At 35.1% G+C, this 57671-nt stretch carries 47 protein-coding genes (2 of these 47 only partly in view); 9 read left to right on the top strand and 38 right to left on the bottom strand.

Annotated features, from left to right (window positions below):
* The 5 genes from RAH41_RS11615 to RAH41_RS11635 form a co-directional block, all read right to left on the bottom strand.
* A protein-coding gene (locus RAH41_RS11615; RefSeq protein ID WP_331222640.1) for a CaiB/BaiF CoA-transferase family protein crosses the window boundary here: on the bottom strand, window positions 1–174 show its 5' portion. The gene continues 1011 nt to the left of window position 1, outside the view; the window shows 174 of its 1185 coding nt (coding positions 1–174); its start codon is at window positions 172–174; its stop codon lies off the left edge, out of view.
* Between the two features lie 111 nt (window positions 175–285).
* Window positions 286–1707: an NAD-dependent succinate-semialdehyde dehydrogenase gene (locus tag RAH41_RS11620; RefSeq protein WP_331222701.1), complete on the bottom strand. Its 1422-nt coding sequence runs from the start codon at window positions 1705–1707 to the stop codon at window positions 286–288.
* 32 nt (window positions 1708–1739) lie between these two features.
* Window positions 1740–3110 (bottom strand): 4-aminobutyrate--2-oxoglutarate transaminase, encoded by a 1371-nt coding sequence (gene gabT, locus RAH41_RS11625; protein WP_331222641.1) that lies wholly within the window; start codon window positions 3108–3110, stop codon window positions 1740–1742.
* A gap of 80 nt (window positions 3111–3190) precedes the next feature.
* On the bottom strand, window positions 3191–4558 hold the full coding sequence (locus tag RAH41_RS11630) for a putrescine aminotransferase (RefSeq protein WP_331222642.1): 1368 nt from the start codon (window positions 4556–4558) through the stop codon (window positions 3191–3193).
* A 71-nt stretch (window positions 4559–4629) separates the two neighbouring features.
* Window positions 4630–6123 carry an aldehyde dehydrogenase family protein gene (locus RAH41_RS11635; RefSeq protein ID WP_331222643.1) on the bottom strand — a complete coding sequence of 498 codons (1494 nt, stop codon included), beginning with the start codon at window positions 6121–6123 and terminating at the stop codon, window positions 4630–4632.
* A 263-nt stretch (window positions 6124–6386) separates the two neighbouring features.
* On the opposite strand from RAH41_RS11635, the gene RAH41_RS11640 reads away from it, so the two are divergent.
* On the top strand, window positions 6387–6521 hold the full coding sequence (locus RAH41_RS11640; RefSeq protein WP_331222644.1) for a hypothetical protein: 135 nt from the start codon (window positions 6387–6389) through the stop codon (window positions 6519–6521).
* A gap of 35 nt (window positions 6522–6556) precedes the next feature.
* Here RAH41_RS11640 and RAH41_RS11645 read toward each other — a convergent pair whose 3' ends face one another.
* The 5 genes from RAH41_RS11645 to RAH41_RS11665 form a co-directional block, all read right to left on the bottom strand.
* Complete coding sequence (locus RAH41_RS11645; RefSeq protein ID WP_331222645.1) at window positions 6557–8689, bottom strand: sigma 54-interacting transcriptional regulator; 2133 nt, start codon at window positions 8687–8689, stop codon at window positions 6557–6559.
* A 221-nt stretch (window positions 8690–8910) separates the two neighbouring features.
* On the bottom strand, window positions 8911–9159 hold the full coding sequence (locus tag RAH41_RS11650; protein ID WP_331222646.1) for a hypothetical protein: 249 nt from the start codon (window positions 9157–9159) through the stop codon (window positions 8911–8913).
* Window positions 9160–9284: 125 nt separating this feature from the next.
* Window positions 9285–9569 (bottom strand): SAV0927 family protein, encoded by a 285-nt coding sequence (locus RAH41_RS11655; RefSeq protein ID WP_331222647.1) that lies wholly within the window; start codon window positions 9567–9569, stop codon window positions 9285–9287.
* A 20-nt stretch (window positions 9570–9589) separates the two neighbouring features.
* Entirely contained in the window at window positions 9590–10888 is a 1299-nt protein-coding gene (locus RAH41_RS11660; RefSeq protein WP_331222648.1) for a Glu/Leu/Phe/Val dehydrogenase, read from the bottom strand.
* 375 nt (window positions 10889–11263) lie between these two features.
* Window positions 11264–12601 (bottom strand): APC family permease, encoded by a 1338-nt coding sequence (locus tag RAH41_RS11665; protein ID WP_331222649.1) that lies wholly within the window; start codon window positions 12599–12601, stop codon window positions 11264–11266.
* Between the two features lie 529 nt (window positions 12602–13130).
* Between RAH41_RS11665 and RAH41_RS11670 the strand changes: the two genes are divergently transcribed.
* The gene (locus tag RAH41_RS11670; RefSeq protein ID WP_331222650.1) at window positions 13131–14564 is read left to right on the top strand and encodes an APC family permease; all 1434 of its coding nucleotides are present in this window, start codon (window positions 13131–13133) and stop codon (window positions 14562–14564) included.
* 67 nt (window positions 14565–14631) lie between these two features.
* On the opposite strand, the gene RAH41_RS11675 is transcribed toward RAH41_RS11670, so the two are convergent.
* Window positions 14632–15600, bottom strand: coding sequence for an SIS domain-containing protein (locus RAH41_RS11675; RefSeq protein ID WP_331222651.1), 969 nt, complete (start codon window positions 15598–15600; stop codon window positions 14632–14634).
* A 191-nt stretch (window positions 15601–15791) separates the two neighbouring features.
* On the opposite strand from RAH41_RS11675, the gene RAH41_RS11680 reads away from it, so the two are divergent.
* Entirely contained in the window at window positions 15792–16520 is a 729-nt protein-coding gene (locus RAH41_RS11680) for a UTRA domain-containing protein (RefSeq protein WP_331222652.1), read from the top strand.
* Between the two features lie 398 nt (window positions 16521–16918).
* Here RAH41_RS11680 and RAH41_RS11685 read toward each other — a convergent pair whose 3' ends face one another.
* The 15 genes from RAH41_RS11685 to RAH41_RS11755 form a co-directional block, all read right to left on the bottom strand.
* Complete coding sequence (locus RAH41_RS11685; RefSeq protein ID WP_331222653.1) at window positions 16919–17887, bottom strand: SIS domain-containing protein; 969 nt, start codon at window positions 17885–17887, stop codon at window positions 16919–16921.
* Window positions 17888–17922: 35 nt separating this feature from the next.
* A complete protein-coding gene (locus RAH41_RS11690; protein WP_331222654.1) occupies window positions 17923–18762 on the bottom strand; it encodes a sugar phosphate isomerase/epimerase family protein in 840 nt (279 codons plus the stop codon).
* Window positions 18762–19607, bottom strand: coding sequence for a fructoselysine 6-kinase (locus RAH41_RS11695; RefSeq protein ID WP_331222655.1), 846 nt, complete (start codon window positions 19605–19607; stop codon window positions 18762–18764). The genes RAH41_RS11690 and RAH41_RS11695 overlap by 1 nt, the downstream gene beginning before the upstream one ends.
* 10 nt (window positions 19608–19617) lie before the next feature.
* On the bottom strand, window positions 19618–20340 hold the full coding sequence (locus RAH41_RS11700) for an amino acid ABC transporter ATP-binding protein (RefSeq protein WP_331222656.1): 723 nt from the start codon (window positions 20338–20340) through the stop codon (window positions 19618–19620).
* Window positions 20327–20989 (bottom strand): amino acid ABC transporter permease, encoded by a 663-nt coding sequence (locus RAH41_RS11705; protein ID WP_331222657.1) that lies wholly within the window; start codon window positions 20987–20989, stop codon window positions 20327–20329. The genes RAH41_RS11700 and RAH41_RS11705 overlap by 14 nt, the downstream gene beginning before the upstream one ends.
* Before the next feature lie 98 nt (window positions 20990–21087).
* Entirely contained in the window at window positions 21088–21906 is an 819-nt protein-coding gene (locus tag RAH41_RS11710; protein ID WP_331222658.1) for a transporter substrate-binding domain-containing protein, read from the bottom strand.
* A 527-nt stretch (window positions 21907–22433) separates the two neighbouring features.
* Window positions 22434–23861, bottom strand: coding sequence for an amino acid permease (locus RAH41_RS11715; RefSeq protein ID WP_331222702.1), 1428 nt, complete (start codon window positions 23859–23861; stop codon window positions 22434–22436).
* Between the two features lie 180 nt (window positions 23862–24041).
* Window positions 24042–24320, bottom strand: coding sequence for a YokU family protein (locus tag RAH41_RS11720; protein ID WP_331222703.1), 279 nt, complete (start codon window positions 24318–24320; stop codon window positions 24042–24044).
* Entirely contained in the window at window positions 24320–25750 is a 1431-nt protein-coding gene (ablA, locus tag RAH41_RS11725; RefSeq protein ID WP_331222659.1) for a lysine 2,3-aminomutase, read from the bottom strand. The genes RAH41_RS11720 and ablA overlap by 1 nt, the downstream gene beginning before the upstream one ends.
* Window positions 25751–26004: 254 nt before the next feature.
* On the bottom strand, window positions 26005–27393 hold the full coding sequence (locus RAH41_RS11730) for a sigma-54 interaction domain-containing protein (protein WP_331222660.1): 1389 nt from the start codon (window positions 27391–27393) through the stop codon (window positions 26005–26007).
* A gap of 65 nt (window positions 27394–27458) precedes the next feature.
* On the bottom strand, window positions 27459–28322 hold the full coding sequence (gene ablB, locus RAH41_RS11735; protein WP_331222661.1) for a putative beta-lysine N-acetyltransferase: 864 nt from the start codon (window positions 28320–28322) through the stop codon (window positions 27459–27461).
* The gene (locus tag RAH41_RS11740; RefSeq protein ID WP_331222662.1) at window positions 28300–29613 is read right to left on the bottom strand and encodes a peptidase; all 1314 of its coding nucleotides are present in this window, start codon (window positions 29611–29613) and stop codon (window positions 28300–28302) included. Before RAH41_RS11740 ends, ablB begins: the two co-directional genes overlap by 23 nt.
* A gap of 15 nt (window positions 29614–29628) precedes the next feature.
* The gene (locus RAH41_RS11745; RefSeq protein WP_098846183.1) at window positions 29629–30291 is read right to left on the bottom strand and encodes a 3-oxoacid CoA-transferase subunit B; all 663 of its coding nucleotides are present in this window, start codon (window positions 30289–30291) and stop codon (window positions 29629–29631) included.
* Window positions 30276–30974: a CoA transferase subunit A gene (locus RAH41_RS11750; RefSeq protein ID WP_331222663.1), complete on the bottom strand. Its 699-nt coding sequence runs from the start codon at window positions 30972–30974 to the stop codon at window positions 30276–30278. Before RAH41_RS11750 ends, RAH41_RS11745 begins: the two co-directional genes overlap by 16 nt.
* A complete protein-coding gene (locus RAH41_RS11755; RefSeq protein ID WP_331222664.1) occupies window positions 30971–32305 on the bottom strand; it encodes an aspartate aminotransferase family protein in 1335 nt (444 codons plus the stop codon). The genes RAH41_RS11750 and RAH41_RS11755 overlap by 4 nt, the downstream gene beginning before the upstream one ends.
* Before the next feature lie 397 nt (window positions 32306–32702).
* On the opposite strand from RAH41_RS11755, the gene RAH41_RS11760 reads away from it, so the two are divergent.
* The 4 genes from RAH41_RS11760 to RAH41_RS11775 all read left to right on the top strand — a co-directional run bounded on the left by RAH41_RS11760 (window position 32703) and on the right by RAH41_RS11775 (window position 36986).
* Entirely contained in the window at window positions 32703–34535 is a 1833-nt protein-coding gene (locus RAH41_RS11760) for a prenyltransferase/squalene oxidase repeat-containing protein (protein WP_331222665.1), read from the top strand.
* A gap of 122 nt (window positions 34536–34657) precedes the next feature.
* A complete protein-coding gene (locus RAH41_RS11765; RefSeq protein WP_331222666.1) occupies window positions 34658–34957 on the top strand; it encodes a hypothetical protein in 300 nt (99 codons plus the stop codon).
* A gap of 216 nt (window positions 34958–35173) precedes the next feature.
* Entirely contained in the window at window positions 35174–35743 is a 570-nt protein-coding gene (locus RAH41_RS11770) for a TetR/AcrR family transcriptional regulator (RefSeq protein ID WP_331222667.1), read from the top strand.
* A gap of 19 nt (window positions 35744–35762) precedes the next feature.
* On the top strand, window positions 35763–36986 hold the full coding sequence (locus tag RAH41_RS11775; protein WP_331222668.1) for an MFS transporter: 1224 nt from the start codon (window positions 35763–35765) through the stop codon (window positions 36984–36986).
* Window positions 36987–37220: 234 nt separating this feature from the next.
* Here RAH41_RS11775 and RAH41_RS11780 read toward each other — a convergent pair whose 3' ends face one another.
* Window positions 37221–38483: an efflux RND transporter periplasmic adaptor subunit gene (locus RAH41_RS11780; protein WP_331222669.1), complete on the bottom strand. Its 1263-nt coding sequence runs from the start codon at window positions 38481–38483 to the stop codon at window positions 37221–37223.
* Window positions 38484–39162: 679 nt separating this feature from the next.
* On the opposite strand from RAH41_RS11780, the gene RAH41_RS11785 reads away from it, so the two are divergent.
* Complete coding sequence (locus RAH41_RS11785; protein ID WP_331222670.1) at window positions 39163–40581, top strand: amino acid permease; 1419 nt, start codon at window positions 39163–39165, stop codon at window positions 40579–40581.
* Window positions 40582–40781: 200 nt separating this feature from the next.
* Here RAH41_RS11785 and RAH41_RS11790 read toward each other — a convergent pair whose 3' ends face one another.
* The 5 genes from RAH41_RS11790 to RAH41_RS11810 form a co-directional block, all read right to left on the bottom strand.
* Window positions 40782–45146: a S8 family serine peptidase gene (locus RAH41_RS11790; protein WP_331222671.1), complete on the bottom strand. Its 4365-nt coding sequence runs from the start codon at window positions 45144–45146 to the stop codon at window positions 40782–40784.
* A gap of 720 nt (window positions 45147–45866) precedes the next feature.
* A complete protein-coding gene (locus RAH41_RS11795; protein ID WP_331222672.1) occupies window positions 45867–46784 on the bottom strand; it encodes an N-acetylglucosamine kinase in 918 nt (305 codons plus the stop codon).
* 394 nt (window positions 46785–47178) lie between these two features.
* Complete coding sequence (locus tag RAH41_RS11800) at window positions 47179–48144, bottom strand: tRNA-dihydrouridine synthase (RefSeq protein ID WP_331222704.1); 966 nt, start codon at window positions 48142–48144, stop codon at window positions 47179–47181.
* Window positions 48145–48359: 215 nt separating this feature from the next.
* Window positions 48360–49742, bottom strand: coding sequence for a 23S rRNA (uracil(1939)-C(5))-methyltransferase RlmD (gene rlmD, locus RAH41_RS11805; protein WP_331222673.1), 1383 nt, complete (start codon window positions 49740–49742; stop codon window positions 48360–48362).
* Between the two features lie 109 nt (window positions 49743–49851).
* On the bottom strand, window positions 49852–50736 hold the full coding sequence (locus RAH41_RS11810; protein WP_331222674.1) for a diacylglycerol kinase: 885 nt from the start codon (window positions 50734–50736) through the stop codon (window positions 49852–49854).
* A 262-nt stretch (window positions 50737–50998) separates the two neighbouring features.
* On the opposite strand from RAH41_RS11810, the gene RAH41_RS11815 reads away from it, so the two are divergent.
* A complete protein-coding gene (locus tag RAH41_RS11815; RefSeq protein WP_331222675.1) occupies window positions 50999–51466 on the top strand; it encodes a formate/nitrite transporter family protein in 468 nt (155 codons plus the stop codon).
* 60 nt (window positions 51467–51526) lie between these two features.
* On the opposite strand, the gene gatB is transcribed toward RAH41_RS11815, so the two are convergent.
* From gatB to RAH41_RS11845, 6 genes are all read right to left on the bottom strand, one after another.
* Window positions 51527–52957: an Asp-tRNA(Asn)/Glu-tRNA(Gln) amidotransferase subunit GatB gene (gene gatB / locus RAH41_RS11820; protein WP_331222676.1), complete on the bottom strand. Its 1431-nt coding sequence runs from the start codon at window positions 52955–52957 to the stop codon at window positions 51527–51529.
* Window positions 52958–52972: 15 nt separating this feature from the next.
* Window positions 52973–54427: an Asp-tRNA(Asn)/Glu-tRNA(Gln) amidotransferase subunit GatA gene (gene gatA, locus RAH41_RS11825; RefSeq protein ID WP_331222677.1), complete on the bottom strand. Its 1455-nt coding sequence runs from the start codon at window positions 54425–54427 to the stop codon at window positions 52973–52975.
* A gap of 14 nt (window positions 54428–54441) precedes the next feature.
* Window positions 54442–54732, bottom strand: coding sequence for an Asp-tRNA(Asn)/Glu-tRNA(Gln) amidotransferase subunit GatC (gene gatC / locus RAH41_RS11830; protein WP_069032659.1), 291 nt, complete (start codon window positions 54730–54732; stop codon window positions 54442–54444).
* A gap of 289 nt (window positions 54733–55021) precedes the next feature.
* Window positions 55022–55546 carry a deoxycytidylate deaminase gene (locus tag RAH41_RS11835; protein ID WP_069032658.1) on the bottom strand — a complete coding sequence of 175 codons (525 nt, stop codon included), beginning with the start codon at window positions 55544–55546 and terminating at the stop codon, window positions 55022–55024.
* A 223-nt stretch (window positions 55547–55769) separates the two neighbouring features.
* Complete coding sequence (pruA, locus tag RAH41_RS11840) at window positions 55770–57317, bottom strand: L-glutamate gamma-semialdehyde dehydrogenase (RefSeq protein ID WP_331222678.1); 1548 nt, start codon at window positions 57315–57317, stop codon at window positions 55770–55772.
* Window positions 57318–57518: 201 nt separating this feature from the next.
* On the bottom strand, window positions 57519–57671 hold the final stretch of the coding sequence (locus tag RAH41_RS11845) for a CamS family sex pheromone protein (protein WP_331222679.1). The gene runs 1050 nt beyond the window's last position; the window shows 153 of its 1203 coding nt (coding positions 1051–1203); its start codon lies beyond the right edge, outside the window; it ends in the stop codon at window positions 57519–57521.

Here is a 57671-nt window from a genome sequence, read left to right on the forward strand (position 1 = left end):
AGCGCTTTCCCCTTCCACAAAAGGTGGCCCCCACCCCCTTGTTTCATCGCCATTATTTATACTTTCTATTTTTATAATCTCTGCTCCTAAATCTCCAAGGATCATCGTACAAAAGGGCCCGGCGAGTACCCTTGTTAAATCTATGATTTTTACTCCATGTAATGCACCTGGCAATTTTTCCACCTCTATTAATCTAGTAAATAAACCAGTAAAACGATCAATCACAATAGTTGAATTGAATGTTTTACTGGCTTACAACTGAGCTTTGTATTAACAGTGAATTTATTAAATGTCTAATCCAATTGAAATATATTTAACTTCTAAAAATTCCTCAATTCCAAAGTGACCGCCTTCTCTTCCAAGACCGCTCTCTTTATAACCGCCAAATGGGACTTGTACAGCAGAAGGTGTACCATCGTTTAGTCCAATAATTCCGTACTCAAGTGCTTCTGTAATACGGAAAGAACGACTTAAATTTTCCGTATACACATATGCTGCTAGACCGTAATTTGAATTATTCGCTCTCTCAATTACTTCTTCTTCGGTTTTAAACGTAGTAATTGGTGCAAGTGGACCAAATATTTCTTCCTTCATACATGCCATTTCATCTGTAATACCCGTTAAAATAGTTGGTGCATAATAATACCCATTTTCCTCTGAAGGTTTATTCCCACTATATACGACTTTTCCACCATTATTAGTAGCGTCTTCAACTAGCGTTTTCACCTTTTCTAAAGCTGCATGATCAATTAGTGGACCAACATCAATTCCTTCTTCTAAACCATTACCCACTTTTAATTTTTCTAGCTCTTTTGTAAATAACGCTATAAATTCTTCGGATACACTTTCCTGTACATAAATGCGATTTGTACAAATGCAAGTTTGACCTGCATTACGGAATTTTGACTGAACTAAGCCAACCGCTGCTTTTGATAAATCAGCATCATCCATGACAATAAATGGTGCATTTCCACCAAGTTCTAGCGAAACCTTTTTGACATTCTCTGCTGCTCCTACCATCAGCGTTTTGCCAACTTCAGTAGAGCCAGTGAATGTAATCTTTGTTACTCTTGGATCTTTTAACCAAACTTCGCCAATTTCAGAAGACTTACCAGTAACAACATTAATTACACCTTTTGGAATTCCCGCTTCATGAGCAAGCTCCGCAAGCTTTAATGCTGTTAGAGGTGTTTGGGTTGCTGGTTTAATAACTGTTGTACAACCAGCTGCAAGTGCAGGAGCAACTTTTCTAGTAATCATAGCTGCCGGGAAATTCCAAGGAGTAATTGCTGCTACAACTCCTACAGGTTCTTTCCTAATTAGAATTCGTTTATTAGGTTGTGTTGCAGGAATTGTTTCTCCATATATACGTTTGCCTTCTTCTGCATACCAAGAAATAAAACCATTTGCATAAGCAGTCTCACCTAACGCTTCTTTGAATGGTTTACCTTGCTCAATTGTCATTAATTTAGCAATTTCTTCTTTCTTTTCATCAATCAGACGATACCAATTCATTAATAAATGGTATCTTTCTTCTGCTGTCTTTTTTGACCAAGTTTTAAATGCTGTATGAGCAGCATCAACAGCTAATTTAGCTTCATATGTTCCACCCGTTGGAATTGCCCCTACAACTGCACCTGTTGCAGGATTTGTAACCTTCGTATAATATTCATGATCGTTCCCAACCCATGTACCATCTATATACATCGGGTAGACTTCATATTTCTCTTTAATTTGGCTCATGAGTTTACCTCCAATTGTAATTCTGGAACTAATACAGCTTCAATTGACTCCCTTAAAATATCTAGTCCTTCTTCTAGCTGTTCATCTGTAATCGTTAATGGCATTAACAATCGAATTACATTTCCAAAAATACCTGCGCTTAACAACATTAACCCTCTATCGTTAGCTTCTTTTACAATCTTTCCAACTGTCACTTTATCTGGTGTTTTATCTTTCTTATTTGTTACAATCTCCATCGCACACATTGCGCCAATTCCGCGAATATCACCTATTTGTTCAAACTGTTTAGCCCATTCGTGCATTTTCTCGTTAACTTTTTCACCAATTACAACAGCTCGCTCATTTAATCCTTCTTCCTCAATGATATCAAGTACTGCTAACGCTGCACGACATCCAAGTGGGCTTCCAGAGTATGTGCCACCTATTTCTCCGGCATCAGAAGCTTCCATAATTTCTTTTCTACCAATAACACCACTAATCGGCACTCCTGCACCCATTGATTTTGAAATTGTCATTAAATCTGGCTCAACTCCAAAGTGCTCAATTGCAAAATATTTACCAGTTCTAGCAAAACCAGTTTGGATCTCATCTGCTACAAATAATATTCCATATTGCGTACAGATTTCTCTAACCCTTTTTACAAAATCAAGATCAGGGACAATAAAGCCACCTTCACCTTGAATTGGTTCCATTACGACTGCAGCAATTGTTTCTGGTGCAACCTCTGCAATCAAGAACTGTTCAAATTGTTCAATGATAAATTTACTATATTCTTTTTCATCCATTTGATCTGGACGACGGTAAACATATGGATATGGAGCTTTATATACTTCAGGAGCAAATGGTCCAAATCCATATTTATATGGCTTAACTTTACTTGTCATCGTCATTGTCATTAATGTTCGACCATGGAATCCTCTAGTAAAAGAAATGATTCCTTGACGCTTCGTATATTTTCTTGCAATTTTCACTGCATTTTCAACAGCTTCTGCGCCACTATTAAAAAATGCTACTTGTTTTTCAAAACTGCCAGGTGAAAGCTCTGCTAATCTTTCTGCAAGCTGAATATAAGATTCATACATCATGACATTAAAGCCTGTATGAATATAATCTCCAGCCTGAGCTTGAAGTGCTCTTACTACTCTTGGATGGGAATGGCCCACATTTATGGTTCCAATTGCACCTGCAAAGTCAATAAACGTATTACCATCAATATCCTCAACCAGTGCACCCTTTGCCTTTTTTACAAATGCTGCACTATTATTACTGATCCCTTTTGGAACTACTTTATTTCTTCTAGCAACCAACTCTTGTGATTTTGGTCCTGGAATTGAAGTTTGGATTTTAACGAATTTTCGATCTGCCATAATTGCACCATCCTATCTATAATGATTTTTGAATATAATGAAAGCATGTCATGATTATCAGTCATGACATGCAGAAAATATTAAACTTCAATAGTAGATAAAATTTCTTTAAATGCACTTACTACAGTATCAACTTCTTCATAGCTAATTTTTAAAGAAGGCTCGATACGAATTGTTTTTGAGTTAATTAATGTACCAGCAACAAGGATCCCTTTATCAAACATTCCTTTCGAAACTTCATAGCCAATTTCATCTTGATGGAACTCGATCCCAATCATTAAACCTTGACCACGAATTTCTAACACTTTGTCTTCATGTCCTTTTGCTGCTTCTTTTAATTGATCCAAGAAGTAAGCCCCAACTACTTCTGCTCTTTCAGGTAATTTTTCTTCAAGAAGCACACTGATTGTAGCAATAGCAGCTGCACATGCTAATGGATTTCCACCAAATGTTGTTGTATGCATAAATGGATTTGGGAACCAGCTTTTAAATACTTCTTCTTTTGCAACTACTGCTCCAGCCGGCATCACTCCTCCGCCGAAAGCTTTAGCAAGACAAATAATATCTGGAACTACTTCATATAAATCAGCAGCAAACATTTTACCAGTACGTCCCATACCTGTTTGCACTTCGTCAAAAATTAATAGAGCTCCGTACTCATCACATAGATCACGAACTTCTTTTAAGTAGTTAGGAGGAGGAAGAATAATTCCACCTTCGCCTTGAATTGGCTCAAGTATAACTGCTGCAACATCTTCACCTACTAACGAGCAAGTTTCAAATGTTTTTCTCATCATATCAATGTCTCCAAATGGAACATGACGGAATCCAGGAATTAACGGTAAAAACGGTTTACGGAACATACCTTTTGCAGTACCAGATAAAGAACCTAAGCTTTTTCCGTGGAATGCACGTGTAGTTGAAATAAATGTACTGCGCTCACTATACATTTTTGCAAGTTTTAATGCTGCTTCTACACTTTCAGTACCACTATTTGTAAAGAATGAGAATTTTAAATCACCAGGTGTAATTTCTGCTAAAATTTTAGCAAGCATTGCACGTAATGGATCTAATAAATCTTGGCTATGAAGTGCTTGTCTTTTTAACTGATCTGTAACTGCTTTGATAACTTTTGGATGACGGTGACCAACATTATAAATTCCAAATCCGCCTAAACAGTCAATATACTCTTTACCATTTACATCCTTAAAGCATGACCCGCTATCTGACCATTCAACAGATGCAAATTGACCACCTTCTGTAACAGTTTTGCGGTAAGCTAGGAAACCTGGGTTTACATGCTCTCTAAAACCATCAACTGTTTCCTTTGTGATCCATGCAGCGTCTTCTTCTGTAACTGTCTCTTTTTCTATTAAACTTAAAACCTTATTAATGTACTCGGTTACATTTTTTTCGCTTTTTAATTCGTTTTTTAAATTGATACTCATTTTGTTCACTCCTATAGTCGTTTTATCTATTTTTATCTTTCCGATCTGTCTCTTCTTATAACTGCCTAAAATTATTCTGCAAACCATCCAATTGGTTCAACTTGTAAGTTAATGTTTATTTGTTTAATTTCTTGGAATTCTTCTAGCCCAAATGTACCTAAGCTGCGTCCTACACCGCTTTGTTTGTAGCCACCCCAAGGTGCTTCATTATAAGTTGGGTGATATGAGTTAATCCAAGTAATGCCTGAACGTAACTTTTTAATCACTCTTAAAGCTTTTGCTCCATCTTTACTAAATACAGCACCTGCTAAACCATAAACAGTTCCATTTCCTAGTTTTATTGCTTCTTCTTCAGTTTTAAACTTTTGAATACATACAACAGGGCCAAAAATTTCTTCTTGAACGATACGCATATTTTGTTCAACATCTACGAAAACAGTCGGTTCAACAAAGTAACCTTTTTCTAAACCATTTTTTTCAATTCGATTTCCGCCACAAGCAACTCTTGCGCCTTCTTCTTTACCAATTTGTATATAACTTAAAACTTTTTCTAAATGTTCTTTGCTTACAAGTGGACCCATTTCTGTCTCAGGTGCATCTCCAGGACCAACTTTAATCTTCTCAGCACGCTCAACAAAACGCTCAACAAAGCGATCATAAATTGATTCTTCCACTAAAATTCTAGAACCAGATGAGCAGACCTGGCCTGATCCTGCATAAATTCCAAATAGAGCATAATCTACAGCTGTTTCAAAATCTGCATCTGCAAAAATGATATTTGGAGATTTCCCGCCAAGCTCAAGCGATACTTTTTTCATCGTATCGGCCGCTGTTTTCATGATATGTTTACCTGTTTTTGTTCCACCTGTGAATGAAACCATATCTACATCTGGGTTTGAAGCGATTTCATTTCCAACTACTGGACCTGCACCCATCACCATGTTTGCTACACCGTGTGGAAGGCCAACCTCTTCAAAAATCTCAAATAATTTCTTTGGAGTAACTGGTGTAACTTCTGATGGTTTGTAAACAACCGTATTACCTGCCGCTAGTGCTGGAGCAAGCTTCCAAACACTCATTAATAATGGATAGTTCCACGGAACAATTAATCCACATACACCAATTGGTTCACGAACAACCATCGCTTGCATTGGATCTGCTACATGATAAGTAAACCCATCCGGCTTTGTAATTAACCCCGCATAATAACGGAAGCACGCTGCTGCATCAGCTACATCGAAGCCAGCTTCACGGTTCGGTTTCCCATTATCTAACGTTTCAAGTTTTGTTAACTCTTCTTGGTACTCTTCTATTTTGTCCGCAATTTTAAATAAGTAAGTTGCCCTTTCTTGAGCAGATAAATCAGACCATCTTCCATCATTGAATGCTTTACGAGCAACATCAATTGCCTCTTTCGCATCTTCAACCGTTCCTTCTGGAGCATATGCAATGATTTCTCCATTTGCTGGGTTAATAACAGGGCGTTTTTCATGATTGCTAGAATCTTTCCATTCGCCATTAATAAACATCTTTAAATCAATTGTTTTAAATTGAACATCGACCATTGTATATAAACCCTCCTTAATTACTTAACAATTTATTAGTTTGCAAGAACTGTGCCAACTTTAATGCACCTATTTATAGGGGTTTCCTTCATTCCTGTGCAGATTATTATTCAATTTTGCATAACACTATTACGCTTTGCATAACCTTTGAAACTCGGTAGAATTCCTGCAATCATTAAACGTTTTTAAAACTATTTTTATAATCAGACATATTAAGAAAATTCATTGCATAGGCTAGAACACCATGAAAGGAGGAAGATATTGTGTTGCTTGCAGGAACATGCATTGCGGTGGGACTCATCATCATATTCATGGCATTTAGTATCTCAGTGGATCAAGTTAGTATGACTGAAGTAATTGATAGTAATGTTGAAAATATAGGGGATTTAGAGAAATAAAAAAACGCACCCACTTAGTGCGTTTTTTTACTCTATCAATTAAATGATATAAAATCACTTTGTAAACTCTTATCTTGCATTATCTTTTGATACTTACGACTAACAGAGGACTGACTAATACCTAAAACTTGTGCAGCTTTCGTTGTTGTTTTATATTGCTTCATCGCAAGCACAATAAGTTGCTCCTCAACATAATCAATCGCTTCTTGTAGAGGAATTACCTTATTAATGACTGGTTTAGATTTATTAAAGTCATAACTATTTGGTAAGAATTGATTAACATCCTCTGCATTAATTATTTGATCTTCAGCAGAGACGACTAATCTTTCTATAATGTTTTGAAGTTCTCTAACATTGCCAGGCCAAGAATAAAATTCTAATACGTTAATTGCATCTGGCGTCAGATGAAAACTCTTATTATATTTTTTATTTAATTGCTGTAAGAAATGGAAAGCTAATAATGAGATATCTTCAGTTCTTTCTCTTAACGGTGGAATATTTAAAGGTATAACATTTAAGCGATAATACAAATCCTCCCTAAATGTACGTTCTTCAACCATTTTTTCTAATCTTTTATTTGTAGCTGCAATAATTTGTACATTTACTTTAATTGGCTTTGTACTTCCAACTGGAATTACTTCTTGTTCTTGAAGGACTCTAAGCAGCTTAACTTGTAAATGCAATGGCATTTCACCAATTTCATCTAAAAATAAAACACCTTCATCTGCTTGCTTAAAATAGCCATCCTTATTTTGATCTGCTCCTGTAAACGCTCCTTTAATATAGCCAAAAAGCTCACTTTCTAGAAGATTTTCAGGTATTGCACCACAATTTAATTTTAAAAACGGTTTGGAAGAACGATTTCCTAATTGATGAATAGCCTGTGCTATTACTTCTTTCCCTACACCAGACTCCCCATGCAGTAAAACAGTGGAAGAAAAATCAGCAATTTTTTTCGCTTGGTTGATGATTTGCTCCATTTTTGGACTACAGTAAATCAGTTTTTTGACAAAGCGATCCTTGCTCTTTATGTCTTCAAGCTCCTTTTTATATTGCTCAGAAATCTTCTTCATCTCTTTTAATTCCGTTTTAAGGCGTGAAGTTTCTGTAATATCCCTAGAAGCAACAATGATACGTTCAATTTCCATATTCTCATCAAAAACTGGATTTCCTACCGCAAGTACTTTACGTCCATTAATTGCTTCTTGAACAATTGAGACTTTCTTCTTTTTTTCTAAAACGAGTTTTGTAACAGATGGCGTAAAAAGTCCTTGATTTTCGAATTCTAAAATACTCTTTCCAAGTAGTTCCTTTAAATCTACGTTCCAAAATCCAGGAATTATATTTTCACTGTAACGGATTAGCTCACCCTTGCGATTTACTACAAGAATTTCATCATAAATACTCGATAAAATGGCATTCAAATCTTTATTTAAATCTTTTACATATTCTATTTCAGAGGCCATTTCTTCAACCATTGGAAGATCTTGTACAACAATCACAACCCCTTCAACCTCGTTATCAACGAAAATTGGGCTATAATCAACAAGAACACCCATCTCGTCACTTATTTGAATCTGATTAAGAATTGTTTTACCTGTAGCAAATACATGATCGACTTGTTCACCGCTAAAAATCGTTTCCGCTTTTGTATTAATTACTTTTTCTGATGTTGATTTAATCATTTTTAACCCAGCATCATTGCAATTGACAATTACTTTATTTTTATCTACAACAAATGTTCCCATCGGTATCGATGTTAAAATGCTCTTTAATAAATCCACACTTTTATTTTCTTGTTTGAAAAGCTCCGCTAATATATCTTCACGAAGTATGTAACCAATTGGCATTTCTTCCTCTTCTTTTACAATCGAGATCGGTTCACCAATAATTTGAAATAGAGTAGTTATTGAAATTTGCTCACTTAAACGACTAACACTATTTATCGATTGAGAAGAACTAGTAATCTTTGAGATTGCTATATTTTTCTTTTTATTACTACTTTGAGTAATATTATTTAATTGAACATAACTAACAATCTGATTTTGCTTACGTAAGAATAAAAAGGGTTCATTTATATTGGATAAATCGATTTCATCGTTTTCTTTATATTCATCTATATCTATTGTGATGACTGGTCTTATTTGTTTCTCATTTATTGATAACATTACTTTTCCCCCCTTATGTCTAAACCATTATACATTCCTATTTTAGCAGAATTTTTAAATTTATCATAAAAATCTAAAATTATAATTTACTAATCTATTTAACACAAATAAAAGAAAGGGCAGTCTCTTAAGTCTATTCGACCAGAGACACCCCTTTATTTGTTAGAAAAGATAACGCATTAATTAAATAAAATGTTATTAATAGATCTATCACACTTAACTCAATCGCTAGCGGTAACAAACAAATCCTCTTTGACATACGCAAGAACCATTCCAGGAACTATTTTGTCTCCATTTGAGACCTCCAATGAAACAACTTCACCACTTATTCCTTGATGAATAACTTTTGTCATTCCATCTGTAGTTTTAATAAAGAATAAAGGCTCCCACTCATAAATTCTTGAATCTTTCTGAATAGCAGTCTCTTCAACTGTTCCATGGTAGTCACTGACAATGACTCCATAATACATAAAGCTCACTCCTTTTTTTGCACATTAAAAATGTAAAGTTTTGCAGCGAAGAAGGTTATTCGCTTTTGACCTATCCTTAAAGTCCGCCAATAAGCGAATTTATCTTTAAAAAATAATTCTTGATATTATAACTCGCAGATGTGTTTTGATGGTAAAACCATGCTAAAGAAATTTTGGATTTCAGAAATATCCTCATCAGCAATACCTAATTTAGGAGCCCAATAATGTTCAGAGTGAATATCTTCTAAACATAATAATGCCATTTTGCTAGATTGAATTGACGTAACCATTGATTTTCCATAAAAGTGGTTTGAAAAGGCAATTGATAAATCATATCGATTGTTCTGCGTTAATAAACAATAATGGTGTACAAGCTGTTTTTCCGTTGATTCTGAAATAATATCAATCATTCTAGATCTCTCCTTTTGTTTTAGAATTTTACCCAACCTCTCAAGCGACAAGCTTCAGCAATTTTACGAATTCCTTCAATATAGGCAGCTATTTTCATGTTTACATTATATTTTTGTGATGTTTTATAAACTTTTAAAAAGCTATCTGTCATTTTTTCTTTTAATCTCTCATCTACAGTACTCTCAGTCCAATAATAACCTTGCATATTTTGACACCATTCAAAATATGAAACAACAACTCCACCTGAGTTAGCTAAAATATCAGGAACGACTAAAATTTCTTTTTGATCAAGTATTTCTAGGGCTTCTTTAGTAGTTGGTCCATTTGCTGCTTCAACAACAATCTTGCATTTCAATTTATCCGCATTACGGTTGTTAATAACACCACTTATTGCTGCTGGAATTAAGACATCACATTCCTTTTCTAATAACTCTTGATTAGAAATCGCATTTTTAAATAGGTTCGAAACAACTCCGAATGAATCACGGTTGTCTAATAGATATGGAATGTCTAAACCTTTTGAATCATAAACTGCTCCGAGTACATCTGATACTCCAACAACCTTTGCTCCAGCTTCATGTAAGTATTGTGCTAAGTAACTACCAACATTACCGAATCCTTGAATAATGACCTTCATATTTTTTATCTCGATTTTCTGTATTTCACTAATTAACTCAAGAGCATAAAATACTCCTTTTGAAGTTGCCGTCTCACGACCTACTGACCCCCCTAAAGTTATAGGCTTACCAGTAATAAAGCTTGGTGAATCAAACTCTCTAATATGGTCATATTCATCTAGCATCCAAGCCATTACTTGTGCGTTTGTATACATATCAGGTGCAGGAATATCTTTAGTAGGTCCTACAATTTGGCTTACAGCTCTTACATAACCTCTACTTAATTTTTCTAGCTCATTCATACTTAATTGTCTTGGGTCACAAACAACCCCACCTTTTGCTCCCCCATAAGGTAAATCAGTAATACTACACTTTAAACTCATCCAGCCAGCTAATGCTTTTACTTCCTCTGGCGTTACATCAGGATGAAATCTAATTCCCCCTTTTGTAGGTCCTAATGCATCGTTATGTTGAGCTCGATAACCTTGGAATACTTTTGTCTCACCATTATCCATTTGAACGGGAATACTAAATTCTAAAAAGCGCATTGGTGTTTTAAGGAAATCAAATACTTGGCTCGGATAGTTCATTATGCCGATTGCTTCATTTAACGTTTCTCTAAACTCCTGAAGGGAATCATCTATTTCTACCTGTTCACTACTCTTTTTATTTTGTTCTACTTCAGTTAATTTTGAACTCATTTTCTACACCTCATAAGTTATTTTAATAATTTAGTAGCAATTCCTGTGCCAACTTGAATTCATTTGATTATTTTGTGAAGTAATAAATAGACAAAAGCTTATTAGAAAGGCAGTTACAAGACTTTCATTACTTTTAATATTTTTTTGAATGGTCCAATTAAGGCATTATTTTCTTCAATTACCAAAATCGATCCTTTAGTGGAAATATGATTGAATGCATGGATTATTCAATTTTGCATTAATCATTATTCAAAATTGAATTAATTAATATGCACTATCATGGTAAAGGGAATACAAACGAAATATCTTAGAGTTTTTAAACATAAAAAAGCCACAAGGAATAAATTGCCTTGTGACTTCTTCATTGTGAGTTTACTACACAGCAGCCTCTTCTTCATATTTAGGAGGTGCAATTTGGAATGCTTTAGTTAGGTAAATTAAATATAATAATCCAACGACGAACCAAACTGTTCCCATTATTAGTGAGCTTTTTTCAATGTTAAACCATAAGATTGCTACCGATGCGGCTCCAATTAAAGGCAAAATTAGGTAAGAAAAGAAGCCCTTAACTGATCTTTGCTTTCCTCGAATGTAAAAATGGTTAATGACTGATAAATTAACAAAAGTAAATGCCATTAGTGCCCCAAAGTTAATTAAAGAAGTGGCTGTTACTAAGTTGAAAAAGATTGCTGATAATGAAATCACACCAACGAAAATTACGTTAAATGCTGGTGTTTTCCATTTTGGATGAACAAAACCGAACCATTTATCTGGGAAAACTTTATCGCGCCCCATTACATATAACAAACGTGATACACTCGCATGTGACGCCAATGCAGAAGCAAGAGTATTAATAAAGGTAATACATAAGAAAATTGATTGAAATAATTTGCCACCTACATATAAAGCAATCTCTGGGGATGCAGCATCTGGATGTTTAAATCGAGATATGTCAGGATAGTATAATTGAATGAAAAAAGATGTAACTGTGAAAATTACTCCCCCCCAAAGCGCTGTGTAAAGAATTGCTTTAGGAATCGTTTTTGCTGGATTAATTGCTTCTTCAGATAAAGTAGAAACAGCATCAAATCCTAAAAACGAGAAACATAGAATTGTTGCACCGGTTACTAATGTGCCAAAATGCATTCCAGCATTATATAGTGGTTTAATACTGAATCCTCCATATCCTTCACCATGATGTAACCCTTGGATTACAAGAATGATAAAGACAACCATAATCGCAAGCTGGACTAATACAAAGAAGGTATTGAAATTTGCTAGCATATTTATACTTCTTAAGTTTAAAAATGTTACAAGCCCTACAAAACCAACTACCCAAATCCAAGTTGGAACATTAGGAAAAAGTGCATTTAGGTAAATTTTAGTTAATAAAGCATTTACCATTGGTAAGAACAAATAATCTAATAATGATGACCAGCCAACAAGGAAACCTAGGTGACCACTAATCGCTTTCTGCGTGTATGTATAAGCAGATCCTGCATCAGGAAATACTCGTACAAGCTTGCCATAGCTTATCGCTGTAAATAACATGCCAATTAAAGCTACAATATATGCAGTTGGTACGTGACCATTCGTTACATGAGATACAATTCCAAAAGTGTCGAAAACAACCATAGGAGTCATATAGGCTAACCCCATCATAACTACTTGCCATAACTTTAAGGATCTTTTTAACTGTGTTTTATTTTCCACCTATCATATCCCCTTCGTTTTTTAGATTAAGCGCTTACACCATTCTTACTACTTCCTTATAATTCTTACTTTTCCGACATAAACCTCCTTTTTTTGAATATTTAAATAAGTCTATTTATAGATTTGCAAGTTTTATGCCAAAATATTAATTTTTTGTAAACGTTATAAAGAACAGCTACTATAGCTTTGAAGTTATTGAGTATTATAGAAAAAACAAAAATCCCTCCGCTAAATTCTACTTTTATACCAGCCTGCTTGTTATTCAATCCTGCATACATTATTCAAGACCTCATAAGATTTATCTCTCTTTTTTTACGAATCTCTAAAAATACTTACATCTATTGGACTGGCACGGAAGTTGCATTGTTAACTGTAAACTATCACTCTGCCAACTTTTAGGTCAGAGCAAAGTAAATAGATTTTTTACCAAATTAATAATAAAACTTTTAGTTAATCAAATCAGACTAACTATGAGTTTAATTATAAGAAAATTCTGTAAATAAATTTTAAAATTTGGAGGAGATGATTTATGAGTAAACAAGGAATCGATTCAGAGGCTTTACAATCGTTTAACTACAAACAGGAATTACAACGATCATTAAAATTTTTCAGTTCATTTGCAGTTGCGTTCTCATTTATTTCAATCACAACTGGTATTTTTAGCTCTTATAGTCTTGCTTTAGGAGCAGCTGGACCTGCTGGAATTTGGACATGGCCATTTGTCATGGTGGGACATTTACTTGTAGCCTTAATATTTGCCGATTTATCCAGCAAAATTCCTTTAAGTGGTTATGTTTACCAATGGGTTAGCCGTTTAACGAATCGAGGATTTGGTTGGTTTACAGGTTGGGCAGCTTTATGTTATTTAATTATTGTTGTACCTACTGTTGATTATGGTGTAGCACCAATTTTTCTTGATCTATTCGGTATTAAAAGTACAACTACAGTTCTTACAACCGTCGTACTAATTACAATCGTTATTCAAGCATTATTAAATATTTACGGAGTAAAGATTGCTACAATCATTAATAATTCAGCTGTCTATACAGAAGTAATCGGATTTATTGGCATTATTATTATTTTAAGTATTGTCTTATTTTTCAAAGGAGCAGATTTTTCATTATTAACTTACACTGCTCACAAAGTTGGCTCAAATGGAAGCTATTTAACAGCATTTGTACTATCAGTCGTAATGGGCTCTTATACTTTAGTTGGCTTTGAAGCAGCGGCAAACCTAGCAGAAGAAACAGTTGATGCTAATAAAACTGTACCTAAAGCCATCGTTTACTCAATGTTACTTGCAGGTGTAATTGGATTTGTTTTCTTAATTATTGTTACTTCGGGAATTAAAGATATTAATCGTATTATGGCTTCTGCTTCCCCCATTTCTGATATTTTGCAATCACGTTTGGGCACTGCAGTAGCTGACTTCTTCCTTGCGTTAGTGATCGTTTCAATTTTTGCTTGCGGGTTAATCATTATGGCTTCTGCTTCTCGACTTATTTATGCCCTTTCAAGAGACAATGTGTTTTTCGCATCAAGTGTTTTTAAAAAGGTAGATAAAAAACATAATGTACCTTACAATGCGATCATTTTAGTTTCTGTATTAGGCATTATTGCTGTTTTCTATTTTGGAAAACTATCATTATTAATAGGTACTTCTGCGGCACTTCCGGCCATAACTTACTTAATTACTGTTATTGCATACGCTACTAAAATTAAAAATTTACCGGATACAGATGGTTTTAAGCTAGGAAAATGGAGACTTCCTGTTACAGTTCTTGCAATTATTTGGCTAGTATTTGAAGTTGGTATTTTAACACTCCCAAAAGATTTCCTGCCAACTACTAAAGTTATCCTTTACTTATTTCTTGCTGGAATTATTATTTACTGGACCGTATTCAGGTCTAGAATACAGGAAGGGAAAATTGGTATTAATTTAGAGAAGGATTTGGATATGTAAAAGAGAAAAAATAAAGCCGATACTCCTTATTTTAGAGGAGATCGGCTTTTTTAAATAAAAAAATAGATTAGTATTCTAGCTTCCACATATATCTTCTTTTTGTTAACGGGTGATTCCTAACTTTAGCTAATGCTTCCGCATACACTCGTAAAACACCTGAAATTAAAATTGGATTGAAGTAATCTACTACTTCTTTTGCGATGACAGACCCCAAACCAAAATCTTTTGCGTCCACCACAGTCGTTTTTGCTTCGAAACGATTTAAGAAATCAAGCGCACGAGAATCCATATCCCTTGTTCTTCCGTCATTCATCAATAATAAGAATGGTACGCCTTTGTCTACAATTTCAAATGGTCCGTGGAAAAATTCACCATCATGGAATGTTCCTGAGTTAATCCATTGCATTTCCATTAGTAGACAGATTGAGAAGGAGTACGCAACTTCATGCGTTGCGCCGCTGGACATTACATAAATCACTTCGTCGTCTTTATAAGCTTTCGCAAAAGCTTGTGCTTGTGGAAGAGCCGTCGTAACAGATTGTTGAATTAAATCGTAAATATTGTTAAATCCATCTTGCATTTTCTCATAATATTCGTAGCCTTCAAATTGATTCAAGATTTCAACTGCTAAACCTAGTACCTTCGTCATTTTTTCCATTTTCGCTGCATAGTTAGCTGCCCAGCCATGGTAGACTACATAATCAGCATCTTTTGTGATTGCGGATTCTTTTTCATATGTAACGGCAATTACCTGTGCCCCTAGTTCTTTTGCTTTTGAAGTTGCAGCAACCGTTTCTGGAGTTGATCCACCTAGTGAACATGTAATCACGATACTTGTGTCATCTACGGACACTGGAGTTGCATAATTAAATTCATTTGCAGTATAAAGACTGACACGAAGTTGTTGAGCATTAGCCTCTAAAAAATATTTTGCTGGATATAATTCCGCTTTTGAAGCACCACATCCTACAAAAAATACACTTTTAATTTCTGGCTGCTTTTCTTTAATTTGAGAAATGACATAATTCAATTCCATTTTTATCCCTCCGCATATTATATGATATAACATTATATAACGTTATATTAACGGTTAGATCCTATAAAGTCAATAACTATTCTGAAAATTATTAATCTTAAATAAATATAGTGAAATTATTATATACATGAAAACACTTTCATTATATAATATTATATAATGACTTATCGCTCGAAAGGACCATATACCAAATGAAACTAAATAATTCGATTTCAACGCCTTTATATGATCAATTAAAACAAATAATTAAGGACTCCATCTTGCAAGAAGTATATAAACAAGGTGAGAGACTTCCGAACGAAACAGAACTATGTGAAATCTATGGTGTGAGTAGAATAACAGTTAGAAGAGCCATACAGGACTTAACCGATGAAGGTCTACTAGAGCGCAAACAAGGAAAAGGTACATTTGTCATGCGATCTAAAATAGCAAGAGAATTAGTTTCGGTTGATGGTTTTACAGACTTTAACAAACAATTAGGTAAAAACCCTTCCAAGCAAATTCTTGTTTGTGAGGAATTAAAAGCAACTCCAAAAATTGCAGAATCGCTTCATATTACAGTTAATACTCCTGTATTAAGGCTCGTTCGATTGATGTTTATTGATGACTACCCATTTACACTTGATGAAACTCACTATTCTTTGGAACGTTTCCCTAATTTAACAAGCCACTTCCTTCAGAATAGTTCAACTTATGAAGTACTAAAAAAGATCTATAACGTCGACATGAATGCTTGTACTACCCATAAAGTTATCACAGTAGTGCCGGCTGGAAAGCTTGAAGCAGAACATTTAGATTGCGAACTTGGTGAAACTTTATTTAATATTGATAAAACGGTTTACGATGAAAATAAAGTCCCAATCCATACTTCAAACTTTAAAACACGTACTGAATTAATTGCTTTGACAATTACAACTTAAATGGTAATAAAAAGACTTCTCTTGTGATGACAGAGAAGTTTTATTGTGTAGAAATAGTATTAAAGCATGAAGATGAAGTTAACTTACTTAAAAACAGGGCATGAGGAAGTATTAAAGCTTATGTTTGATAATAACATCGAGATCTGATTAATTTTAATTGATATTGTTTAGTAATAATCAAACCTCAATCTAATTTTTTGTTATTTCGTTTAGTATTCGTGCTATTCACTCAAATTTCTTTCTAATTAGTGGCCTTATTTGCTGTTAACCCGATTCTATTTGCAGATTTCCAATTTTAATTTGCAATTATGGCTTTTTTATTTGCACCTCCACATTTTTTTCAACACGCCAAACAGGCATCGATGTATTCGCTGCCTGTTTTAAGCTTCATTGATAGATTAGTATTCTAATTTCCACATATATCTTCTTTTTGTCAATGGATGATTACGAGCAATTGATAATTGTTCTGCATATGTTCGAATGACACCAGTAATTAGCATTGGGTTAAAATAGTCTACAACTTCTTTTGCAATGATAGAACCGAGTCCAAAATCTTTTGCATCTACAACCGTCGTTTTTGCATCGAAGCGATTTAGGAATTCTAGTGCTCTTGAATCCATTCCTCTAGTGCGCCCATCGTTCATTAATAGTAGAAATGGTACGTCTTTATCTACAATCTCAAAAGGGCCGTGGAAGAATTCACCATCGTGGAAGCTTCCTGAGTTAATCCATTGCATTTCCATTAGTAAACAGATTGAAAAAGAGTAAGCTACTTCATAAGTTGCTCCGCTAGACATTACATAAATATAAGGTTCATCTTTGTATGCATCAGCAAATGCTTTTGCCTGTGGTAGAACCGTCTCTACTGACGATTCAATTAGAGCATAGATTTTTGAGAAGCCATCCAACATTTTATCGTAGTACTCATACCCTTCAAATTGGTTAAGAATTTCAACGGCAAGGCCAAGAACCTTCGTCATTTTTTCTAATTTTGCTGCATAATTTTCTTCCCAGCCATGGTATACAACATAATCAGCATCGTTCGTTATAGCAGCATCCTCAACATGTGTAACCGCAATTACATGTGCTCCTAGCTCTTTTGCTTTGGAAGTGGCTGTAACAGTTTCTGGAGTAGTGCCACCTAATGAGCACGTGATGACAATACTCGTTTTATCAACGGAAACTGGAGTAGCGTAATTAAATTCATTTGCTGTAAAAAGGCTTGTGCGAACTTGCTTCGCGTTCCCTTCTAAGAAATATTTTGCTGGATATAAATCCGCCTTTGAAGCACCACAGCCTACAAAAAATACACTCTTAATATCGGGCTGTTTTTCTTGAATTTGTCTAATTATGTACTTTAATTCCACTTATTTCTCCTCCAATAATATTTATTTGTATGCTTTTACATAAATTGTTCAAAAGCCTTCATATTTCTAATGTCATGGCTAGCGGGATCTTTAAAATATCTAGCATCCGTAATTTCTTGTGCTAAATAACCTGTATAACCATTCTTTTTGAGTGTCATTAAAAATTCTTTTAAGTTGTGATTACCATCACCCCATATAAGATGTCCATAAGGATTTCCATCGACAAAATGCATATGGACAATTTCGTTACCAAAAGTATCAAACCAGTCCTGCAACTTTTCACCTGCCACTCCCATGGCTGTCGTATCGATGAGAATCTTTAAATTAGGATGACCAATCTCATCAAACATTCTTTTTGCATCATTAACGGTAGTTACCAAATTAGATTCCTCTGGACGTAAGCTTTCCAACGCTAATGTAATCCCTTCACGTTGCGCTACATCAGCTAACCTTGAGAGCATTTCTCTTGATCGTTTCCAAGCTTCTTCACGATCTTCATCATAGTAGCCCCATCCTGAATTGCACTGCATGATTGGACAGCCTAATTCAGCGGTTGCTTTAATTCCATTTGAAAAATATTGAAAGCTTTTTTCAAATATTTCTGGTTTTGAAGCTGCAAACTGATATTGATACATACAGTTTTCTGGTGTAAAAACTTTTACCTCTAAACCTCTTGAGTTAATTTTTTGTTTTAGCTGTTTGCAATTAGAGTAAGTCATTGGATCTAAATAATAATGAGGAACGCCTGTCCAAAACTCCAGACTTTTAATTCCTGCTGCTACTTGAGCTTCCAAAAAATAATCTAATGAGTAGCGCATATAATGGATATTCATCCCGGCTATTTGTTCCCTACTTATTAATGACGTTGTACTCATTATTCATAAACCTTCCCATATCCAAAAGAACCATCAACTAGGCATTGCTTTGAAGAAAAGTCGGCTGCTTTTGCAAGGCTGTCAATAATGATTTGATCTTCATCTAAAACACCATCTTTAAGTTTGTTTAAATAGTTCACCATGAAACAAGTAATAAAGGAATCACCTGCACCCATCGTGTCAATTGGTTTTACAAGCTTTGGTTCCTGTATATAGAATTTAGTTCCATTAAATAATAGAGCCCCTTTTTCCCCCATGGTACATAGCACCAATTTACATCCCATGTTTGATACTTTTAACATAAGATTAAGCATTTCATCTAATGTTAAATGGCTACATGAAAAGTAGGCGTAATCGACTAATGGAGCGATTTTGTTTATTTTATTCTCCGTAAAATCAGAGGAAAAATCGAAGCCAATCGGAACACCTAATTCTTTAACCTTTGGTAATTCCTCCTCTGTAAATCCGTATAATCCTGAATGAACTAAATCAAATTCTTTAATATAATTTAAATCTTCAACTGTTAAATTTAATCCTTGTTCTCTTAATACACCGCAGCGATTACTACCTATAAAAACTCGGTCTCCATCTTTTAGGGATACTCGCGCACAGCCGTTTTCTCCTTCATAAACTCTGCTATGACTGATGTCTAATCCAATCTGATTAATGCTATCCTGCACATGTTCAGCTTCTTTGTCTGTTCCAAATGCACCTAGAAATGCAGCATCTACACCAAGCCTTTTAGCGTAAACCGCGAAATTTAATGCATTTCCTCCAGGATACATCGTTCGTGTATGTTCATATTTGTCTACAACATTGTCGCCTAATCCTAATACTTTCATCATTTAACCTCACTTATAATACCTTTGATAAGAAATCAATTGTCCTTGGGTGCTTTGGATTTTCGAAAAATTCCTTTGGGTTGTTTTCTTCTAAAATTTTGCCTTGATCAATGAACAGTATTCGGTCACCCACTTCTTTTGCAAATCCCATTTCGTGCGTAACAACAACCATGGTCATTCCTTCTTTTGCAAGTCCCTTCATTACTGCCAAAACCTCTCCAACCATTTCAGGGTCCAAAGCAGATGTTGGTTCATCAAACAACATAACCTCAGGCTTCATAGCTAGTGCTCTTGCGATGGCAATTCGCTGCTGCTGACCGCCAGACAAGGATGATGGATACGCTTCTATCTTCTCTAGTAGACCGACCTTTTTTAATAACTCTATTGCTAAATTCTTTGCTTCTGGCCCCTTTAATCCCTTTACTTTAATTGGAGCGTGGCAAATGTTTTGAGAAACATTTTTATGTGGAAAAAGGTTAAACTGCTGAAAAACCATTCCCATTTTTTCTCTTACTTTGTCTATATTGACCTTCTTAGCTGTAATATCTTGCTCATTTACTAAAATTTTTCCGCTTGTTGGTGTTTCCAAAAGATTGAGACATCTTAGGAACGTACTTTTACCAGAACCAGAAGGACCTATTACAACAACTACTTCTCCCTTTTTAATGGTTACATCTATTCCTTTTAAAACTTCACTTTTTCCGAAGCTCTTATGTAAATCATTAACGACGATCACTAGTCTTCAACCTCCTTTCAACAATCCCTAGTAATCTCGACAAAGTAAATGTCAATACTAGGTAGCCAAGAGAGGCTACTAGAATGGGTTCTAATCCTAATGCCGTATTTCCCCTAACAATAGTAGTTTCATACATTAGCTCAGCTACTCCGATAACCGATACGATTGAAGAATCCTTAATACTACCAATAAATTGGTTACCTAGTGCAGGCAAAATATTTTTGAATGCTTGAGGCATGATAATATCAAACATCGCGGTTCTTTGACTCATTCCTAAACTTCTTGCTGCTTCCATTTGACCTTTGCTAACTGCTTCAATTCCAGAACGAATCGTTTCTGAAATATAGGCTGCGGCATTTAGTGATAAAGCGATTGCACCTACCGCCAAGTCTGGTATATCTATACCGCTAAGAAGAGCAGGTACACCAATATAAATAATGTAAATTTGAGCTAGAAGTGGTGTACCTCTGATGAACTCTACATAAATATCTCCAATTAGTTTAACGACTTTATACTTAGAACGTCTTAATAAGGTTAAAGCAACGCCAAGGATACTTCCTAAAACAACCGCTATCAACGCAAGAATGATTGTTATATAGATTCCTGTAATAAAAAATTGATAATAGGTTCCAAGGAATGAAAAATTCAATTGACTCCCCCCTTTTGAATATTGTTTTATATGTGATAAACGGTATGATCAAAAGTTTTAGAAAAACGCTTTCATTTGACTCATATTTAGAAGCTAGTTTAATTTTGTTTTACCTTCGACATTGCATCAGTTAACCATTTTTCATATTCAGGCTTTGTTCTTTGAATCGTTTTATTAACTGCATCAACTAATTCTTTATCTGTACCGTTAGGCATTGCAATCGCTGCACCTGCTGTATCGTCATCAAAAAGTAGTTCTGTTTTCGCTAAGCTAGGATTACTTTTTACAAGTAGCGTAGCAGTAGGACGGTCTACTAAAACTGCGTCTACTTTTTTAGCAGCTAAGTCCATTGCTAATTCAGTTGATTTTCCTAATAGTTTTAAATCAGCATTAGGAAATTGCTTTTCTACTATTTGTTCTTGTACAGAAGATTTAATTGCAGCAATTTTCGCATTTTTTAAGCTATCATTCGTCGTATACTTGTTCAATTCACTTTTGCGAACAATCATTACATGACGATCTTTATAGTATACGTTTGAGAAGTCTGCATTTTTTTCTCTTTCTTCTGTTGGACTCATAGCCGAAATAATCATGTCAATTTTTCCACTTTGAAGAGCAACTAATAAACCATCAAAGTCCATATCTTTTATTTCATATTTAACACCTAAATCTTTTGACACTTGATCTAGTAATTTAATATCAGAACCAATAATTTTATCTTTTCCGCCATCAACAGTATGGAATTCATAAGGAGGTGTAGCTGCCATCATTCCAACTACTATTTTGCCTTTTTGCTTAATTCCATCTAGCCCCGATTTTGATGCTGTTTTTTCAGCTGTCCCACAACCCGCCAATGAGATCGCAAGTAAACCAGATAATGCAATACCGCTTACTTTTTTACCTAATGCTTTTTTCATCTCTTTATTCCCCCTTAGTAGTTTATTAAAATTTTTTACTTACAGAATATACTAATACCATCCAAAACATATAATAACGTTATATAACATTATAATAGTGAATAAGTCCCATAAAGTCAATAATATTTCTGAAAATTTTCAATTAAAAGTCTATTAGAGATAATAGGATGCAATATAAATAAAAACTGTTGATCATTACAACAGTTACTTGTTTTTTTCCTCTTGTAATACGTACGTTTTAATTTCAGTACAAAACATGCTATTAATATTGATAGAAATCCCTAGTTTCACTCCGCTATTTTATTCTAAATTCTTCAGATGGAGGAATGACTCAGTACTCTTTCGTAGTCTGTTAAAACTGTATCTTTTCAACTTAGTAATACTTTTGATCTTTATCAACGATTTACATTATAAAATATAATGAATTTTCAGATAAAAAAAGAGATGCTAATTCTCATATGAATTACATCTCCAAACAATTACTATTCAATTAAAAGCTAGATCTTTTTATCAATTAGGATTGTCGTTCACGATCCATTCTCCAAATCACATTCATTAAGCTGAACAATTTTTGTTCTTTTTATTAGTTTATATCCAATCCATAAAATAAGGAATAATGGCAACCCTATATATGAAACAAGTACACCGTTCCAGTCTATTGCTTTGCCCATAAATGCTGAATAATTTTGTCCAAGAATAACAACACCACATAGTACAAAAGCAAATATTGGTCCGAACGGGAACCATTTCGCTTTATACGGTAGGTCATTTAAATCCTTTCCTTGCGCTACATATGCTTTACGGAATCGGTAATGACAAATTGCTATTCCGAGCCAAGCAATAAAACCAGACATACCTGAAGCATTAAGTAACCAAACGTAAACTACTCCGTCACCATATAGAGAAGCTAAAAATGCTAATGTACCGACTGCCGCTGTCATGATTAATGCATTAACAGGTACACCCCTTTTATTTAACCTACCTAATGCTTTTGGAGCTTTCCCTTGGCGAGCCATGTCCCACAGCATTCGAGCTGAAGCATACATTCCAGAGTTTCCAGCTGATAATACCGCTGTTAAGATAACTGCATTCATTACAGACGCTGCAAATGCAATGCCAGCTTTATCAAAAACCAGCGTAAATGGACTAACAGTTACATCTCCACTTGCTAGATTATGATTTGTATACGGTATTAGTAGACCGATTACAAATATAGATAATACGTAAAATAATAAAATACGCCAAAATATTTGGCGAGCCGCACGAGGAATATTTCGCTCTGGCTCCTCGCTCTCCCCAGCTGCTACCCCTAATAACTCGGTACCTTGGAAAGAAAATCCAGCTGCCATAAAAATACCAAGTGTTGCCATGAATCCTCCATGAAACGGAGCATCACCAACTGTAAAGTTTTTAAACCCTACTGCTTCTCCACCAATAATTCCAAAAATCATTAAAAATCCCGAAATTAAAAAAATGATGACTGTAACTACTTTTATAATAGAAAACCAGTATTCAGATTCCCCAAACCCTTTAACAGACAGATAATTTAATAGAAAGATAATAGCTAAAAATAATGAACTCCATAAGAGTGAGGATGTATGTGGTAACCAGAATTTCATAACCATTGTAACTGCAGCTAATTCAGCTGCTATCGTAATTGCCCAGTTATACCAGTAATTCCACCCAAGAGCAAAACCAAGTGCAGGATCAACGAATTTTGTTGCGTATGTACTAAAAGATCCTGCAACCGGCATATATGTAGCCATCTCAGCAAGGCTTGTCATTAAAAAGTACACCATTATTCCAATCGCTAGATAAGCTGCTAGAACACCACCTGGTCCTGCATTATGGATGGCACCTCCACTTGCTAAAAATAGACCTGTTCCAATTGTTCCTCCTAGTGAAATCATTGTAATATGGCGAGGTTTTAATCCACGCTTTAACTCTTGAGGCATAGAAGGAATATGATGCTCAGAATCAATGACTGTTATTGTATTTACCGTATTTTTCATTAAAATACTCCTTTTCAGTCGTTTTTAGGATTCGATAATTTTCTGATTTTTTTCGTTCATTGATTGTTTAGGAAAAGTTTGAACATTAGAGAAAATGAGAAGCGAATGCTCGCTTCTCATTTCTTATTTGGAAAAGTCAAAATAATTCCTCTTTAATAATCTTTTTTGCTCGATCAACCCATTATATGAAGTTGTTTTACCAAGTAGCTTAGTATCGATTAAGTATAATTGCTCTTCAATTGCACTAACAGTATCATCTGTTTGATATGTTATTTTACAATCTAAGCAAATGATACATGGTGTTTCTTTAATCTCAATTGCCTTCGTACCATCAGGAAGTTCCCAGTAGACCGTATTTGTTGATTCAACTATGTTAGCTGATTCACACCACTGACATTTCATCATTCAGTGTCTCCTTGCGCACTTCCTACTAGCTTTTCACTAACTTGGATTTTTGTAAGCTGTGCTTGGAATTTCTTTTCTTTTAATTCGTCGCGTTTATCACGCTTATCTTTTAAAGAAGCATGCTCTGGGTTTGTTGCATATGTTTTACGAACTTCCATACGTTGTAAACCTTCTGGTACAAGATTGAATTTTGTTTCATTCATTAATCCCGCGATTCCTGCATTGGAACGTTTTTCATCCATATTAGGATAAATTTCTTTAAAGTATGCTTCTGCCCTACCTGGTACGTAATTTTGTGGTTCCGGATAAGTAGTAATTACACCTTCAAAATTACGAAGTACAACTTTATCAGCACTTTGCGAAATTAAGTAATTTGGTTGAAGAGAAATTTTTCCTCCTCCACCCGGTGCGTCTACTACAAATGTTGGTACTGCATATCCAGAAGTATGGCCGCGTAATCCTTCCATAATTTCTAATCCTTTTGAAACAGGCGCACGGAAGTGTCCAATTCCTTCAGATAAATCGCATTGATAAATATAATATGGACGAACACGGATTTTAACTAAATCATGCATTAGCTTTTTCATAATTGGTACACTGTCGTTAATTCCAGCTAAGATTACGGCTTGGTTTCCTAATGGTACACCAGCATTTGCAAGCATTTCGCAAGCTCGTTTCGATTCCTCTGTAATTTCAATTGAAGTATTAAAGTGAGTATTTAACCATACTGGATGATATTTTTTTAAGATATTACATAGATTTTCAGTAATACGTTGTGGGAAAACTACAGGTGCCCTAGTACCAATACGGATAATTTCCACATGTGGAATTTCTCGTAAATTTTTTAAAATATACTCTAAAATATTATCGTTAATTAAAAGACCGTCTCCACCTGAAATAAGTACATCTCGTACTTGAGGATTTTTGCTAATGTAATTAATAGCTGCATCAAGCTGTTTCTTTGGCACTCCCATTCCAATTTGTCCTGAGAAGCGACGTCTAGTACAGTAACGACAGTACATTGAGCATTGATTTGTTACTAAAAATAGTACACGATCTGGATAACGATGTGTTAAACCTGGTACAGGAGAATCTTCATCCTCATGGAGTGGGTCCTCTAAATCATACTTAGTTTTATGAATCTCCGCAGAGATCGGAACTGATTGCATACGAACTGGACAACGTGGGTCATCCGGATTCATTAACGATGCATAATATGGCGTAATGTTTAGTGGAATTGTTTTAGTCGCAATTCGTACCCCATCTTCTTCGTCTGGCGTGAGATTAATTACTTGCTTTAACTCATCCAATGATTTGATGGTATTTGTAAGTTGCCAAACCCAATCATTCCATTGTTCATCTGTTACATCTTTCCATAATTCAATTTCTTTCCAATGTCTTTTTGGAGCATAGACTGCATTTACCATACTTACATCCCCTTTCAAATTGTTTGTTTTAATATATAGCAAGAGCCGTGCCAAAAATTTACAACTAATTAATAAAACCGCCACAAATATAGAAAATTCAAACTATTCAGCCTGTTTTTTTATTTTTTTAAGCTAAAATCTTAAGATGGTTTCTTCCCAAGAGGAATTAAAAATAATAAAACCGCCTAAAATTAGGCGGCTTGGCTATTGAAAGAAGTGCTAAAACTAGTATTTTTAGAAGATTAAAATGTAGTTTATACTACGATATTTAACTTTTGAATCTTATATTGAAGAGTTTGCCTAGGTATTTCAAGTAGTACTGAAGCTTGTTGAATATTAGAATTTGTTTGTAGCAATGCTTGTTTAATAAGTGAAATTTCCATTTCTTGCATTGCAGAACGTAAAGGCTGAACTCCTTTTGTCTCAGTACTTTTCTTAATCTGCTGTAGTTGAATTGGAAGATGTTTAACCGTAAGAGTATGCCCTTCTGCCATAATCATCGCATGCTCAATCGTATGCTTTAGTTCTCGGACATTACCAGGCCAATTATATTGGTGGAATAACTCGAATACAGTATGTTCTACATTTCGAATATTCTTTGAGAAACGTTCATTGAATTGCTCAACAAAATGAGACGTGAGCAACTCTATATCAAAATTCCTTTCTCTTAACGGTGGTATGAACAAAGAAAAAACATTCAAACGATAATACAAATCCGGTCGCATGATACCGTTTTGAACGCAATCTAAAGGTGATTCATTAATTGCGGCGATTACTCTTACATTCACTTTACGGGTCTTCTGATCACCTATTCGGCGAACAACTCCATCCTCTAGTACCCTTAGTAGCTTGGCTTGGAGCTCTAAAGGCATCGAATTTAGTTCATCTAAAAACAAGCTTCCACCATCTGCAAGTTCAAACAACCCTGCTCGATCAATCGCTCCCGTGTAACTACCCTTTGTTGTGCCAAATAGTATACTTTCCAGTAATGATTCTGGTAAAGCAGCACAGTTTTGCGCAATAAAAGGGCCTTCACTTCTATTTGAACTATGGTGAATTGACTGGACAAAAAGTTCTTTCCCAGTTCCAGTTTCACCAACTACAAGTACTGCAGAATCTGCATTTGCTACCTTTTCAACTTGATTTTTTACGGCTATTAAAGCAGGGTCATCTGTTAATATATCTGATATCGTATATGAGTGAACTTGCTTAGCTTTTCCTTTTTTTACTTGCGGTGTAATCCTCGCTTGTAAGTCTAATACTTTCTCACCAAGCGATTTAATTGTAGAATAATCCTTTGCAATTTCAACAGCACCGATCAATTGATCATCCAAAACGATTGGAATTGTCGTGTTAACAGTATCAATGAATTGGCCTTTAATATTTTCATAGCGTTGAGGCTGTTGAATAATCGCTTGCTTTGTTTCTAGTACTTTCAGTAAGGTACTTGTTTCTTTCGTTAAAGAAGGGAAAGCTTCTAGTACATGCTTTCCCAGAACCTCTTCAACTGAAACACCGTCATGGTCAGCCGCAACTTGATTATAAAATATAGTCATTCCATTTTTGTCGACTGCGTGAATTGATTCATCGATACTATTTAATATGGCACTAATCATTTCATTAGTTGGAATTGTTGCGTTCATTTTATAACCATCCTTTCACTGCCGAAAACTTGGCGATTTAACGCTCACTTTTCGGCAGTTTGACATTAAAAGACTACTTTTGAAAGATCTTTCACCCATACATTCATATCTTCTAATTTATCAAAGATATAGCAGTTGTTTGTCATTCTTCCAGTGTACTTATACCCTAATTGATGAAAGGCTGCATTCATTCCATATGATAATGATCGCGCTATCGTATAAGAGCAATAAACCGATTGGCTTACTAAATCCTGTTCCAACTTCTTCATTAGCTCCTTCATCAAACCATGCTTACGATGCTCTTCAAGCGTTGCACAATTTGTTAGCTCGGCATTTCTTTGACCGAAGTCCACTTCAGCAGATGCTGCACTTACAATATTTCCATCTTTCTCATAGACCCAATAAATAGTCCCTTCATCCATCGTCTTTTCAACATAAGCGGATTCATTTAAAGGTGTAGGATATACCTTAAAAACTTGACCATATAATTTAGCAAGTTTAGTTGAGTCTTTTTTTTCAGCTCTTCGTAAAACATAACCGTCTGGAATAACTTTTTCGTTTGATCGATCACTCTTTAAAACAGCATCTAAAATATCATCTCCAGCGGCCCAATAAAGACTATTTCTTCTCTCTTGGCTAGCATATTTCGTAACAAAAAAGCCATCACTACCTTGAAAATAGCCTTTCAGTGCAGATTCAATCATATATCCTGCTTGTAAGAATGAATATAAATGTTCACTTCTTGCTTTAATAATTAGCTTAGTAAATTTGTGCTCTTTTGCTAGTTTTTCTATTCTCTCGATTAATAGTGATGCATTCCCTAGGTAAAAATCAACTCGAATTCGCTCATTAAAATAATCTAAAGCACCTTCGAAATAGTAGTTTTCCTGTTGAACTTTAATTGTTTCATAATACTTTTTCGTTTTCATATACTCCCTCACCTTCATGTTGTTGACCTTCAACTCCACACCAGTCAATTAATGTACAAGCAATGATCTCTGCTGCTAAAAACATTTGATCTAAATCAATAAATTCATCTGGGTAATGAGCTACTTTTGTCTCCCCCGGTCCAAAAACAATCATTGGAATATTTAAAATTTGTGTAAATAATCCTCCATCTGTTCCCCATGGTGCAGCTTCAACTACTGGGTTTTGTTTCATTGTTTCAAGATAATTTCGTTGCAAAGTTTTCACTAATTCACTATCAGCTTCAACAGTACCAGGAACCCATCTTGCTCCAAACCACTCTACTTCTACAGGATTTTCTACGAACCAATCATCAAGATTTTTAATATGATCTATCCAATTCTCAAATTCTATTTTTGCATCTTCTAATTTTTCATTTGGTGCTACTCCGAATCTTCCTTCTAAAGTCACTAAATCAGATACAGAAGATGGCCATGTTCCACCATTAATTGTTCCAATATTAATTGGAATTGGAATCGGTACGCCATCATATAACGGATCAGCTATTCGTTGATTTCGTAATTGCTCAAGTTTTTGAATTTGTTGAATGATGAGTACGCTTTTTTCGATAGCGCTCACACCTTCGTAACGAGTACCTCCATGTGCTACCTTACCTTTTACCTTTAGACGGAACCACATTGATCCTTGTTGCTTAATGAAAAACTTCATATTTGTTGGTTCAGGGATAATAACACCATCAGCTGTATAGCCTCGTAAAATTGTAGCAAGTGTACCAGCACCACCGCTCTCTTCCTCGATTACGCTTTGAAAATAAACATTACCTTTTAGTGTTATTCCACTTCTTTTAATTGCTTCAATCGCTAAAATTAGCGCAACATTTCCGCCTTTCATGTCAGTTGCCCCACGCCCATAAAGCTTGTTATCTACAACGGTTGCACTGTAAGGAGGGTAAGTCCATTGCTGAATATTTCCTTCTGGTACAACATCTATATGTCCATTTAGAATCATGGACTTTCCTCCGCTCGTTCCTTTAAGCGTAGCGACAATATTAGGACTACCGGTAAAACTGTCTCTTGTTGAAATAAAATAAGGATGCTCTTTCATTTCTTTTAGATCTGGTTCCCAGACGTCTAAATCCAAATCAAGCTCCCTCAGCTTTTCAAGGACAATTGCTTGTGCTTTACTCTCATTACCAGACACACTATTTTCCATTACTAACTGTTTTAGAAGATCAATTGTTTTATCTTTATGATTGCTTATATAATCTTGAATAACTTTTTTGTAATGACTCATCCTCTTCACCCTTTTCTATATAAACATTTTTAAGTCCGTACTAATTTCTAGTTTCGCACCAGTTTTTTCGATTACATCCTCTACAGTATATGGACTCATTAGTTCTTTAAGCACCAAAGTGTTATTGACTACTTCAATTACAGCCATTTCCGTTATGATTAAATCAACACAAGATTTAGAAGTTAATGGCAAACTACATTCTTTGACAATTTTTGGATTCCCAGCTTTATCGGTATGATTCATAACAACGATTACTCTTTTAGCTTTTTGAGCTAAATCCATCGCTCCACCTATTCCCGGTACACGCTTTCCAGGTACAATCCAGTTTGCTAAATCTCCTTTTTCACTAACTTGTAATGCTCCTAGAACCGTTAAATCTAGTAAGCCTCTTCGTATAATGCCAAAAGCAGTAGCACTATCAAAATAACTAGCTCCTTTTAAAACAGTTATTGGGAAGCCACCTGCATTACATAAATTTTCATCTTCTTTTCCTTTTTCGGGACTCGGTCCAATTCCCATAACGCCATTTTCCGCATGGAACATGACGTGGACATCTTCCGGTAAGTAATCAGGTACAATGGATGGAATTCCGATCCCTAAATTTACAATCATTCCGTTTTTTATTTCCTTAGCAGCTCGCATTGCAATCTTTTGACGAAAGTCTATTCCCATGCCCATTTCCAGTTCACTCCTTCTGATGAAATTATGTAATTAACAAATACACCTGGAGTTACGATTTCCTCAGGGTTCAACGAGCCAAGTGGAACAATTTCTTCCGCTTCTACAATCGTAATATCTCCTGCCATAGCCATATGAGGATTCATATTCCTTGCACTCTTGTCAAAAACCAAATTTCCAAATGGATCAGCTTTCTTTGCAAAAATAATACTGACTTCTGCTTTAAGAGCTTCTTCAACTAGAAACTGTTTACCTTTTACAGATACTTTCTCTTTACCGTTTTCTGCCATACTATCAAGACCTACATCTACTAAAACTCCTCCAAGCCCCATTCCTCCAGCACGGATACGCTCTGCTAACGTACCTTGCGGTGAAAATTCTACTTTGAGCTTTCCTTCCGTCATTAATTTTCCTGCAAACGGATTCGATCCTATATGAGATGTCACAATTGACTTGATCCTTTCATTTCTTACCATCCTTCCGATACCAATATCCGGAAATCCAGTATCATTACAAATCAAGTGAAGATTCTTAGCTCCACTTTCAAATAGTGCTTGAAGTAAAGTTGGCGGTGAACCGACTCCTCCAAATCCTCCAACCATAAGTGTCATTTCGTCATGAAAAAATTGATGGATTTGTTCCATTGTTGTTATTTTTTTGTAAGTATTTTCAACTAAATTCATACGATGTCCCCCTTAGCTGTATAAGATAGATGGGATTGTTCCGCTTCCAATTCTTTTAAACCATCTGTAAGAATTTGAAGTAATTCATCAATTTCTCCATATGTAATCGTTAAAGGTGGCGCAATCATGAAAGCTGAATCTTCTTTTCCGTTTTTTCCAGCAACAGAAGGGTATAATAGTAACCCCTTACTCATTACTTTTTGAATAAAGGAACTCGATTTAATACCGTGAATAAATTCAAGGCCGATTAACAAACCTTTTCCTCTAACATCTCCTATGAATGGAAATTTCTCTTTTAATCCTTGGAGCTTATTTAACAGATAATTGCCTTTTTCTTCTGCTGCTTGTACTAAATTATGCTTTTCAACATACTCAATTACAGCTAATGAAACAGCAGCTGATAGTGGGTTAGCACTAAAAGTATGTCCACTCATAACAAGCTTTGAGCCTTGCATAATTGGTTCAATAACGCGATCACTGGCAATCGTTGCAGCCATCGGAGTATAGCCAGATGTTAATCCTTTTCCAAGCGTAACGATATCAGGCTGAACACCCCAGTGCTCCATTGCAAACATTTTTCCAGTACGCCCAAGGCCAGTCATAACCTCGTCTGCAATTAGTAAGATATCGTACTTTTCACAAATAGCTTTAATTCTTTGGTAGTAACCTTTTGTTGGTACAATCGCACCACCTGCAGCACCAATAATTGGTTCAGCAATAAAAGCTGCAATATTTTCAGGACCAATTCGATCAATGGCTGTTTCTAATTCAGATGCACATGCTAAATCACAAGATGAATGTTCTAAGTTGAAAGGACAGCGATAACAATATGGTGGTGAAACTGAAGGGTAATCCTCCAAGATTGGTACAAATCTTTGGCGTCTTAAAGGGTGACCCGACATAGATAGTGCTCCAATTGTTATCCCATGGTAGCTCATCCAGCGTGAGAGGATTTTATTCTTCCCCTTCACTCCCTTTTCTTGATAATGCTGTATCGCTAGTTTCATAGCTGTTTCTGTTGCTTCCGTGCCACTATTAACAAAGAACGTCCAATTTAGATCACCTTGGGTAATATCACTCAGCTTCTTTGCTAGCTTCTCAGCAGGTTCACTAGTAAATTGTGAACGATAAACAAAAGAGACTTGCTTTGCTTGTTCAGTCATAACATCAATGATTTCTTCAACCCCATGGCCAATTCCTACAGTAATAGCACCAGATGAACCATCAATATACCTATTGCCATCTTTATCAAATAGGTACACACCCTTTCCATGAGAAATCATAGGGTAATGCTGGCCAAGTAATGGTTTAATTAAATAATCTCTTTCCACTTTTTATCCCCATCCTTTCTTATATAAAACGAAAAAAGCCACACTACTAAATATTAGAAATTTAAATAGAGGGTATTTTTTAGTATTCTTTCTTTCTGAGATACTTCCTTTTTATTTTTTTACACTTAACCTTTGTATTCAAAAATTAATTAGATGTTTTTATCTTTTAACATAAGATTTGTACAGCTAGTTGCCCGCCCCAATTGATTGCCAAATACATATCTATATAAAGAAAACTCCGTCGACTGCGGATTTTTTAAATGAAGTCAGAGACGTAGTTGCACTTATACTTAACCCCTAAAATTGGCAACCTCGTCGAGTAGATTCCCAGCTGCCAATTTATCATTTTTAACGTGAAAAAATACGAATCACAATCGGTTGGCGGTGAAGATTAAAAATGGATTTATCCGAGAAAGTTAGAGTTGAGATAGATAGTCTAATAGATAAGATTAAATCGGATCAAAGTGATGATGGATCATGGAGATATTGTTTTGAAAGCGGCCCTATGACTGATGCCTATATGATTATTATTTTAAGAGCGCTTGAATGTCATGAAGAAGAACTAATTAAGAAGCTAGTTAATCGTTTATTGATAAAGCAAGATGCCAATGGGGCCTGGAAGCTATTTGATGATGACTCAGGTAATTTATCGGTGACCGTTGAGGCCTACACTGCATTGCTGTTCTCTGGTTATATAGAAATTACTGATGAAAAAATGAAGAAAGCAGAAGCGTTCATTTGTCAAAATGGGGGATTAGAGAATGTACACATCTCCACAAAATTTATGCTTGCTTTACATGAATTGTACCAATGGCCTAGTTTTTTTCCAGTACCTCTCCTTTTAATGAATTTGCCAAAGTTTTTTCCTTTATCATTCTATAAATTTAGTTCTTATGTTCGATTTCACTTTGCCCCTCTCTTAATATTAGGGCATAAAAAATTTACGACTAAAAATAAGTGGACGCCTACTATACAACATTTGTTTGCAAACAATAAATTTAGCAGAAGGCGAAAATTCCCAAACTTTAAAATGCCTTTCATTAATTCATTATCCAAAGTGGCTATTAAGAAGGCTGAGAAATATATTCTTCAAAATATTGAAAGAGATGGAACATTATCTAGTTATGCCAGCGCTACTTTTATTGGAGTTTATGCACTTCTTTCATTAGGCTATCAAACTACTTCTCCTGTAATTCAAAATGCTATTTTAGGTATAAAATCTTACCTATTTGAATTGGAAGATTCCCTTCATATCCAAAATTCCCCTTCGACAATATGGGATACAGCACTTACTAGTTACGCATTGCAGGAAGCAGGTGTGCCGATAAATGATAAAGCGATTGAGTCCGCTTCTAACTATTTAGTCTCTCTCCAACATACGATAGTCGAGAAAGATCATAGGACTTGTTTAGGAGGATGGGGTTTTTCTCAAAGCAATACTCAAAATCCGGATGTAGATGATACACAAGCAGTTTTAAGGTCGACAACTAATATCTCCTTAATAGATGAAGATTATAGGAAGTCATGGAACGCTGGAGTGAAATGGTTATTTGATATGCAAAATAAGGATGGTGGATGGGCCTCATTTGAAAAAAACAGTAGCAAGTACTTAAAACTTATTTTCCCTATCCAAAATTTCGTTGATACTGCAATTGATCCATCTACAGCAGATTTGACCGGTCGAACGATCGAATTTCTAGGATCCAAATTAAAATTAAATATGGTTCATCCAAGAGTTGAAGATGGGGTTAATTGGTTAATCCATCATCAACACGAAGATGGTTCATGGTACGGTCGTTGGGGAATATCATATATTTATGGAACATGGGCCGCTATTACTGGTATGAAAGCGGTCGGTATTCCTTCAAGTCATCATAGCATTCAAAAAGCTAATAAATGGTTACTAACTATAAAAAATGAAGATGGTGGATGGGGTGAGTCTTGTAAAAGCGACATAGAAAGAACGTATATCCCTCTTTCTTATTCAACCATTGTTCATACCTCATGGGTTGTGGATTCACTCATTTCAATCAACGATTATCCTACTAGTGAAATTGAGGATGGTATCGTCAACATTTTAAACTGGTTAAAGATCCATGATAAGCGACTGACCTATCCAACAGGTGGGGGATTACCAGGCCATTTTTATATAAATTACCATAGCTACCGTTATATTTGGCCCTTATTGACATTAAGTCATTATCTAAAAAAGTATAAGACAAGTGACTAATTTATGATTTCTAGTTAAACGCCTTGTCCATATTTTCTTTGACTGCATATAATACATTGTTGAAAAAATATTTGTGTGCATGTCATATTAGTTAATGGTTTAAACAATAAAGGAGTGGCTTTATGGGAAATCTTGACCCAAGCTTAATGAGAGAATTTTGTGGTAAAGTTTGTGATCCTCGCAAGTTTCCACGCATTTATAGTATTCTTCGATCATATCGTAAAAATGATTTAAAAAGCCGAGAAGGTGCATGCCATATGATCGATCGACTATCGGATTGCTGTAGTGTAACAATTACTGCAGAACAACGCGAAAACGCTGCTCAATGGCTAATGAATTGTGGCGTTAACCCACAAGATCCTGATCACCAAAGAGAAATGTGGAATATGATAAAAAGCAGTAGAAGACGTTCTTGGTTTTAAATAATTGCAGACAGTACTTTTTAATATTTTTTAAATAAAAGGCCTATAAGCTTCCTCTTTTGAATTACTAAGGGGAATTTTATAGGTCTCTTTGTTTTGTTAATTCTTTTAACTTGCAAAAATGTATTTCAAAAAGTATATTGTAATTACAAAATAAAACGGTACGTATCGTTTTGTTTTTGACTGTCGACTTTATAATAAGGAGTTGAAACCAATTTGACAGGAAAGAAAAAAGAACCTCGTAGTAGAAATGCGATTCTTAATGCAACCATTGAGATGTTAGAATTAACCAATTATTCATCTTTAACAATTGAAGCAATTGCTTCAGAAGCTGGAGTCGGAAAAACAACTATCTATCGATGGTGGGAAAATAAAGCTTACCTTGTGTTAGATGCTTTTTTAATGACAGCAGATTCAGAATTTAAATTTAACAGCAATGATTCTATAAAGGATACCTTTTATCAACATATGGAAGCTTTAGCTCGTATTCTTAACAGCAAGATTGGAAAGTCAACATTAACCATAGTTACAGAGAATGAAGAAATTGCTAAGAAATTTTACACTTCATATCTTAACCTTAGAAGAAGTGAAGCAAAACATTTACTTCAAACTGCGATGGATAAAGGTGAAATCCAATCCACAATCAATTCGGATGTAGTTTTAGATATGTTATATGGTCCTATTTACTTCCAGATACTCATATTTAAAAAAGTTCCAGATGAAGACTATATCAACGAATTATTAAACCATGTTATGAAGGGAATTAGTATCCTAAGTCAATCTTAAAACAGGAGGATTTTTACTGGTGATTCAACCGGAAATTACAACATCGTACAATAAGAATTATTTTTTAATAACCACGATATTATTTTGGTGTGGTTTAGTTATTTTAACGAGCATGTATATTACTATTCCTTTAACAAGTGTATTTATCCAATCCTTTCAGATTAGCTCTTCTCAAGCAGCTTGGATTGGAAGCTCATTTTCTCTATGTTATGCACTAGGGTGTCTCCTTTACGGACCATTTTCCGACAGATATGGACGAAAAGTCTTTTTAGTAACGAGCATCAGTGTGTTAACAGTGGTTACAATTGCCATTGGATTTGTAGACAATTTTTACGGATTTATTATCCTAAGAGGGGTTCAAGGGATTGTAGCTGCTGCGTTTGCTCCAATTTCATTAGTATATGTAGGGGAAATGTTTCCTCCCCAAAAAAGGCTAACAGCTATTGGATGTATCAGTTCAGGGCTTCTTATGGCAGGCATAGTGGGACAAGTGTTTAGCGGACTTGTAAATGAGTATTTAGGATGGCACGCTATTTTCTTTATTTTAGGAATTTTGTATTTTGTCACTTCCCTAATCGTTATAGGAATTCTTCCAAAAGATGAAATACTAAGAACAAAAGAAAATGTACTTATTAAGTTTAAACAAATGACAACTCTACTAAAACAAAAACAGTTACTATTAGCTTTTTCTATCACGTTTATGCTCTTATTATCTTTAGTTGGAATGTATACCCTACTGGGAAGTTATTTAAGTTCGACTAAGTTCGCACTTACTAACAAGGAGATCCTAAATATTCGAGCAGTTGGGATCGTTGGGATGTTTCTATCACTGTTTTCCGGAAAAATTGCACAAAAAACTGGAATTAAAATTGTTCTCAGAGGGGGATTAGCTTTGGCTACTGTTGGACTGATTACTATGGGTCTTAACTCTTACTTGCCATTAATTGTCCTAATGAGTGTAGTATTTGTAGCCGGTATTGCAGTTGTAACTCCTATAATCATCTCAATTATCAGTCAACTAGCTGGGGATGCTAGGGGAAGTGCTATTTCGTTTAACGCATTTATTCTCTTCCTTGGTGCTAGTACTGGTCCGATTATAGCAATTTACTTACTAAAAATAGAGCAATATTTATTTTCTTTCGGAATCCTAGGTGCCATTCTCTTAGTAGGTTTTTTATTATCCTTTTTTATCAAATCTGCTTCTACGGTAACTTCTAAGAGTAAACTAGAACGAAATTCCTAAACTTTTTAATCCAAGATTTTCTAAACTAGGGTTACACTTGTTTTATTTATAAACTCTATTGTGTCTAATCAAAAGTTTACTTTTTTTGATGGCCTTTACTACTTTAACTAAATACAATCTTTATATAAAAAAGGCGTCTCGAGTCAGTTAACCTAACTTTTGGAGACGCCATTTTTTTGTTTTTAAGGAAACAAATAGACGATCACTGAATTTTCCACCGTGATCGTCTATTTATTACTTATCTAAATCAATTTTAGTTCCAGGGCGGACAGTCCAGGAAGGATTTTTTCCTACTTTATCCCCTTCCTTTACTCCTTTGAGAATGGCAATATATTTCCCTTGTTTTTGTCCTGTTTTAACTTTTTGTTTATAAATGGTTCCTTTTTTAAGTACATACACATATTTTGATTTTCCTGATCCTTTAACGCTCGTCTGAGGTATTGCTAACAGATCCTTTGATTGTACGACTACTTCAAGATTTGTTTCATAGCCAGGATATAAATTCTCTTGTGAATCTAGCGTTGCTCTAAAAGTGTAATATGGTATAGCTTCTTTTTTGGAATTCTTATCTTGGTTGGTGGATTGTTCATTCATAGGATAGTTACTTACCTCTGAAATGCTTCCTTTCCAGCTCTTATCGGTAACTACCTTTGAACTGACTTTAATTGTTTGGCCTGGCTCAATTTTTGCTTTCTCTTCTTCTGTTAGCTTTCCTTCAATTTGAAAAGGTTCGTTTGAAGCAATTTGCATAATTGAGATTTGTTGTTTATCTGTTGCTTTATAACCTTGACCGATACTTTTGTTCAAGTTAAGAACTACCCCATCATTATTACTGTTAACAGTTAATGATTTTTGTTGTGCTTTCAGCTTTTCCGCTTCAAGTGTATATTGTTCTACTTTTAGCTGTGCAGCATTTAGCTCTTCTTTTGCAGTATTAAGTTCAGTTTGTAGCGACTGAATCTCTGGTGTATTTGTTGTATTCGTTGCATTTTTATCTGTATTATTTGCATCAGTTGGATTAGATGTTGATGTTGATGCTGAAATAGCATTTTGAATTTCTTTCTCTAATGATGCAATTTGGTCGTTTTTTTGCGTAACAGTTGTTTCTGCTAGCTTCTTATTAACTTCTGCTTGTCCTATTTCAGCTGCTATAGTTGTATCTTCATAAGAAAAAAGTTTTTGCCCTTTAGTGACAGTATCTCCTTCTTTAACAAAAATCTCATTTATAGAACCTTTAGTTGGATTAACGTAAATTGTTTCAGTATGGCTTTGTACGACACGACCAGACACAGTTTCAGTTTTGGTAAAACTTTTTACCGTTGGACTGATAAACTGTAATGTTTTAGATTTACTTTCTCTAATTTCTACTACCGCTACGCTAAGAACCACAGAAACGATTAAAAGAACAATGATTCCCATTACAATAAATTTCTTCTGACGTGGCGTAATTTCTTTTACTTGTTCTTTTTCTTCGTCAATTCTTTTCGCCGTTTCCATAAAACTCTTGCCCCTTCCTTATCTTGCCAAAAACTTAATACGACTTCTCCTATATCTATTGTCTATTGTTTTAAAAAGCGTTTCAAGGACATTTTTTAGAAAATGATAAATATTTAATATGTTTTTTTAATAAGCCTTCCATTTGTCCCTTTAATTTCATTATTTGGTTGATTTGACCAGATTAACATTATTTCAGAATATTCAAATTTCAATTCTCGAAAAATAATTTTATCGTTAATATTTTAATTTTTACCAGAATGGACGAATAATTAGTGTCTACTAAAAAAGTCACAGAACCCCTTGATGCATCTATGCATTTCCGCATAAACTTTCATTAATTTAATTAAAATTTAGTTTATATTAGATTAAACTATAATTTTTACAACATTCATACTATTATTGCGTAGTATTATTGAACTATGTTACAATACAAAAAATATCTTTGTAGAAAAGGATATTTCTTCAAAGATATGGGTCTTTTAAAAGTATTTCGTATTCGCGTATTCGCATTAGAAAGCGCTTGCGATAATTTCGAGGAATTGAAAGCCTTTCCTCTTTCAATTATGGGAATTAATACAACTCGCTCGTACAAATTGATTAGTTACTACGCACTCTTTTAAGCGGTGTGTAATTTATTTACTAAAAATACAGATTATTCACAAAAAGGGGGAGTCTTTTGATGAATGCTTTTTTCAGGAAAAAGTCGATTGAACAGCTTCAACAGGATGGGGCTAAAAATACCGGACTTAATCGCGTTCTAGGTTTATGGCAACTGACTGCCATTGGTTTAGGCGGGATTATAGGTGTAGGTATTTTCGTATTAACCGGTGTAGCAGCTGCTGAACACGCTGGTCCTGCAGTTCTTTTATCGTTTATTATTGCTGGTTTAGCTAGCGCAGCAGCAGCATTGTGCTATGCAGAATTTGCTGGATTAATACCGGTAGCAGGAAGTGCTTATACTTACAGCTATGCTGTTTTAGGAGAAGGTACAGCTTGGTTAATCGGGTGGGATTTGTTACTCGAGTATGCCTTAGTAGTTGCAGTAGTAGCCATTGGATGGTCTGGCTATATGCAAGAGTTTTTATTACAAATGGGAGTTCATATTCCTGTATGGGCACAAGGCGCGCCTGGTACTGGAGCAGGTCACAAAGTTGACTTAATTGCCGTTTTAGTTAGTCTTGGAATTGCGGGCTTACTTACATTAGGAACTGAAATGGGTTCTAAATTTAATTCATTAATGGTTATCATCAAATTAGGCATTATTCTTTTAGTTATTGGCGTTGGAAGTTTTCATATTAATACAGCTAACTGGCACCCATTCATGCCTTTTGGTTTTCATGGCGTAATGAGTGGAGCAGCTTTAGTATTCTTTGCTGTATTCGGATATGACACATTAACTACTGCCGCTGAAGAAGCAAAAAGACCGCAACGTGATTTACCACTTGCAGTTATCATATCATTAGGTGTCGCTTTATGTTTGTATGTTGCAATGTCACTTATAATTACAGGTATGGCTCCGTATGAGACACTTAATAACGCAGCTCCTGTAGCAAAAGCTTTTAGTAACATTGGTATGAAGTGGATTACGTTAATCATTTCTGCCGCTGCAATTACAGGAATTCTATCAGTATTGTTCTCATTTATGCTGGCTGGATCACGTATTTGGTTCTCAATGAGTAGAGATGGTCTATTACCAAAATGGTTTACAAAATTACATCCTAAATATAAAACACCTTATCGTCCTACTATCTTAATTGGTTTAATTACGGCATTTGTTGCTGGTTTTACGCCAATTAACGAAGTTGCAGAATTAGTTAATATCGGAACGTTAACAGCATTTATCTTAATTTGTTCTTCTATTATTGTATTACGTGTAAAACGTCCTGATTTAAAAAGAGGATTCAAAACACCATTGGTTCCAATTATTCCAATAATCGGAATTGGATTTTCTGCTTATCTAATCGCCAGTCTTCCAGGTATTACATTTATTCGTTTTATTGTCTGGATGGCTATAGGACTTGTTGTGTATGGATTATATGGTAAGAAACGCAGTATACTAGGTACCATGAACAACAATAATAAAACTAAAATAAGCTAAAACAGCTCATAAATTATAGAAAATATTAAAAAAAGACTTATAATTAAAGAATGCCACAAGGAAATTAAATTTCCTTGTGGTTTTTTCGTTTATACAAATATCCTTCCAATAAATCCTATTCAAAACAAAAAGCATGTATCCGATCATAAACCGAATACATGCTCAAAATTCCTCGAATTCTAGTAAACTATTAAATCAAATTACTTTCTTGCTCCGTCTTTACCTACTTTATATTTACCGATTGTAGTATTTACAGCCATTACGCCAGATTTGTTGAAGTAATAATATTTACCACTTATCTTTTTCCAGCCATTATTAAACATTACTCCGTTTGGATCGAAGTAGTAGTGTTTAGAACCTAATACTAACCAACCAGTTTTCATTACTCCATATTTATCAAAGTAATAGTGTTTATTTCCTAATACTAACCAACTAGTTTTCATTACTCCATATTTATCAAAGTAATAGTGTTTGTTACCTAATACTAACCAACTAGTTTTCATTACACCGTATTTATCGAAGTAATATTTCTTACCATTTAATTGTAACCAGCTAGTTTTCATTACTCCATATTTATCGAAGTAATACTTCTTACCATTATAAGTTACCCAACTAGTTTTCATTACTCCATTATTATCAAAGTAATATTTTTTACCACTGATCGTTTGCATACCAGTTACTTTAACACCTTTGTTATTGTAGTAGTATTTTTTTCCATTTTCTACTACCCAACCAGTTTTAATTGGAGCATCTGCACGATTAATGACTACTTCCTTCACTGTTTCATTACCAGCAAGATCAGTCGCTCTTAACGTAATTTTATTTTGTCCTTCTTTTAACGGCACTGTTACTTCATAATCTTTGTTTAATGGTTTTACAACATCCACTGGACTGATTAATGGAACTTCAAATTCGTGGTTTTCACCAACGAAGAAGTTTAAGTAGCTATAGTTATCTTTTAAGTTTACTTTAAATGTAACTTCATCTACCTTTTTATCCACTCGTTTTGGAGCATTTAGTACATTAATTTCTGCTGCGTGAGTATCAACATAAATATGACGCGCAACTGAGAAGTTTTTGTTAGCAAAATCTGTTGCTTCTACTTGAACAGTGAACGGTCCATCTTGATTAAATGTTACCGTTGTTGAATAGTTGTAGTGTCCAGTCTTGGCATCAAAAGTAGTTGGAACTTCTTTTCCATTAACTTTAACTGTTTTGATACCAATATCATCTGTTACGAAGCCTTTAACTGGAACTGTGTTATCACTATAAGCTCCCCAAGGTTCTGGTGAGTTAGGAATATAATCGCCTGTTTTATCTTTTGAGCCATCCGTGATATACACTAACGGAAGATCGACATCACCAATTGTAGCGACATCTTCTGCCCCGTTACCTGCATAGTCCATAGCAACTACTTCTACTAAAGCTTTAGCTGGAGCATTAGATAGATCGAAAGAAGATTTTGTATTATCAGTTCGACCCTCTTCTTTTCCATTTACCCAAATACTATATAATTGGACTCCAGTTCCTTCGTCTGAACCTTCCCAAGAAACAATTTTCTTATCAGGATCATAAGTTGCTTTAATTGTTGGAGCATGAGTATCGATATAAACTGGAATTTTCTTAGACTGCCACTTTGCATTATTATAGCCAATTACAGATTTAATTTCGTAATTATAAAAACCATCAGGCATTACTTCACCATTTACTTTACCATCCCAAATAGTGGACTCACTATCGTTAAATGGTGTGGCTTTACCATTGTCATAGGCATTTTTTGTAACGTCAGATTGAGCACTTAAACGGCGAAGGAATTTGCCGTCTTTATCAAGGATATTATATTGTACTTCTGATGCATTTCTTAAGAATGATGGGAGAGCATTAATATCATCACCACTGTTATCGCCATTTGGTGAAAACGCGTAATAATTTTTCCCACCCTTTCCAGGAGCAGCTTCCAAGAATGTACTATCATAATCAGTTGTCATATCATGTGCATCATCGATATCATAATTCTTTTTAAAATACGGTTGTAAATCAAAATAACGAGTCTCACCAAGATCCTTAAAACCATCAACGATTGGCAGACTGTCCCACTTACCGTAGAAGCCTACGTATGGTGCAGTTAAGTTTGGATTACCATCTTTACCGATAAGATTTACAGATCCTTCTACGAAAATATTGTCATGAAGATCTGCTAAAATTTTCTTATCATCTTTATCGAATCCAGGAATTTTTGCATTCGTTAAATCAATTTTCACAGTGAAATCAACAGATTTACCCGCTGGAACTTTAACCGTTTCAGGAGCATCTATTTTCGCACCATCTAATGCACCTGTTTGAAGTGCATTACGATCAACAGTAGCAGTTTGATAGAATTCATCAGTTAAAGCATTTGTATCAACTTTATATTCAGCATCTTTATCAGAAATATTTTTTGCTGTGAAAGTCATTGATACTTGCTTAGATTGGAAATCTTTCAATTCGTACTTAGCTTCACCTGTTGACTTGTTATAGAAATAAACTGGTGTTGTAACAGCATTCTCGATTTGCATCATACCAGCACCTTGACGGCGTGGAGAGAATGGATGACCATCTAAATCATTAATAACTTTCGCAGTATTCATTAATAATACTTTTGCTAAGTGAGTACGTTGACTTAAGCTTAAAGAACTGAATCGTTTATCATTTTTCAAGTATTCTTGTACTAATGCAGATCCACCAGCTACGTGTGGAGCTGCCATCGATGTACCACTCATTACTTCGTATTGGTTGTTATTAACAGTTGAATAAATATTTCCACCTGGAGCTGTAATTTCTGGCTTTAACTCAAGGCTAGGCGTAACTCCCCATGAAGTAAAGGCTGTCATACGACCCATTTCAGGACTTTCATTTCTAGCTGTTTGGTTAACATGAATGGTTCCTGAACCATTAATCGAATTAAATAATGCTTCACCATCTGCTTTAGAGTTAATAAGCATCATTGGAACATCCCATCCACCTTGGTCAGCAAATTGAGTACCGTTATTTGCATTCCATACGATAATACCAGCTGCACCAGCTTGAGCAGCATATTTCGTTTTATCAGCAAAAGTATATGTACCACGTGCTACTAATACGATTTTTCCTTTAACATCTACACCTTTATAATCATCCGGTGCACCTAATTTGTATGTATCATCCGCTTTTTTACCTAGATTTACAACAGGAATATTTCCACCAAATTTATCTGATAGATTTTTCCAAGCATCAATCCCTTTACCAACAACAGTAAGATCTTTATTACCATCAACAGTAATCGCATGTTCATATAGATAAGCTTCATTACCAGAAGCTGCTACTGAGATTGTATCTTTATTCAGACCTGGAGCACCAGTTACACCGATATCAGGATTTTGTGATAATGGATCTCCCCATCCATAACCAATGTGGTTCGAGTTACCAGAAGAAACAGCACACACAATACCATTATCAACTGCACGAGTAATCGCAAGATCTTCTGCACTATTTGGCTCATAAGAAGATGCTACAGACCCAAGGCTCATGTTTAATACATCTGCACCTAGTTTAATAGAATCGTCAATAGCTGCAAGATAAATATCAGACCATGTAGATGGATAGCTTGGGTCATTACTGAATACCTTCATCGCAAGTACTTGCGCTTCTGGTGCAACCCCTTTTATTCCACCGTTTGCTTCGTCACCGTTAGCAGCCGTAATACCTGCTACGTGCATACCATGCATTGAAGCACCAGGTCCAAGATCTGTTACGATACTATTTTGGTCATAATAGTTATAACCATAAGGAACTTTATCAGTGTAGAATTTACCAGGTAATCCTTTATCTTTTACAAGTTGAGCTACTGAATCTTTTGTTAGGTCTTCTTTTGAAGGATCAGTTAATTTAAAGTCACGGTGAGTTGGGTCAATCCCTGTATCAATAATAGAGATAACCATTCCTTTACCGTCGAAGCCAGTATCTTTCCAAGTTTCTTTAGACTGGATAAATTGATGACTCTTCGTCATATCTGGAGTAGATGGCTCAGCTGTAGGACGATTGTATTCATTCGCTAAAAAAACATTTTTTACACCTGAAGTAGCTTCAATTTTTGCTACATCACCAAATTCAACTACACCACTGAAACCGTTAAATGCAGTTGAAAAATGTTTTTTATAATTAATGTTGACTCCTTTTGATTGTAGCTTTGATTTTACTGAACTTTGTTGGCTATCTACTTTTGCATAAAGGCTAGCCTTTTGATTTTCAGATAAGTCCTTAAACAATTTCCCTTGTTTTGTTGCGTATTCAACTGGTGACTGTCCGTCCACTTCAACGATAACGCGTACTTTATCTGACGCTTTTAAATTTGCTCTCGCTTCAGTTACTTTGTTCTTATTTTGTAATCCTTTAGTTTCCTGTGATTGTTTAATTTGCTCCAACTTTGATGCTAAATCACCAGGTCGGTAAGATTCAGCTGAAGTTGGTGAAACAAATGCTAAATTAGAAAGAGCAAGAGCTGACGCTAATGCATATGTAGTTATTTTACGATTCTTTTTATTATTCATTTCTTCGTTCCTCTCAAGAAAATTTTAAATAAAATAGATTAGTACATGATTTCTTAAAAAACTTCCCCTCTTTTTCAATACTGCAATTCGAGGAATATCGACATATAAATGAAAAAATTTCTCAATCAAGAACATGCCAAATTACCTCTAACCATTTCCAGCTAGCCCCCTAATATCTCCTTTCATCATACTTAACCCTATTAGTACCTAACTTTTTAATTTTTTTAATAAAGTTTTTAAGGAATAATAGATAAATTTAATTATTCTTCTTTTTTAGTCAAAATTCCTCTATAAAATTCAAAATATTTTAAAATTTTTAAAGTTTTTTTGCATTTTTTATAAAAATATGTAGATTTTTGTATTTTTATATCGTTTTTGAGCCCAATTATATAGATTTAAAGTTCTAGATAAAAGTATATTTCTAGATAAATACTCATAGAATCACTTTAAAAAACACAAGTCATTACAAGTCCTTTGAAGTGTTTGAGTGACAACTCTAAATATATATTTTTGCTAGCTCGAGATCAGCGAGTGACTCTATTAAATTAGATGTAATATAAAAGAGTTAAAAAAATAAAAAGGCAACATCCAAATGGATTTGCTGCCATAATTGTTGTTGGGTCCATCGTTAAAAATATTTGTACTGTATTTATCTGCAGTCATAAGAGCTTTGCCCTCATTTATATTTATTGCACCTTCAAAACCATGATTTATTTTTAATTACTTGTATTTTTCACCAATAATGATGGCACCGAAAACTGGATCATAAAGGGGGACAGAAAGTTCAACTTGGGGTAAAGCAACATTTAACTTCTCTTTTAGCGTATCGTAGTACTCAGTTGATTTCGTCAACAAACTTCCTGCCACAGATAGGCGGAAATTAATTGAACCCATTTGTCGACTAATTCCAATGACTAAACGAACCAACTTATCTAGTTCTCCTTCAACAATTGTACGAGCTGCTTCATCACCTTTTAACCATGCTTCTAAAACGATTGGCGTACATGAAGCTACCTTATCTACGGGAATTATATCTTCCATGTATAATAAATCCATAAAATCTTCCGGAGAATTCAACTTAAAATGAGCGAGCAATTTTTCGGTAAATGAAGTAGGAGCAATTACTTTGTCGTACTCATTCATTACAGCCGTGATTGCATGTAAACCGATTTTAAAACCGCCACCTTCATCACTTATTAATCCGCCCCATCCACCTGAGCGTATTATATTTCCTTTTGAGTCTACTCCCATCACAATGGAGCCTGTTCCAGCAATCATCAAAGCATCTTTTCGATCTCCGTTCCCACCAACAAGAGCAATTTCTGCATCATTCACTACTTTTAGCTGGCAAGTAAAACCACTTTCTTTTAATGCATTCAAGTAAATATCAATATCTTTCGGTCGATCTACTCCTGCAGAACCTAGTACAAGAATCGCATTTTGTAAACGCTCTTTAAAATAAGAAACAAGCGATTCATATATTTCACGAAATACTGGTCTCAGCCCTTCTACACCGATGTTGTTATAATTTGACATTCCAAAATTTTGATCAAATAACGTTTCACCATCTAGACGTTCTTTGACCATGACTCTCGTTTTCGTTCCTCCGCCATCCATTCCGATTATCAATCTATTCATTATGTGTTGACTCATCCTTTCGTTAAGCTTATAAGTTATCGTATCAATTTACTTACTTATACATTTAGCTTTAAATTCATTAAATTCATTCTTTTTCGTTTCTTATTTCATCTTAATTTTCCACTTTGTTATGAATGTATAGTTGCATTAATTGTAAAGTAATCATTTCTCATTTACTAGGTGGATATTTTCTTCTTGCAAAGGAAAAAATCCACTTATTCAATTTAAACAGTCAAGGTTTAGATTTCGAGATTATAGAATGAAAACAAAAAAAGTACCCTGTAGCTAGACTTTAAAATTGTCTACTCTAGAGAGTACTTTTTAATTGTATTTATATGGGCAGACTGTCATTGACCAACTCAAGGGCTGATCCTTTTACAGTTCGAATTTTCCATCAAAGATTCTTTGACTCAAAGTTATCAAGCATTGCACGTACTTCATCTGTTGAGGATGTATTCATTAATTGATTTCTTAATTCACTTGCCCCTCTAAATCCACGAACATATATCTTAAAAAAGCGATGAAGAGCCTTGAACGAACGCAGCTCTAAATGTGAATATTTATCATGGAGGTCCATATGCAATCTTAAGAGATCAAGTAGTTCCTTACTGCTATGTTCTTTCGGCTCCTTTTCAAAAGCAAATGGATTATGGAAAATACCTCGCCCTATCATAATCCCATCAATACCATATTGATGAGCGAGCTTTAAGCCAACTTGACGGTCAGTGATATCCCCATTGATTGTTAAGAGTGTATCTGGTGCTACTTCGTCACGAAGTTTCTTTATCTCCGGTATTAGTTCCCAATGTGCATCCACTTTGCTCATTTCATCTCTTGTACGTAGATGGATCGACAAATTGGCAATGTCTTGTTTCAAGATGTGAGTTAGCCAGTCGCGCCATTCGTCCACCTCAGAAAAACCAAGCCTTGTCTTCACACTTACAGGTAATCCTCCAGCTTTTGCTGCTTGTATTAATTCTGCTGCAACTTCTGGACGGCGAATCAAGCCGCTTCCCTTTCCGTGCCCTGCCACGTTAGGTACAGGACAGCCCATATTGATATCCACACCTTTAAACCCAAGTTCTGCCATACCAATACTCATTTGTCGGAAAAATTCAGGCTTATCACCCCAAATATGAGCTACCATGGGCTGTTCATCCTCAGTAAAAGCCAAACGCCCACGCACACTTTTGTTTCCTTCTGGGTGACAATAACTCTCACTATTTGTAAACTCTGTGAAAAACACATCTGGTCTAGCTGCTTCACTTACAACGTGGCGAAATACAACATCCGTCACTTCTTCCATTGGTGCCAGTATAAAAAATGGTCGCGGTAAATCACGCCAAAAATTATGTTTCATATCCATTTTCAAATCCTCCCATTATGGGATTGCATTTCAATCTCATATCCCAAAATTAAAAAGCAAGATGTTCTTGCTTGCACTTGTATCTTCATTCCCTTAAACCTTACTATCTCCACGCCATCAATCAGCAATCCTGGGATCATAGTGATTAAAGGTTTCACTAAAAACTGAAGAATAACTTCAGAAGAACACGAAGTTCAAAAGGAGTAGTGTCAGTTCCCTTCCTTAAGTACTAATTTCGCGACAGCTTCTACGTGACTAGTATGTGGGAACATATCCACTGGCTGTATTTCTACAGTTTTATAACCACCATCTTCAAGTACTCGTAAATCTCTGGCTAATGTAGCAGGATTACATGATACATAAACTACTTTGCTTGGCTTCATATCAATAATTGTATTTAATAAAGCCTCGTCACAACCTTTTCTTGGAGGGTCTACAACTAATACTTCCGCTGTAATTCCTTGCTTGTACCAATTAGGAATTACTTCTTCAGCTTTTCCTACTTCAAATTCAACATTTGTCATCTCGTTAATCATAGCATTTCGTTTCGCATCTTCAATCGCTTCTGGTACAATTTCTACACCATAAACCTTTTTAGCCTTTTGAGCTAAAAATAAGGAAATTGAACCGATTCCACAGTATGCATCAATTACTGTTTCACTACCGTTTAAATTTGTATACTCGAGTGTTTTATCATATAAAACCTTAGTTTGTGTAGGATTTACTTGATAAAATGACCGAGCTGAAATTTCGAAAGTAATATCGCCAATTTTATCCTTAATTGTTTCACTTCCGTATAAAACAATTGTTCGATTTCCAAGAATCACATTTGTTTTTTCATTATTTACGTTTTGAATAATACTTGTAATTGTTGGATATTTCTCAACAATTCTAGCTATTAATTCATCTTTTTGAGCAAAATTCACTTTTGTAGTAACAAGAACTAGCATTGATTCATTTGTATAGTATCCATAGCGTGCCATAATATGACGTAATAGTCCTTTGTGGCCAACCTCATCATATGGCTCGATTTTTAATTCTTCGCAAAGATCTTTCACGGATTGTATCATTTCATCATTTTCTTTTCCTTGAATGTAGCATTCATTCATTGGAATAATTTCATGGCTTCTCTTTTGATAGAAACCAACAACCAGTCCACCTTCTAGTTCACCTACTGGAACTTGTGCTTTGTTACGGTAACTCCATGGATTTTCCATCCCTAACACTGGATGGATTACTACGTCATCAAGTTTCCCAATTCGTTTTACAACTTCTACTACTTGTTTATGTTTCGCCTCAAGTTGGCCTTCATAGCTCATATGTTGAGTTTGACAACCACCACATTGATTGTAAATCGAACAAATTGGTTCTACTCGAACATCACTTTCTTTTTGGAATTCAATAATTTTACCGAACCCAAAACCTTTGCTTGTTTTTAGCACTTTAATTTGTGCTTTTTCACCAGGAAGTGCATTAGGTACAAAGATTGGATATCCATCTACCTTTGCAACTCCATGTCCCTCATGAGTTAAATCGATAAATTCAACATCTATGAATTGATTCTTTTCTACAGGTAACACTCTTTTCGACAAGTCCCTTACCTACCTTTCAACCTTTTATTAAACCATTTCATTATACAAAATAAATAACCACGTTAACTACCGTGGTTACTTTTTCTAGTATTTACTACTATTTCACTTATTATGGTACATAGATTTCTAGGTGGTTGTAAAGCATATCGACAGTACATGGTGTTTCTCCACCATACTCACCATCAATATTTAATAGTAGTTTTTCATCAGACATAATTTTTAGATGGCTTGCTCTAGTATAAAGAACATGTTCATTTTGTACATGCTGGCCACTTAATAGCTGAGCACATACTCTGATAATTTCAGCTATATTTGATTTCTTTAAGACTAATAAGTCAAATTGTCCATCATTAATACTTGCTTCAGGTGCAATCTTTTCAAATCCACCAACAGAATTTGTATTCGATAATAAGAACAAAAATGCTTCTTCATCAAATACTTTTCCGTCATACTCAATTTTTAAGCGTGTAGGCTTAACTCTTGGTAACATTTCAATACCTTTTAAATAATATGCTAGCTGTCCTAACATTGTTTTTAGTTTACTAGGTACTTCATATGTTAATTCTGTAATTTTACCGGCAGCTAAAATATTTACAAAATATTTATCATCAACTCTTCCTATATCAAGGGGGACAGTTTGTCCATTTGTTATGACTTCAGCCGCTTCCATAATTGAAACATTCACACCAATTGCTCTAGCAAAATCATTTGTTGTCCCAACTGGGATTAATCCTAACTTTGGTCGATATTCTTGTTCTGCCATACCACTGATTACTTCATTAAGGGTTCCATCTCCACCGCAAGCTACAACTAAATCAAATTTTCGTTCACATGCTTCTCTTGCTGCTATTGTTGCATCACCTGCTCCAGTTGTTGCATGACAAGAGGTTTCATAACCTGCTTGCTCGAACATTTGCAACACATCGGGAAGCTTTTTCTTAAAAATTTCACGACCAGAAGTAGGGTTGTAGATAATTCTTGCACGTTTCATCATTAACCATCCTACTTATTTATTTAAGTTCTCTACCTTATATCCTAACCTAAAAAGTTTTTGTAGTAAACTTTTTCCATTTACTTATCTATTTTTGCCTTTCTAAAGCATGTTCAAACCCATATTGAAAAGCAATATGATATTATATTAAATTTATATTACATTCGTTTCTTTGCTATATTTTTCTATCGTTTTGAACAACTTAATTATTATAGTACATATTGATGATAAAAACATTAAAGTAGAATTAAGGATTGATAATGAGATGGAAAACAAACCGTTCGTGAAGGTAGAGTATTATGCTCTAAAAAAGTTAAAAATTTACCGAGATAGTGTTTTGCGTTTTTTATTAAGAGCAATAATGGCTAGTATGTTTATAGGCTTCGGAGTTATAGTAGCATTTAAATCAGGTAATTTCTTTCATACTACGTATACTCCTTTTGCGTATCCAATGGCTGCTATAACAATTACCGTAGCCATTCTTCTAATTGCATACGGGGGTGCTGATTTATTTATAGGAAACATATTTTATTTTGCCTATACTGCCATTAGAGGAAAAATGAATTGGCTAGAGGTGCTAAATTTGTGGCTTATTACTTACATTGGGAATATACTAGGTGCTGGTTGTTTTTCTTTATTAATACATATAACAGGATTATATAACGATCCAACAGTAAAGTGGATATCCTTTTGTATGCACCAACAAGCTAACCATATTATTGAATCATTTTGATTTTAAAGAGTACAAAAAAACTACGGAGCTTATAGCCCGTAGTTTTTTGTATTAAAAGCCTTATCTCTTTTGAATTTCTTCCATTAAGATCTTATTTAATAGTGGTGGATTCGCTTGGCCTTTAGTCGCTTTCATCATTTGACCAACAAGGAAGCCAATAGCTCGGTCCTTACCATTTCTAAAATCTTCAATTGATTGTGGGTTAGCATCAAGCGTTTCAATAACGATTTTACGAAGAGCGCCTTCATCTGATAATTGTACTAAACCTTTCGCTTTTACAATTTCATTTGCGTCTCCACCGTTTTCGATTAACTCAGTGAATACTTTTTTCGCAATCTTAGAAGAGATTGTACCGTCTGTAATTAACTTAAGCATACTAGATAAGTTTTCAGGCGTTAAAGCAACTTCATGCAGTTCTTTTTGTGATTTATTTAAGTAAGCTGAAACTTCACCCATTAACCAGTTAGAAGCTAATTTTGCATCTGCACCATTGTTTACAGTTTCATCGAAGAAATCAGACATTTCTTTTGTTAAAGTTAATACCATAGCATCATATGCTGGTAAACCTAATTGCTCTACATAGCGTTTTTGACGTGCATCTGGAAGCTCCGGTATACTTTGGCGAACACGTTCTTTCCACTCATCATCAATGTATAGTTCAACTAAGTCTGGTTCTGGGAAGTAACGGTAATCATCCGATCCTTCTTTTACACGCATTAAGATTGTAGTCTTTGTAGCTTCATCGTAACGACGTGTTTCTTGTTGGATTACTCCGCCAGATAATAATACTTTTTCTTGACGAACTTGCTCATGCTCTAGTCCTTTTTGAACGAAAGCAAATGAGTTTAAGTTTTTTAATTCTGCTTTTGTACCAAATTCCTCTTGTCCAAATGGACGTAATGAAATATTCGCATCACAACGAAGTGATCCTTCTTCCATTTTTACATCTGATACACCACTGAATTGAATAATTGACTTAAGTTTTTCTAAATATGCATAAGCCTCTTCAGGAGTTCTCATATCCGGCTCAGAAACGATTTCAATTAATGGAGTACCTTGACGGTTAAAGTCTACTAATGAATAACCTTCTTCTGTATGATTTAACTTCCCAGCATCCTCTTCTAAATGAACGCGAGTAATACCGATACGTTTCTTTTTGCCACCAACTTCAATTTCAATCCATCCATTTTCACCAATCGGCTTATCAAATTGAGAGATTTGGTAAGCTTTTGGATTATCAGGATAGAAGTAGTTTTTACGGTCAAACTTTGTTTCGGTTGCAATCTCACAATTTAAAGCCATTGCTGCCCTCATACCAAAGTTTACAGCTTCTTCATTTAATACTGGTAACACACCAGGATAACCTAAATCAATTACACCAGTGTTTGTATTTGGTTCTGCACCAAACGCATTAGGGCTTGGTGAGAAGATTTTTGATTTTGTTTTTAATTCTACGTGTACTTCTAAACCGATTATCGTTTCAAAATTCATCTTTCCCGCGCCTCCTTATAGTTGTGGTCTTTGTTTTGTAAAGTCAGTTGCTTGCTCGTATGCATGGGCAACTCTGTAAATTGTAGACTCATCAAAATGTTTACCGATAATTTGTAATCCTAATGGAAGACCATTATGGAAACCACAAGGAACAGAAATCGCAGGAACACCTGCTAAGTTAATAGGAATCGTTAAAATATCATTTGCGTACATTGTCATTGGATCACTTACTTTTTCTCCAACTTTAAATGCAGGAGTTGGTGTAGTTGGGCCAATAATCACATCATAGTTTTCAAATACTTTCTCGAAATCTTCTTTTATTAATGTACGAACTTGTTGAGCTTTTTTATAGTAAGCATCATAGTAACCAGAACTTAAAGCGTAAGTACCTAACATGATACGACGTTTTACTTCGTCTCCAAAGCCTTCAGCTCTAGTTTTCTTATAAAGATCAATTAAGTTTTCCACATCAGCTGCGCGGTGACCGTAGCGAATACCATCGAAACGAGCTAAGTTAGCAGATGCTTCAGATGAAGAAATTAAATAATATGTCGCTAATGCGTATTTAGAATGTGGTAATGAAACCTCTTCCCAAGTAGCGCCTAAGCTTTCTAATAAGTTTAAAGCAGCCATAACAGATGCACGAGCTTCTTCACCAACGCCTTCTCCTAAATATTCTTTAGGTACAGCGATACGAAGACCTTTTACATCGCCTGTTAAAGCTTTAACAAATGAAGGAACTTCTACATTTGCGGAAGTTGAGTCACTTGCATCTAAACCTGAAATTGCTTGTAATAACAATGCATTATCTTCTACATTTCTAGTAATTGGGCCAATTTGATCTAGAGAAGATGCAAATGCTACTAAACCTGAACGAGATACACGACCATATGTAGGTTTTAAACCAACAACTCCACAGAATGAAGCTGGTTGTCGGATTGATCCACCAGTATCAGAACCTAAAGAGAATAATACTTCTCCAGCAGCAACTGAAGCTGCAGACCCACCGCTACTTCCGCCTGGAACGTATTCAGTATTCCAAGGGTTACGAGTACCACCGAACGCAGAATTTTCATTAGATGAACCCATTGCAAATTCATCCATATTTAATTTACCGATCGTAATGCTCTCAGCTTGTGCTAATTTCGTTACAACTGTCGCATCATAAATTGGATTGAAGTTCTCAAGAATTTTACTCGCACAAGTAGTACGCAGACCCTTTGTAACAATATTATCTTTTACACCAATAGGCATACCAGAAAGAATCCCACGAGACTCATCCCATGGCTTTTCATCTAGTGCTTTCGCTTGTAAACGCGCTTGTTCTTCATTTAAAGTTAAAAATGATTTTACTTCACCATCAACTGCAGAGATTCGCTCATAAGATTCATTTACTAATTCTTCTACTTTAATCTCTTTTGATTTTAATTTGCTATGTAATTCTGAAACTGTATATTCAAATAATGACATTCTAATTTCACCCCTTAATCCAATATTGACGGTACTTTAACTTGTCCATCTTTGTGGTCTGGTGCATTTTTCAGTACCTCTTCAATTGGTAAACCTTTACCTGGCTCATCTTTACGTAATACATTACGCATTTTTAGAACATGTGTAGTTGGTTTCACATTTGTAGTATCAAGTTCACCTAATTGCTCAGCAAAATCTAAAATTGCCCCAAGTTGTTTTGAAAACTTCTCTGCTTCTTCCTCTGTCACCGCTAAACGCGCTAAATGAGCAACGTGCTTAACTTGCTCCATTGTAATTTTTGACATTTATATGCACCTCCATATTATTCGCACAACATACAATATACTGATAATACCAAATTTCCCATGTGTCGGGCAACATTCCACTTAAATACTAGTAAAATAATTACAGACTGTCCGCCAAAAGCGCTCCTTCTTGGTTACTTGACCTAACTATAAGCTCATTATCGTATAGGATAAATCCGCTCCTCATCAGGCTAAACGAACCTCGAAAGACAATCGCTTGCAAACAGTCTGTACACCAAATTCTTACATATAAAATTAATCAAACGTTTGTTTAAATATGGACTAAAGTTTATTCAGCAGGGATTCTTGTTAGTTCAATTCCATATTTTTTAAAATACTCAATCGAATAATCATCCGGATAACCTACATTATATACAACTCTAGTAATCCCTGCTCCATTTATCATTTTTGCACAAGCTCTACACGGTGCAGTTGTACAATAAATTGTCCAATTATCACCTTTCGTTTTTTGAATTCCTGATTGTACTAATTGATAAATTGCATTTTCTTCAGCATGGAATGCATCACAAGGATACTGATCTGAGTATTTACCACTATCTAATAACCCTTCTTGACGAGCAGCAAAGCGTGGACATCCCCCATCAATACAATGCTTAGCACCTTTCGGATATCCATTATACCCAGAAGCAATTATTCTATTATCACTTACGATAACTGCTCCAACCCTTCTACTTCCACAAGTTGAACGAAGAGAAGTTATAAATGCCTGTCCTAAAAAATAAGAGTCCCAATCATCGCGTGTTCCTAAAGGAATTGAATCTACTAATTGAATAATTCTTTGTAAAATTTGCATGGTATCCCTTCTCTCTGTTCACTATCATTTATTTAAAATTATAGCATAATAATATGGGTAAGGGTTCTGCATGTAAATATTTAGTGTTAAGGTTTTCATCAACATTGTGAACCATTTCTGATTACGCTACTCATTTAAAATTACAAAGAAACCCACAAAGAATTTCTTCGTGGGTTTCCTCTTTTAAAGTTTGTCCAAAAGACAAGCCTTGCCTTACTATTTATTAAAGCATTTCTGAAGTTGTTTTACCTTGCATGTGAAGAACTAGGTAGTCTGGTCCGCCTGCTTTTGAGTCAGTACCTGACATGTTGAATCCACCAAAAGGTTGGTAACCAACGATTGCACCAGTACATCCACGGTTAAAGTATAAGTTACCAACGTGGAATTCTTCACGTGCTTTTTCGATGTTTGCACGGTTGTTAGAGATAACAGCACCTGTTAAACCGTATTCAGTGTTGTTAGCAATTTCTAAAGCGTGATCAAAGTCTTTAGCTTTGCAGAATGCTACAACTGGTCCGAAGATTTCTTCTTTCATTAAACGAGCATCTTCTTTAACGTCAGCAACGATTGTTGGTTTGATGAACCAACCAGTAGAGTCGTCTCCTTCTCCACCTGTTACTACACGACCTTCTTCACGTCCAATTTGTACGTAGCTCATTACTTTATTGAATGCAGCTTGGTCATTAACTGGACCCATGAAATTTGAACGGTCTTCTGGGTTTCCAACTGTTAATTCGTTTGTTAATTCGATTGCACGATCAAGAACTTGATCATACACATCTTGGTGAATTACTGCACGAGAACATGCTGAACATTTTTGACCAGAGAAACCAAATGCAGATGCAACGATTGATTTAGCAGCTAATTCTAAATCAGCTTCTTTATCAACTACGATTGTATCTTTACCGCCCATTTCTGCGATAACACGTTTTAACCAGATTTGACCTGGGTTTACTTTTGAAGCACGCTCATAAATACGTAAACCTACTTCTTTAGAACCTGTAAAGCTGATGAAACGAGTGCGTGGGTGATCAACTAAGTAATCTCCTACTTCAGCACCACTACCTGGTACGAAGTTTACTACTCCTGCAGGTAATCCAGCTTCTTCTAATACTTCTAAGAATTTGTAAGCAACTACTGGAGTTGTACTTGCTGGTTTTAATAGAACAGTGTTACCTGTTACTACAGCAGCTACAGTTGTCCCAGCCATGATAGCAAATGGGAAGTTCCAAGGAGAGATTACAACACCAACACCTAATGGAATGTAGTTGAAACGGTTATATTCACCAGGACGGCTTTCAACAGGAATTCCGTCTTTTAATTGTAACATTTGACGAGCATAGAACTCTAAGAAATCGATTGCTTCAGCTGTATCAGCATCTGCTTCATTCCAAGGTTTACCAGCTTCTTTTGTTAATAAAGCTGAGAATTCGTGTTTACGACGACGAATAATTGCAGCCGCGCGGAATAAGATGTCAGCACGAACTTCAGGTTTAACTTTTTTCCATGTATTAAAAGTTGTATCAGCAATTTGCATAGCTTTTTCAGCTAAGTCGCGGCTTGCTTTAGATACAGATCCAATAACTTCTTTATGATTTGAAGGATTTACAGATACGATTTGTTCTTCTGTAAAGATACGCTCTCCACCAATGATTAGTGGATATTTTTCACCTAAATAAGATGAAACTTTTACTAATCCTTGTTTGTATTGTTCTTGATTTTCCTCTAAGCCAAAATTAGTAAATGGCTCATGTTTGTAAGGTATAACCATTGAATAAATCCCCCTTTAGTTTGAAAATAGCAATAACTGTAACCGTTTTTCTATCAGTTTTTTCAGTCAATTGCTAGTAGAATAACTACTAAGTAAAAAACTCACAATTACATAATACAATATTCCTATATATACTTCAATTCTGAAACGCTTACAGATTTTTCCCTTAAATAAAAAAAAGGAAGAGTAGTCCTCTTCCTTTTAGTTATAAATATGCACACTTGGCTCCTTAGCATCTACGTCTTTTACGATGAGTGCTTCCTGTCCATTTGATGAGAAAATATTCGTCTCAACCTTTAAGTATGAAGGGAAATGGTCCATCATAAGTCCCGCTACATACTGAGTAAAAGCTAT

The sequence above is a fragment of the Gottfriedia acidiceleris genome, assembly GCF_036421055.1.
GTDB classification, from domain to species: Bacteria; Bacillota; Bacilli; order Bacillales; family Bacillaceae_G; genus Gottfriedia; species Gottfriedia acidiceleris_C.

Excerpts from the sequence above, each read along its gene's own strand:
- RAH41_RS11620 (WP_331222701.1), bottom strand. The coding sequence starts at position 1,707 with ATGTATATAGATGGTACATGGGTTGGGAACGATCATGAATATTATACG.
- gabT (WP_331222641.1), bottom strand. The coding sequence starts at position 3,110 with ATGGCAGATCGAAAATTCGTTAAAATCCAAACTTCAATTCCAGGACCA.
- RAH41_RS11630 (WP_331222642.1), bottom strand. The coding sequence starts at position 4,558 with ATGAGTATCAATTTAAAAAACGAATTAAAAAGCGAAAAAAATGTAACC.
- RAH41_RS11635 (WP_331222643.1), bottom strand. The coding sequence starts at position 6,123 with ATGGTCGATGTTCAATTTAAAACAATTGATTTAAAGATGTTTATTAAT.
- RAH41_RS11645 (WP_331222645.1), bottom strand. The coding sequence starts at position 8,689 with ATGTTATCAATAAATGAGAAACAAATAAGACCAGTCATCACAATAGAT.
- RAH41_RS11650 (WP_331222646.1), bottom strand. The coding sequence starts at position 9,159 with ATGTATTATGGAGTCATTGTCAGTGACTACCATGGAACAGTTGAAGAG.
- RAH41_RS11655 (WP_331222647.1), bottom strand. The coding sequence starts at position 9,569 with ATGATTGATATTATTTCAGAATCAACGGAAAAACAGCTTGTACACCAT.
- RAH41_RS11660 (WP_331222648.1), bottom strand. The coding sequence starts at position 10,888 with ATGAGTTCAAAATTAACTGAAGTAGAACAAAATAAAAAGAGTAGTGAA.
- RAH41_RS11670 (WP_331222650.1), top strand. The coding sequence starts at position 13,131 with ATGAGTAAACAAGGAATCGATTCAGAGGCTTTACAATCGTTTAACTAC.
- RAH41_RS11675 (WP_331222651.1), bottom strand. The coding sequence starts at position 15,600 with ATGGAATTGAATTATGTCATTTCTCAAATTAAAGAAAAGCAGCCAGAA.
- RAH41_RS11680 (WP_331222652.1), top strand. The coding sequence starts at position 15,792 with ATGAAACTAAATAATTCGATTTCAACGCCTTTATATGATCAATTAAAA.
- RAH41_RS11690 (WP_331222654.1), bottom strand. The coding sequence starts at position 18,762 with ATGAGTACAACGTCATTAATAAGTAGGGAACAAATAGCCGGGATGAAT.
- RAH41_RS11695 (WP_331222655.1), bottom strand. The coding sequence starts at position 19,607 with ATGATGAAAGTATTAGGATTAGGCGACAATGTTGTAGACAAATATGAA.
- RAH41_RS11710 (WP_331222658.1), bottom strand. The coding sequence starts at position 21,906 with ATGAAAAAAGCATTAGGTAAAAAAGTAAGCGGTATTGCATTATCTGGT.
- RAH41_RS11715 (WP_331222702.1), bottom strand. The coding sequence starts at position 23,861 with ATGCCTCAAGAGTTAAAGCGTGGATTAAAACCTCGCCATATTACAATG.
- RAH41_RS11720 (WP_331222703.1), bottom strand. The coding sequence starts at position 24,320 with ATGAAATGTCAGTGGTGTGAATCAGCTAACATAGTTGAATCAACAAAT.
- ablA (WP_331222659.1), bottom strand. The coding sequence starts at position 25,750 with ATGGTAAATGCAGTCTATGCTCCAAAAAGACATTGGAAAGAAATTGAA.
- RAH41_RS11730 (WP_331222660.1), bottom strand. The coding sequence starts at position 27,393 with ATGAACGCAACAATTCCAACTAATGAAATGATTAGTGCCATATTAAAT.
- ablB (WP_331222661.1), bottom strand. The coding sequence starts at position 28,322 with ATGAAAACGAAAAAGTATTATGAAACAATTAAAGTTCAACAGGAAAAC.
- RAH41_RS11740 (WP_331222662.1), bottom strand. The coding sequence starts at position 29,613 with ATGAGTCATTACAAAAAAGTTATTCAAGATTATATAAGCAATCATAAA.
- RAH41_RS11745 (WP_098846183.1), bottom strand. The coding sequence starts at position 30,291 with ATGGGCATGGGAATAGACTTTCGTCAAAAGATTGCAATGCGAGCTGCT.
- RAH41_RS11750 (WP_331222663.1), bottom strand. The coding sequence starts at position 30,974 with ATGAATTTAGTTGAAAATACTTACAAAAAAATAACAACAATGGAACAA.
- RAH41_RS11760 (WP_331222665.1), top strand. The coding sequence starts at position 32,703 with ATGGATTTATCCGAGAAAGTTAGAGTTGAGATAGATAGTCTAATAGAT.
- RAH41_RS11765 (WP_331222666.1), top strand. The coding sequence starts at position 34,658 with ATGGGAAATCTTGACCCAAGCTTAATGAGAGAATTTTGTGGTAAAGTT.
- RAH41_RS11780 (WP_331222669.1), bottom strand. The coding sequence starts at position 38,483 with ATGGAAACGGCGAAAAGAATTGACGAAGAAAAAGAACAAGTAAAAGAA.
- RAH41_RS11785 (WP_331222670.1), top strand. The coding sequence starts at position 39,163 with ATGAATGCTTTTTTCAGGAAAAAGTCGATTGAACAGCTTCAACAGGAT.
- RAH41_RS11790 (WP_331222671.1), bottom strand. The coding sequence starts at position 45,146 with ATGAATAATAAAAAGAATCGTAAAATAACTACATATGCATTAGCGTCA.
- RAH41_RS11795 (WP_331222672.1), bottom strand. The coding sequence starts at position 46,784 with ATGAATAGATTGATAATCGGAATGGATGGCGGAGGAACGAAAACGAGA.
- RAH41_RS11800 (WP_331222704.1), bottom strand. The coding sequence starts at position 48,144 with ATGAAACATAATTTTTGGCGTGATTTACCGCGACCATTTTTTATACTG.
- RAH41_RS11810 (WP_331222674.1), bottom strand. The coding sequence starts at position 50,736 with ATGATGAAACGTGCAAGAATTATCTACAACCCTACTTCTGGTCGTGAA.
- RAH41_RS11815 (WP_331222675.1), top strand. The coding sequence starts at position 50,999 with ATGGAAAACAAACCGTTCGTGAAGGTAGAGTATTATGCTCTAAAAAAG.
- gatB (WP_331222676.1), bottom strand. The coding sequence starts at position 52,957 with ATGAATTTTGAAACGATAATCGGTTTAGAAGTACACGTAGAATTAAAA.
- gatA (WP_331222677.1), bottom strand. The coding sequence starts at position 54,427 with ATGTCATTATTTGAATATACAGTTTCAGAATTACATAGCAAATTAAAA.
- gatC (WP_069032659.1), bottom strand. The coding sequence starts at position 54,732 with ATGTCAAAAATTACAATGGAGCAAGTTAAGCACGTTGCTCATTTAGCG.
- RAH41_RS11835 (WP_069032658.1), bottom strand. The coding sequence starts at position 55,546 with ATGCAAATTTTACAAAGAATTATTCAATTAGTAGATTCAATTCCTTTA.
- pruA (WP_331222678.1), bottom strand. The coding sequence starts at position 57,317 with ATGGTTATACCTTACAAACATGAGCCATTTACTAATTTTGGCTTAGAG.